Source organism: Dietzia sp. (assembly GCF_036741115.1).
GTDB lineage: Bacteria > Actinomycetota > Actinomycetes > Mycobacteriales > Mycobacteriaceae > Dietzia.
On sequence record NZ_DAINST010000006.1, the window covers coordinates 1 to 57202 of the forward strand.

General features: G+C 69.5%; 51 protein-coding genes, 1 tRNA gene and 1 pseudogene (1 of these 53 cut by a window edge). 14 read left to right on the plus strand and 39 right to left on the minus strand.

Annotation, left to right across the window (positions count from 1 at the left end; translation table 11 throughout):
* Positions 1-89 precede the first annotated feature (89 nt).
* A complete protein-coding gene (locus V7E05_RS01725) occupies positions 90-1268 on the minus strand; it encodes an FAD-dependent oxidoreductase (protein WP_333617955.1) in 1179 nt (392 codons plus the stop codon).
* A 129-nt stretch (positions 1269-1397) separates the two neighbouring features.
* On the opposite strand from V7E05_RS01725, the gene V7E05_RS01730 reads away from it, so the two are divergent.
* Positions 1398-2705 carry a glutaminase gene (locus V7E05_RS01730; protein WP_442891568.1) on the plus strand — a complete coding sequence of 436 codons (1308 nt, stop codon included), beginning with the start codon at positions 1398-1400 and terminating at the stop codon, positions 2703-2705.
* 80 nt (positions 2706-2785) lie between these two features.
* On the opposite strand, the gene V7E05_RS01735 is transcribed toward V7E05_RS01730, so the two are convergent.
* Both V7E05_RS01735 and dnaG read right to left on the minus strand, forming a co-directional pair.
* Positions 2786-2858: transfer RNA gene (locus V7E05_RS01735), tRNA-Asn, on the minus strand.
* A 156-nt stretch (positions 2859-3014) separates the two neighbouring features.
* Positions 3015-4946: a DNA primase gene (gene dnaG, locus V7E05_RS01740; protein ID WP_333617957.1), complete on the minus strand. Its 1932-nt coding sequence runs from the start codon at positions 4944-4946 to the stop codon at positions 3015-3017.
* A gap of 36 nt (positions 4947-4982) precedes the next feature.
* On the opposite strand from dnaG, the gene V7E05_RS01745 reads away from it, so the two are divergent.
* Positions 4983-7094, plus strand: a complete 2112-nt coding sequence (locus V7E05_RS01745) for a TPM domain-containing protein (RefSeq protein WP_333617958.1) — start codon at positions 4983-4985, stop codon at positions 7092-7094.
* A 31-nt stretch (positions 7095-7125) separates the two neighbouring features.
* Here V7E05_RS01745 and V7E05_RS01750 read toward each other — a convergent pair whose 3' ends face one another.
* The gene (locus V7E05_RS01750) at positions 7126-8913 is read right to left on the minus strand and encodes a putative PEP-binding protein (protein ID WP_333617959.1); all 1788 of its coding nucleotides are present in this window, start codon (positions 8911-8913) and stop codon (positions 7126-7128) included.
* 202 nt (positions 8914-9115) lie between these two features.
* On the opposite strand from V7E05_RS01750, the gene V7E05_RS01755 reads away from it, so the two are divergent.
* The 4 genes from V7E05_RS01755 (at position 9116) to V7E05_RS01770 (ending at position 13596) form a co-directional block, all read left to right on the plus strand.
* Positions 9116-9892, plus strand: coding sequence for a DeoR/GlpR family DNA-binding transcription regulator (locus V7E05_RS01755; RefSeq protein WP_333617960.1), 777 nt, complete (start codon positions 9116-9118; stop codon positions 9890-9892).
* Positions 9889-10980 carry a 1-phosphofructokinase family hexose kinase gene (locus V7E05_RS01760; RefSeq protein ID WP_333617961.1) on the plus strand — a complete coding sequence of 364 codons (1092 nt, stop codon included), beginning with the start codon at positions 9889-9891 and terminating at the stop codon, positions 10978-10980. The genes V7E05_RS01755 and V7E05_RS01760 overlap by 4 nt, the downstream gene beginning before the upstream one ends.
* Positions 10981-11043: 63 nt before the next feature.
* Complete coding sequence (locus V7E05_RS01765) at positions 11044-13242, plus strand: PTS fructose transporter subunit IIABC (protein WP_333617962.1); 2199 nt, start codon at positions 11044-11046, stop codon at positions 13240-13242.
* Positions 13243-13335: 93 nt separating this feature from the next.
* Complete coding sequence (locus V7E05_RS01770) at positions 13336-13596, plus strand: HPr family phosphocarrier protein (RefSeq protein ID WP_333617963.1); 261 nt, start codon at positions 13336-13338, stop codon at positions 13594-13596.
* 43 nt (positions 13597-13639) lie between these two features.
* On the opposite strand, the gene V7E05_RS01775 is transcribed toward V7E05_RS01770, so the two are convergent.
* Together V7E05_RS01775 and V7E05_RS01780 are read right to left on the minus strand one after the other, a co-directional pair.
* The gene (locus V7E05_RS01775; protein ID WP_442891566.1) at positions 13640-14935 is read right to left on the minus strand and encodes a deoxyguanosinetriphosphate triphosphohydrolase; all 1296 of its coding nucleotides are present in this window, start codon (positions 14933-14935) and stop codon (positions 13640-13642) included.
* 205 nt (positions 14936-15140) lie between these two features.
* Entirely contained in the window at positions 15141-16520 is a 1380-nt protein-coding gene (locus V7E05_RS01780; RefSeq protein WP_333617964.1) for a glycine--tRNA ligase, read from the minus strand.
* A gap of 200 nt (positions 16521-16720) precedes the next feature.
* On the opposite strand from V7E05_RS01780, the gene V7E05_RS01785 reads away from it, so the two are divergent.
* On the plus strand, positions 16721-17254 hold the full coding sequence (locus V7E05_RS01785; RefSeq protein ID WP_333617965.1) for a Fur family transcriptional regulator: 534 nt from the start codon (positions 16721-16723) through the stop codon (positions 17252-17254).
* Here the strand turns inward: V7E05_RS01785 and V7E05_RS01790 are convergent.
* The 9 genes from V7E05_RS01790 to hrcA all read right to left on the minus strand — a co-directional run bounded on the left by V7E05_RS01790 (position 17247) and on the right by hrcA (position 26156).
* Entirely contained in the window at positions 17247-18062 is an 816-nt protein-coding gene (locus V7E05_RS01790; RefSeq protein WP_333617966.1) for an isoprenyl transferase, read from the minus strand. The genes V7E05_RS01785 and V7E05_RS01790 overlap by 8 nt on opposite strands.
* Positions 18046-18915 carry a DNA repair protein RecO gene (recO, locus tag V7E05_RS01795; RefSeq protein WP_333617967.1) on the minus strand — a complete coding sequence of 290 codons (870 nt, stop codon included), beginning with the start codon at positions 18913-18915 and terminating at the stop codon, positions 18046-18048. The genes V7E05_RS01790 and recO overlap by 17 nt, the downstream gene beginning before the upstream one ends.
* A 114-nt stretch (positions 18916-19029) precedes the next feature.
* A complete protein-coding gene (gene era / locus V7E05_RS01800) occupies positions 19030-19938 on the minus strand; it encodes a GTPase Era (RefSeq protein ID WP_333617968.1) in 909 nt (302 codons plus the stop codon).
* Positions 19928-21319, minus strand: coding sequence for a hemolysin family protein (locus V7E05_RS01805; RefSeq protein ID WP_333617969.1), 1392 nt, complete (start codon positions 21317-21319; stop codon positions 19928-19930). Before V7E05_RS01805 ends, era begins: the two co-directional genes overlap by 11 nt.
* Before the next feature lie 25 nt (positions 21320-21344).
* A complete protein-coding gene (gene ybeY / locus V7E05_RS01810; RefSeq protein ID WP_333617970.1) occupies positions 21345-21818 on the minus strand; it encodes an rRNA maturation RNase YbeY in 474 nt (157 codons plus the stop codon).
* A complete protein-coding gene (locus V7E05_RS01815; RefSeq protein ID WP_442891567.1) occupies positions 21815-22945 on the minus strand; it encodes a PhoH family protein in 1131 nt (376 codons plus the stop codon). Before V7E05_RS01815 ends, ybeY begins: the two co-directional genes overlap by 4 nt.
* Before the next feature lie 125 nt (positions 22946-23070).
* Entirely contained in the window at positions 23071-23883 is an 813-nt protein-coding gene (locus V7E05_RS01820; RefSeq protein WP_333617971.1) for a 16S rRNA (uracil(1498)-N(3))-methyltransferase, read from the minus strand.
* A gap of 7 nt (positions 23884-23890) precedes the next feature.
* A complete protein-coding gene (gene dnaJ, locus V7E05_RS01825; RefSeq protein ID WP_333617972.1) occupies positions 23891-25042 on the minus strand; it encodes a molecular chaperone DnaJ in 1152 nt (383 codons plus the stop codon).
* A 76-nt stretch (positions 25043-25118) separates the two neighbouring features.
* Complete coding sequence (gene hrcA, locus V7E05_RS01830; protein ID WP_333617973.1) at positions 25119-26156, minus strand: heat-inducible transcriptional repressor HrcA; 1038 nt, start codon at positions 26154-26156, stop codon at positions 25119-25121.
* A gap of 94 nt (positions 26157-26250) precedes the next feature.
* On the opposite strand from hrcA, the gene V7E05_RS01835 reads away from it, so the two are divergent.
* Complete coding sequence (locus V7E05_RS01835; RefSeq protein WP_333617974.1) at positions 26251-26817, plus strand: DUF1697 domain-containing protein; 567 nt, start codon at positions 26251-26253, stop codon at positions 26815-26817.
* Positions 26818-26853: 36 nt separating this feature from the next.
* Here V7E05_RS01835 and V7E05_RS01840 read toward each other — a convergent pair whose 3' ends face one another.
* Positions 26854-27297 (minus strand): PaaI family thioesterase, encoded by a 444-nt coding sequence (locus V7E05_RS01840; protein ID WP_333617975.1) that lies wholly within the window; start codon positions 27295-27297, stop codon positions 26854-26856.
* Positions 27298-27414: 117 nt separating this feature from the next.
* Between V7E05_RS01840 and V7E05_RS01845 the strand changes: the two genes are divergently transcribed.
* On the plus strand, positions 27415-27924 hold the full coding sequence (locus tag V7E05_RS01845) for a winged helix-turn-helix transcriptional regulator (RefSeq protein WP_333617976.1): 510 nt from the start codon (positions 27415-27417) through the stop codon (positions 27922-27924).
* On the opposite strand, the gene hemW is transcribed toward V7E05_RS01845, so the two are convergent.
* The 5 genes and pseudogenes from hemW to lepA all read right to left on the minus strand — a co-directional run bounded on the left by hemW (position 27921) and on the right by lepA (position 35323).
* Positions 27921-29105, minus strand: a complete 1185-nt coding sequence (gene hemW, locus V7E05_RS01850; RefSeq protein ID WP_333618008.1) for a radical SAM family heme chaperone HemW — start codon at positions 29103-29105, stop codon at positions 27921-27923. The genes V7E05_RS01845 and hemW overlap by 4 nt on opposite strands.
* A gap of 370 nt (positions 29106-29475) precedes the next feature.
* Positions 29476-30846, minus strand: a pseudogene (locus V7E05_RS01855) (WS/DGAT/MGAT family O-acyltransferase); the annotation flags it as partial.
* Between the two features lie 177 nt (positions 30847-31023).
* Complete coding sequence (locus V7E05_RS01860; RefSeq protein ID WP_333617977.1) at positions 31024-31236, minus strand: hypothetical protein; 213 nt, start codon at positions 31234-31236, stop codon at positions 31024-31026.
* 9 nt (positions 31237-31245) lie between these two features.
* The gene (locus tag V7E05_RS01865) at positions 31246-33345 is read right to left on the minus strand and encodes a M3 family metallopeptidase (protein WP_333618009.1); all 2100 of its coding nucleotides are present in this window, start codon (positions 33343-33345) and stop codon (positions 31246-31248) included.
* A 121-nt stretch (positions 33346-33466) separates the two neighbouring features.
* A complete protein-coding gene (gene lepA, locus V7E05_RS01870; RefSeq protein ID WP_333617978.1) occupies positions 33467-35323 on the minus strand; it encodes a translation elongation factor 4 in 1857 nt (618 codons plus the stop codon).
* 136 nt (positions 35324-35459) lie between these two features.
* On the opposite strand from lepA, the gene V7E05_RS01875 reads away from it, so the two are divergent.
* Together V7E05_RS01875 and rpsT are read left to right on the plus strand one after the other, a co-directional pair.
* Complete coding sequence (locus V7E05_RS01875) at positions 35460-36023, plus strand: type II toxin-antitoxin system PemK/MazF family toxin (RefSeq protein WP_333617979.1); 564 nt, start codon at positions 35460-35462, stop codon at positions 36021-36023.
* A 275-nt stretch (positions 36024-36298) separates the two neighbouring features.
* Positions 36299-36559 (plus strand): 30S ribosomal protein S20, encoded by a 261-nt coding sequence (rpsT, locus tag V7E05_RS01880; RefSeq protein WP_333617980.1) that lies wholly within the window; start codon positions 36299-36301, stop codon positions 36557-36559.
* 108 nt (positions 36560-36667) lie between these two features.
* Here rpsT and V7E05_RS01885 read toward each other — a convergent pair whose 3' ends face one another.
* Positions 36668-37444: an AraC family transcriptional regulator gene (locus V7E05_RS01885; protein WP_333617981.1), complete on the minus strand. Its 777-nt coding sequence runs from the start codon at positions 37442-37444 to the stop codon at positions 36668-36670.
* A gap of 130 nt (positions 37445-37574) precedes the next feature.
* Here V7E05_RS01885 and V7E05_RS01890 point away from each other — a divergent pair, with 130 nt between their 5' ends.
* Positions 37575-38099 (plus strand): VOC family protein, encoded by a 525-nt coding sequence (locus V7E05_RS01890; RefSeq protein ID WP_333617982.1) that lies wholly within the window; start codon positions 37575-37577, stop codon positions 38097-38099.
* A 90-nt stretch (positions 38100-38189) separates the two neighbouring features.
* Here V7E05_RS01890 and holA read toward each other — a convergent pair whose 3' ends face one another.
* The 11 genes from holA to V7E05_RS01945 all read right to left on the minus strand — a co-directional run bounded on the left by holA (position 38190) and on the right by V7E05_RS01945 (position 50597).
* Positions 38190-39182 carry a DNA polymerase III subunit delta gene (gene holA, locus V7E05_RS01895; RefSeq protein ID WP_333617983.1) on the minus strand — a complete coding sequence of 331 codons (993 nt, stop codon included), beginning with the start codon at positions 39180-39182 and terminating at the stop codon, positions 38190-38192.
* Between the two features lie 10 nt (positions 39183-39192).
* Entirely contained in the window at positions 39193-40719 is a 1527-nt protein-coding gene (locus V7E05_RS01900) for a ComEC/Rec2 family competence protein (protein WP_333617984.1), read from the minus strand.
* Positions 40716-41762, minus strand: coding sequence for a ComEA family DNA-binding protein (locus V7E05_RS01905; RefSeq protein WP_333617985.1), 1047 nt, complete (start codon positions 41760-41762; stop codon positions 40716-40718). Before V7E05_RS01905 ends, V7E05_RS01900 begins: the two co-directional genes overlap by 4 nt.
* Before the next feature lie 109 nt (positions 41763-41871).
* On the minus strand, positions 41872-42729 hold the full coding sequence (locus V7E05_RS01910) for a DegV family protein (protein WP_333617986.1): 858 nt from the start codon (positions 42727-42729) through the stop codon (positions 41872-41874).
* Entirely contained in the window at positions 42726-43361 is a 636-nt protein-coding gene (locus tag V7E05_RS01915; RefSeq protein WP_442891569.1) for a histidine phosphatase family protein, read from the minus strand. Before V7E05_RS01915 ends, V7E05_RS01910 begins: the two co-directional genes overlap by 4 nt.
* A 50-nt stretch (positions 43362-43411) precedes the next feature.
* A complete protein-coding gene (rsfS, locus tag V7E05_RS01920) occupies positions 43412-43870 on the minus strand; it encodes a ribosome silencing factor (RefSeq protein ID WP_333617988.1) in 459 nt (152 codons plus the stop codon).
* Between the two features lie 7 nt (positions 43871-43877).
* Positions 43878-44639: a nicotinate-nucleotide adenylyltransferase gene (gene nadD / locus V7E05_RS01925; RefSeq protein WP_442891570.1), complete on the minus strand. Its 762-nt coding sequence runs from the start codon at positions 44637-44639 to the stop codon at positions 43878-43880.
* Between the two features lie 148 nt (positions 44640-44787).
* Positions 44788-46254: a vWA domain-containing protein gene (locus V7E05_RS01930; RefSeq protein WP_333617989.1), complete on the minus strand. Its 1467-nt coding sequence runs from the start codon at positions 46252-46254 to the stop codon at positions 44788-44790.
* Between the two features lie 70 nt (positions 46255-46324).
* A complete protein-coding gene (locus tag V7E05_RS01935; RefSeq protein ID WP_333617990.1) occupies positions 46325-47206 on the minus strand; it encodes an AAA family ATPase in 882 nt (293 codons plus the stop codon).
* Between the two features lie 69 nt (positions 47207-47275).
* Positions 47276-48592, minus strand: a complete 1317-nt coding sequence (locus tag V7E05_RS01940) for a glutamate-5-semialdehyde dehydrogenase (RefSeq protein WP_333617991.1) — start codon at positions 48590-48592, stop codon at positions 47276-47278.
* Positions 48593-48674: 82 nt separating this feature from the next.
* Positions 48675-50597, minus strand: a complete 1923-nt coding sequence (locus V7E05_RS01945; protein WP_333617992.1) for an FAD-binding dehydrogenase — start codon at positions 50595-50597, stop codon at positions 48675-48677.
* A 182-nt stretch (positions 50598-50779) separates the two neighbouring features.
* Between V7E05_RS01945 and V7E05_RS01950 the strand changes: the two genes are divergently transcribed.
* Positions 50780-51379 (plus strand): hypothetical protein, encoded by a 600-nt coding sequence (locus tag V7E05_RS01950; protein WP_333617993.1) that lies wholly within the window; start codon positions 50780-50782, stop codon positions 51377-51379.
* Positions 51372-52220 carry an SMP-30/gluconolactonase/LRE family protein gene (locus V7E05_RS01955; protein WP_333617994.1) on the plus strand — a complete coding sequence of 283 codons (849 nt, stop codon included), beginning with the start codon at positions 51372-51374 and terminating at the stop codon, positions 52218-52220. The genes V7E05_RS01950 and V7E05_RS01955 overlap by 8 nt, the downstream gene beginning before the upstream one ends.
* A 185-nt stretch (positions 52221-52405) precedes the next feature.
* Here the strand turns inward: V7E05_RS01955 and V7E05_RS01960 are convergent, their stop codons facing one another.
* The 6 genes from V7E05_RS01960 to V7E05_RS01985 all read right to left on the minus strand — a co-directional run.
* On the minus strand, positions 52406-52693 hold the full coding sequence (locus V7E05_RS01960; RefSeq protein ID WP_333617995.1) for a hypothetical protein: 288 nt from the start codon (positions 52691-52693) through the stop codon (positions 52406-52408).
* A gap of 8 nt (positions 52694-52701) precedes the next feature.
* On the minus strand, positions 52702-53844 hold the full coding sequence (gene proB, locus V7E05_RS01965; RefSeq protein ID WP_333617996.1) for a glutamate 5-kinase: 1143 nt from the start codon (positions 53842-53844) through the stop codon (positions 52702-52704).
* Positions 53841-55304, minus strand: a complete 1464-nt coding sequence (obgE, locus tag V7E05_RS01970) for a GTPase ObgE (RefSeq protein WP_333617997.1) — start codon at positions 55302-55304, stop codon at positions 53841-53843. The genes proB and obgE overlap by 4 nt, the downstream gene beginning before the upstream one ends.
* Positions 55305-55535: 231 nt before the next feature.
* Positions 55536-55799, minus strand: a complete 264-nt coding sequence (rpmA, locus tag V7E05_RS01975) for a 50S ribosomal protein L27 (RefSeq protein ID WP_333617998.1) — start codon at positions 55797-55799, stop codon at positions 55536-55538.
* Positions 55800-55857: 58 nt separating this feature from the next.
* Entirely contained in the window at positions 55858-56163 is a 306-nt protein-coding gene (gene rplU / locus V7E05_RS01980) for a 50S ribosomal protein L21 (RefSeq protein WP_333617999.1), read from the minus strand.
* 296 nt (positions 56164-56459) lie between these two features.
* Positions 56460-57202, minus strand: the 3' end of a protein-coding gene (locus V7E05_RS01985) for an Rne/Rng family ribonuclease (protein ID WP_333618000.1). The gene runs 2890 nt beyond the window's last position; the window shows 743 of its 3633 coding nt (coding positions 2891-3633); its start codon lies beyond the right edge, outside the window; it ends in the stop codon at positions 56460-56462.

The window sequence follows — 57202 nt, forward strand, 5'->3', positions numbered from 1 at the left end:
CGCCGGTCCGCGAGAAGTAGTGCATGGGATTCCTTTCGCCGATCGCCAACTCGATTTCAGGTTAATCGCGATTACCCGAAATGGCAGCTTTATGTCGCGGACCCGCGTTGTGGCTCCCTGTCCCCGAGGTATTCGCGGGCCATGGTCACCGCGGCGCGGCCGGCGCGGTTGGCCCCGACGGTCGAGGCGCTCGGCCCGTACCCGACGAGGTAGACGCGGGGCTCGTCGGCGACCATCGGCGGGTCGAGGAAGATCCCGCCACCGCGACCGCGGAGGTGCAGCGGGCCGAGGTGCCCGAGCTCCCAGCGGAAGCCGGTGGCCCAGACGATGGCGTCGACGGGCTCGAACGAGCCGTCGGCGAGGCGCACACCGCCGGGCTCGATGCTCCGGAACATCGGCCGGCGAGCGAGGATCCCGGCGGCCTGTGCGCGGCGCAGCTCCGGAGTCCAGCGGAGCTCAGTCGAGGCGACGACGCTCTGCGGCGCCATCCCCATGCGCGCCCGCTCGGTGACCTTCTCGATCACCTCGCGCCCGTGCTCGGCTGTAAAGCCACCCTCGTGGAACTCCGGCGGGCGGCGGGTAAACCACAGCGTCTCCCCCACCTCCGCGATCTCGAGTAGGAACGTGAGCGCCGAGATCCCGCCGCCGACCACGGCCACCCGCTGCCCGGCGAAATCCTCCGCGCGGCGGTAATCGACGGTGTGCACCTGGCGCCCACGGAAGCTCTCGGCGCCGGGTACGTACGGAACGAAGGGCTTGGTCCAGGTCCCCGTCGCGTTCATGAGCACCCTCGCGCGCACGATCCCCGTGGGATCCCCGGAGACCTGCTCGGAGACCGGCGCGTCCGCGTCGACGAGCTCCGCCCGCAGCCACGAGCGGGGATCGTCCGGGTCTTCGAACTCGACCGATCGCACCCGCACCGGGCGCTCCACTCCGAGCCCGAAGCGCTCCTCGAAGCGGCCGAAATAGTCGGGCAGCGCGAGGTTCGAGGGTCGCGTGGGCGGGACGTCCTCGCGGGGCATCCCCGGTAGGTCGAAGATCCCGTTGACCCGGTCCATGGTGAGCGAGTCCCACCGGTGTCGCCACGCCCCTCCCGGTCCGGGATTCGCGTCCACCATGACGAACGAGCGGGCGGAGCCCGCACCTACGCCGTCATCGTTGCGGGGCAGAGGCACGAAACCGGTGCGCCGGAGGTGGTAGGCCACGGAGAGTCCCGCCTGCCCGGCCCCGACCAGGAGCACGTCGGCCGAGCGGATCCGGGGGCTCACCTGTCCCGACCCGAGCCGGCCGGCGAAGCGGACGCGCAGACGTAGTGTGGGCGGTACATCACGGAACCGACTCTATACAGACTTTCGATCCCGTCCGCCTGCGCCGAGACGCGGGGCGAGAAGCAGGAGCTGCGCGTGCATTCACTGATTTCCGATTACCTCCACGAGATCATGACCGACAGCTCCTCGAGCGAGGGCGGCACGGTCGCCGACTACATCCCTGAGCTCAAGAAGATGGATCCGAACCTCCTCGGGATCGCGCTGTGCACGCTCAACGGCCACCTCTACAGCACGGGTGACGACACCGCGCCGTTCACCATCCAGTCGATGTCGAAGCCCTTCGTCTACGCCGCGGCGCTCAAGGAGCACGGGCTGGACAAGGTACTTGACGTCGTCGATGTCGAGCCGTCCGGCGAGGCCTTCAACGAGCTCTCCCTCGACGACGAGACGGGCCGCCCACTCAACCCGATGATCAATGCCGGTGCGATCGCGGTCAATCAGCTCATCCTCGGCGAGGAGGCGGCGGTCGAAGACCGTATCGCGCATATCCGCGACTTCTTCTCCCGCCTCGCGGGACGGGAGCTCGAAATCAACCAGCGGGTCGCGGATTCCGAGATCGAGCACGCGGATCGTAACCTCTCTCTCGCACACATGCTGCGCTCGTACGAAGTGATCCAGGACTCCGCGCACGACGCCGTCCGCGGCTACATCGAGCAGTGCTCCATCGAGGTCACGGTGCGCGACCTCGCGGTCATGGCGGCGACGCTCGCGGGCGGCGGCACGCAGCCCGTCACGGGCGAGCGCATCCTCTCCCCCGCGGTCGCGCGGCAGGTCCAGGCGGTCATGGCGTCGGCGGGAATGTACGACGCGGCAGGACGCTGGATGACGACGGTGGGCATTCCCGCCAAGTCGGGCGTGTCCGGAGGCATGCTGGGAACGATGCCCGGCCAGCTCGGACTCGCGACGTTTTCCCCGCCGCTCGACAAGAAGGGGAACAGCGTTGCCGGCGCGCGTATCTTCCAGAATCTCTCGCAGGACATGGGCCTGCACCTCATGTCCACTGAGCCCTACGGCATCCAGACCGTCCGCTCGATCCGCACCGCGCGGAACTACACCGTGGTGCGCCTCCAGGGGTACATCAACTTCGCGGCCGCCGAGCGCTTCGTCAGCCGGATCGGCGAGGCGAAGATCAAGACCAAGTCCTTCGTCCTCGAGCTGGCTCGCGTGAGCGGGGTCAACGGGGTCGGACGGCGAATGATGCTCGAGGAGCTCCGGCGCATCCGCAACAGCGGCGTCGAGGTGTGGATCTTCGACCCCGAGAACGTGCTCCCCGATCCCGACCTCGGCGACGGCACGTACCCGCGCAAGCAGTCCCGCCGGGCGGCATTCGCCCTGCTCGACGACCTGCGGCGCTCCGCGAGCACCCCGACGGAGTAAGACGCGCCGCCGACTGCGCAACCGAGTGGAGTCGCCGAGGTACGAAAAAGCCCGCTGCGAAAGCAGCGGGCTTCGTATTGCTCCCCCAACTGGACTCGAACCAGTAACCCTTCGATTAACAGTCGAATGCTCTGCCAATTGAGCTATGGGGGATTATTACGGCGCAACAACGCCCTTGTGAGGCGTTCTCGCACCGGAAGAAGACTCTACATGCAGCGCGATGGATGGACCAAATTGCCGGGCACGACCAGCGGCGCCGGGCTCGAACGCCCGCTCGAGGGCCGCTCGAGCGCGCGTTCGGGCGCCGGCTCAGGCCATGCCCTGGGTCGCCCCACTCGCCTGCTCGAGCAGCACCCGACGGTAGGACTCGAGGGCGATGAGATCGCCGAACGCCGCCGAGTATTCCTCGGGCTCCGCCGACGGGTTCATCCTCTGCACCGTGCCGCGGAGCACCGCGATCTGCTGCGAGACCCAGGTCTCCTGGACCCGCGCGATGACCCCCTCGACGAAGTTCGGGAGCCTCTCCTCGGACACCGGGATCTCCTCGGTGGCGAGCTCCCCAACGAGCGAGCGCATCCCCTGTGCGGCCGCGGACGCCGGCATCGCGGCGACGATGGCATCGATCCACTCGACCCCCGCGATGCCCGCCGCGGTTCCCCCGGCGGCCGCGATCGCCTCGGCGAGCGCGCGGTACGCGGGGTGCCGGAACGTCTCCGCAGGCAGGGAATCGAAGAGCGAGCCGGCGAGGCCCGGCTCCTGGACTGCCGCCTTGAGCGCCTCCCGCTGGGGCCACAGGGACGGGTCGCGACGATCGGGAAGCAGCATGCGCGGCGCGGGCGGCTCGGTGTCGGGACGTCCGGCGTCAGAGGCGGTTGTCCTTCTCCTAGCCGGGCGCCCCACCGGGGCGGACGGGCGGCGCGCCTCCTCTCGGACCCTCCGCACGACCTGGGAGGGGTCCTCCCAGCCGACCCAGCCGGAGAGCTGGCGTGCGTAGTCGTCGCGGAGCGCGGCGTCGCGGATGCGGGCGACCACGGGGACGGTCTCGCGCAGCGCGTCGACGCGCCCCTCGGCCGTGTCGAGATCGTGGTTGTCGAGCATCGTGCGGATCGCGAACTCAAACATCGGCACGCGCGAGGCGATGAGCTCGCGGAGCGCGGCGTCGCCGTGGTTCTGCCGCAGGTCGTTGGGGTCCATGCCGCCGGGGGCGATCGCCACGAAGGACTTGCCCGCGAACTGCTGGTCCCCCTCGAACGCGCGCATCGCGGCCGTCTTGCCGGCCTCGTCGCCGTCGAAGGTGTAGATGATCTGCCCGCGGAAGTGGTTGTCGTCGAGGAGGAGCCGGCGAAGGAGGGTCATGTGCTCGGTGCCGAACGCGGTTCCGCACGTGGCGACGGCGGTGGGGATGCCCGCGGCGTGCATCGCCATGACATCCGTGTACCCCTCGACCACGATGGCCTGGCGCTGCTTGGCGATCTCCTTGCGCGCGACGTCGATACCGAAGAGCACCTGCGCCTTCTTGTAGACCATGGTGTCGCGGGTGTTGATGTACTTGCCCATCGTGTCGTCGTCGAAGAGCTTGCGCCCGCCGAAGCCGACCACCTCGCCCGCGCTGTTACGGATGGGCCAGAGCACGCGCCGGTGGAACCAGTCGATGTAGCTTCCGCGCGAGGACTTTCGGGACAGCCCCGCCGCCTCGAGGTCGGCGTATTCGAAGCCCTGTCGACGCAGCTCGCGGGTGAGCGAGTCCCAGCCCGAGGGCGCGTAGCCGCAGCCGAAGATCGCGGCCGACTCCCGGTCGAAGCCCTTGCCCGCGAGAAACTCCCGGGCGACCGCGCCTTCCTCGGAGCCGAGCTGGGCGGCGTAGAACTTCTGCGCCGCGGCGTTCGCGGCGATGATCCGCGCGCGTGCGCCGCGATCGGGAGCGCCGGTGTCCTCGCCCTCGTAGTCGATCCGGTAGCCGATCTTGTCCGCGAGCTGCTCGACGGCCTCGACGAAGGAGATGTGCTCCATCTTCATGAGAAAGGAGTAGACGTCCCCGCCCTCTCCCGTGGAGAAGCAGTGGTAGTACCCGTGCTGCGGGCGGACGTGAAAAGACGGGGTCTTCTCGTCCTTGAACGGCGAGAGCCCCTTGAGCGAGTCGACGCCGCCCGGCTTGAGCGCCACGTATTCGCCGACGACCTCTTCGATGCGTGTCCGCTCGCGGATCGCGGCGATGTCCTTCTCCGGTATCCGCCTTGCCACGTCCCCCAGGGTAGCCGCCTCAGTACGATTCGAGGTATGCCTACCTCCCCGCTCGCCGCCCCCCGCCGACCGGGCCGGCTCCGGCCCGCCGCCGCTCTCCAGGCGCTCGTCGCAGTGGTGCTGGCTCTCGTATGCGTGACGGCGCTGGCGGCCTCTCCCGCGTCGGCCGAGGCCCCCTCGCGCCTGGGCGGGCAGATTACCGACTCCGCGGGCGTGCTCGGCGGGAACACCTCCGAGGTGCAGGCGGCGATCGATTCCCTGTCGGAGAAGAAGGGCATCTCGTTGTGGGTCGTGTACGTCGATTCCTTCGACGGCCTCGGTGCCGAGCAGTGGGCGGAGCAGACCGCCTCGCTCTCCGGTCTCGGTAGCACCGACGCGCTTCTCGCCGTGGCGGTGCAGGACTCCAACTACCAGCTGCGCTACTCAGGCTCGGAGTATTCCGAGTCCGAGCTACAGAAGGTCGCCACGGACTCCACCAAGCCGGCCTTGTCGGAGAAGGACTGGGCGGGCGCGGCCACCGCGACCGCGGAGGGTCTCGGTGGCGGGAGCTCGACGGGCGTGTCCGGGGTCGCGACGCTCGTGCTCGTCGCGGTGCTAGCGCTCGTGTTGCTCATAGGTATCCCGCTGTGGCTGCGCTCGCGGCGAAGGAAGAACGAGGCGAAGCAGCACGAGCGGGCGATGAACATCTCGGCCTCCGACTCCCGCTCCCTCTCCCAGCTCGACAACTCCTCGCTCGACAAGCGCGCCCGGGCCGCGCTCGCTTCGGCCGACCAGTCGTTGCGTTCCTCGGGCGCCGCGCTCGAGGCCGCGCGTGCCGAATTCGGCGATATCCGGGTACGCGAATACCTGTCGGCGATCGAACGTGCCGGAGCCCTCGTCGGCGAGGGCCACCAGCTCGTCACCGAGCTCGACGACACCATTCCGGAGACCCCGGCGCAGCAGAAAGAGATGCTTCTGCAGCTCGCCCAGGTCTCCGGGCAAGCCGAGGGAATTCTCGACGAGCAGCGATCGGCATTCGACTCGATGCGCCGCATGCTCGTGGGCGGCGACGGCGCGGTCGACGGTCTCCGCCGGCGCACCGTGACGGTCCGCTCACAGCTCGATGCCGCGCGCGCAACACTCACCGAACTCGCCGCGAACTACCCGCCGGAAAATCTCGCCTCGGTCCGCGACAACCCGGACCTGGCCGAATCGCTCGTGGCGAGCGCCGAAGCGGAGCTCGACAAGGCGCGCACCGCACTGGCGGACCCGAGCGGCCAGCAGGGCGCTGCCGTCGACCGGATCATGCACGCCACCGAGGCCGTGGAGAAGGCCGAGACGCTACTCGGCGCCGTGGACAACGCCGCGGCCGACATCGCCAGCGCGAAAACCGAGCTCCCCGGGCTCCTCGACGAGGTGCGGCGCGAGCTCGACCAGGCGGGGCAACAGCTGGCCGACACCTCCCTCGATTCGGAGCTCGCTTCAGCCCTCGCCTCGGCGGCCGACAAAGCAAAAGCGGCGCTGTCCTCGGCCGAGTCTCGTGCGGACGTCGACCCGCTCGGCGCCTTCCGTTCCCTCGCCGATGCCGACCTCGAGCTCGACCGTGCGATGGCCGACGCCGAGCGGGAGATCACGAACGCCGAGCGGATGCGCCGCACCGTCGAGACTGCGCTGAACGCGGCGCGCTCCGAGTACCGCGATGCCGCCGACTTTATCCACTCCCGCGAGGCCGTGATCGGCCAGGGCGCGCGCAGCAAGCTCTCCGGTGCAGAGCGCGCCCTCGCCGACGCCGAGGGCGCCGAGGGCTACGTCGCAGCCGAGGCCGCTACCGCGTCCCGGGGGCTCTCGCGCCAGGCACTCGAGGCCGCACAGCGCGACGTCCAGGACAACTCCGCACAAGCCGCGAGCTTCGACGGGGGTTATGGCGGCTACGGCGGGTATGGCGGATTCGGCGGCTATCGCGGGTACGGACGCCGCGGTCGCGGCAACTTCGGCAGCGCTGTGGGCGGCGAGCTCGCGGGGGCGTTGGTCCGCGGCGTGCTCTTCGGCGTCGGATCGAGCTTCGGCTCTCGCGGCGGTTTCGGCGGGGGCTTTGGCGGAGGCAGCTTCGGCGGTGGCGGCGGGAACGGCGGCGGAGGCGGTGGCGGATCCGTCGGCGGGCGCTTCTAGCGCCGGTCCGCGCTAACCCCTTCGGCCAGGCCTACTCGCCTTCGACCAGCGCGATCACGGCGGCCTTGGCCTCGCGAGCCGAGTTCGCGGCCAGCGCGGCCTCGGCCGCTGCCGCGCACGTTTCCTCCGTGACCTCCGCGAGCTTGGCCCCGACGAACGGCACCGCCGCCGCGGCGGCGGACAGGGAGGTGACGCCGAAGCCCTTGAGAACAATGGCGAGATAGGGATCGGCGGCCGCCTCCCCGCACACGCCGACGGGAACGCGCGAACCGCCGCCCGCGGCCCGCGCTTCTGCCGCCCGCGCCACATGCGCCACGAGCGCGAGCACCGCGGGCTGCCACGGGTCGGTGAGCGTGGCGAGGTGGGGGCTCATCCTGTCCGCGGCCATCGTGTACTGGGTGAGGTCGTTGGTACCGATCGAGACGAAATCGACGATCGGCAGAAACTTGTCGATGGCCACGGCGGCGGCAGGGATCTCAATCATGATCCCCGGGCTCAGCCCCCTGTCCCTGCAGCGTGCCGCGAAATCCTCGGCCTCCGAGACCGTGGCGACCATGGGAGCCATGACCTGCACTGGGCTGCCGGTGGGCAGGCGCTTGGCGGCCTCGGCAAGCCCGTCGAGCTGGCGATCGAGGAGGCCGCGGTCGAGGAGATCGAGACGGAGCCCGCGGACGCCGAGCGCCGGGTTATCCTCTTCCGGGAGACCCGCGAAACTCACCGGCTTGTCCGAACCGGCGTCGAGGGTGCGGATCACGACCTTCTTGCCGGGGAACGCCTCGAGCACCTCGGCGTACATCTCGGCCTGCTCGTCGACGCTCGGCTCTTCCGGGCGGTCGAGGAACGCGAGCTCGGTGCGGAACAGGCCGATTCCCTGGGCTGGCCCCTGTGCAGCGCGGCGCGCCGACTCGCCGTCCTGCACATTGGCGAGGAGGTCTACGGGGGTGCCGTCGGCGAGCTCGGCAGGGCCGGTCCACTCGGCGGCTCGTGCACGGAGCTCGGCATCCGCCCGCGCGCGGGACTCGGCCTCGGCCGGGTCGACGCCAACCCTGATGGTGCCGGTGGAGCCGTCCACGAGCACCGCGGCACCCTCGCGAAGCTCCCCGAGCCCCGCGACCGCGACCACGCACGGGATGCCGAGCTGGCGCGCGATGATCGAGGTGTGCGAGGTGGGCCCGCCGAACTCGGTGACGATGGCGCGGACGGAACCGGCATCGAGCCCCGCGGTGTCGGCGGGCGCGAGGTCCGCCGCGGCGAGCACGGAGTGCGTAGAGATCTCCGGCACTCCTGGCTCGGGAATCCCGAGCAGCTCGGCGAGGACGCGGGCATTGATGTCCTCGAGGTCGGTGATCCGCTCCGCCTGCCGGCCGCCGAGTTTGGCGAACATGGCGACGAATTTCTCGGTGACGAGCTTGGCTGCGCCCTCGGCGCGCACCCCCTTGGCCACGTGTTTGCCGGCTTCCTTGAGCCAGCCGCGGTCCCTTGCGAGCTGAGCGTTGGCGGCGAGCACCTCGGAGGAGGAGCCCGTCGAGCTCTGGGCGCGGGCCATGAGCCGATCCGCTACGGCGCCGGCGGCCGCCGCGAGACGCGTCTTCTCCGCCTCCCGGCGCTCCTCGGCATCCTCCGCGGCCAGCGCGGGATCGGGGTCGGTCTCCACCTCGATCGACTCTCGGCGCACGCGCACGACGGGGGCGTAGGCGATCCCGCCGACCACTCCGGTCCCGTTCCATTCGCGTTCGCCGAGGTCTCCGTAGTCCCAGCGGTCCCCCGGGGCCTGCCCCTGTTGCGAGCCAGACGACGCTTCCGAATTCGAGTCCGACATCCGATTCCTCCTTCTGCCGACCGATCTGCTGCGCTCTTTCCCCGCAGTCTAGCCACTGAGCTTGACAAATCCACACGCTTGGGCGGTAATTGACCCATAAACTCACATACTCGGGCATTAACCGCACAGAATCATGTTGTACTGATCACGTTTCGCCCCGAGGTCGCTCGCTGCCGGTTCCGCCGCGCCAAGGAGGTCGCCGATGTACTCGCGCCAACGCCAGCGGCTCATCGTCGAGCACGTCGAGGAGCACAGCGGGGCCAGCGTCGCCGATCTCGCCGCCCGCTTCGAGGTAAGCCACGAGACCATCCGCCGCGATCTCGCCGCGCTCGAGGATGTCGGACGAATCGAACGCACGCATGGTGGAGCGATGCCGGCCGCCACGCACGCCGAGCAGAGCCTCGAAGCGCGCCTCCTCGACCACCTGGATGCAAAACGCGCCATCGCACGTATCGCCGGCGACCTTCTCCCCGAGCCGGGCGGTTCGATGATTCTCGACGCGGGATCGAGCACGGCGCAGCTCCTCGCCCACATGCCGCCCTCGACGCTCTCGGGTCCCGGCGCGCTCGACATCTACACCGATTCCGCCCCCATCGCCGCGGAGCTCGCCCGTCTCCAGGCCGCAAAGGTCGGCGTCTTCGGCGGCACCGTCCGAGGGATCACCGGCGCGATCGTCGGCTCGGGGGTCGTCGATTCGCTGCGTCGCCTCCGCGTCGATGTCGCGTTCATCGGCGCCAACGGGCTGCACCCGGAGCGGGGGCTCACCACCCCGGATTCCGCGGAGGCCGCCGTCAAGAGCGCCCTCGTCTCCGCGGCGCGCACCGTGGTCCTCCTCGCGGACTCGAGCAAGTTCGGGCGCGATCACGTCGTCGAGTTCGCGGCGTCCGAGGACATCGACATCCTGGTCACCGATTCCCAGCCGCGCGGCGCCCTCGCCCGCTCGCTCGACTCCGCAAATGTAGAGGTCTTAGTCCCATGATCGAACAGCGCGCCACGAGCGAACCCCGCACCCGGAGCGGAAGCGAGCCCCGTTCCGTGATCGCCACCCTCACCATGAACCCCTCCGTGGACCGCACGGCGGGCCTCGACACCGAGCTCGAGCGCGGCGGGGTCAACAGGCTCGGCGGGATCACAGACGTCGCAGGAGGCAAGGGAATCAACGTCGCGCGTGTGGTCCATGACTCGGGCTCGGCCGCCGCGGCCGAGTCCATCGCCGTGTTCCCCGCCGCCGAGTCCGATCCGTTCGTCGCCATGGTCCGCGAGGCCGGGATCGCGCACGAGATCGTCCCCGTCACCGCGCCCGTTCGGGTCAACCTCACCGTCACCGAGCCCGACGGCACGACGACCAAGCTCAACGCCCCGGGAGCGGAGCTCGCCGCAGACGTGCAGCGCGCACTCATCGATTGCGTCGCCGGTGCCGCGCGCGGGCGGAAGAGAAACGGCACCCCCGGCACGGCTGGCACCGAGAACTGGGCGGCACTGTGCGGCTCTCTCCCCTCAGGCACGTCACCGGATTTCTATCTTTCGGCCACCGAAACGCTGCATGACGCCGGACTGCGCGTCGCCCTCGACACCTCCGATGCCCCGCTCGAGGCGCTCGCCGCCGCCCTACGCTCAAGGACATCGGGCGCGCCCGCGCCGTTCGCCCCCGATCTGATCAAACCCAACGGCCTCGAGCTCGGGCAGCTCACGGGACTCGACGGGATCGAGCTGGAGCGAGCGGCCTCTGCGGGCGACCCCCGCCCCGCCGCGGAGGCCGCCGCCCGCCTCGTCGAGGCAGGTATCGCCTCCGTGCTCGTCACCCTCGGCGGCGCGGGCGCCGTGCTCGCCACGGCCGAGGGCGCGTGGTTCGCCGAGGCGCCGCGCATCGAGGTCCGCTCCACCGTCGGCGCCGGCGATTCCTCCCTCGCCGGCTACCTGCTCGCTGCCGGCCGCGGCCTCGGACCCGCCGAGCGATTGCGCTGGGCCGTGGCCCACGGTTCCGCGGCCGCGGCGCTCCCCGGAACGGGACTGCCCGCGGCGCTGGACGTCGCCGCGGCACCGGCCTTCGCCGTCACACCTCTCTGAATACTTTCCCTCTTTCCCCTCCACACGGATCCGCCCGGATCCCCCGGACAAAAGGAACGACCGATGACATCCGAACCGCTGATCGAGAAGGCGACCGTTCGCCTCGACGCCGATCTGGGCTCGTCGAAGGACGAGGTGATCCGCGCGCTCGCCGACACACTCGTCGACGCCGGGCGCGCCACCGACACCGAGGCCCTGCTCACCGCGCTCCTCGCCCGCGAGGAGAAGGCGGCCACGGGGATGAAGGGCGGGTTCGCCATCCCCCACTGCAAGAGCGCGGCCGTGAACCGGCCGAGCCTCGCCTTCGCTCGCCTCGAGCCGCCCGTCGATTTCGGCGCCGAGGACGGCCCCGCCGACCTCGTGTTCATGCTCGGCGCACCGGACGGTGAGGGCAAGGCCCACCTCAAGATGCTCTCGAAGCTCGCCCGCAGCCTGGTGAAGAAGGACTTCGTCGCCTCGCTCCGCGCCGCGAAGAGCGATGACGAGGCCGTAGACCTGATCCTCGGCGCCATCGAGGACAAGCCGAAGGCCACCGAGGGATCCGCTGTTGACGGTGCCGGGAGCGCTGCCGGTGCGGCGACCGCGGGCACGGCGGCAACGGGAGCCGCGGCAGCAGGCACTGCCGGCTCTGCCGCTGCAGGCGCCGAAGCCACCGACGACGCTTCCGCGAACGGCGGCGACTCGCCGGTCCGCATCGTCGCCGTCACCTCGTGTGCCACGGGCATCGCGCACACGTACATGGCCGCCGATTCCCTCGAGCAGGCAGCAAAGGAGAAGGGGCTCGTCTTCGCCGTCGAGCCGCAGGGCTCCTCGGGTACGACCCCGCTGTCCTCGCAGCAGATCGCAGAGGCCGACGCGGTCGTCTTCGCCACGGATGTCGGGGTACGTGACCGCTCCCGCTTCGCCGGGAAGCCCGTCGTCGAGGGCCCGGTCAAGCGCGGCATCGACCACCCGAACGAGATGCTCGACGCGGCGGTCGCAGCGGCGAAGGACCCCAACGCCACCCGCGTCTCGGGCTCGGCGTCCGCCGAGGACGGCACAGCCGCAGGCGCAGCCGGCGGGAGCGGCGGCGAGCACTGGGCTCGCACATTGCAGCGCGGGGTGATGAACGGCGTAAGCTACATGATCCCGTTCGTCGCCGCCGGCGGCCTGCTCCTCGCGCTCGGCTTCCTCTTCGGCGAGTACGACATGGCGAACGTCTACTCCGAAATCGTCACGAACTTCTCCCTGTGGGACCTGCCCGGGCACCTCTATCAGCTCGACGGATCGCTCGTGGGCCAGGGCACACAGGGCGCCGAGGAACTCCGCCGCACCGGCTTCCTGCTCTACTTCGGCGCCGTGCTGTTCGCCATCGGCCAGGCCGCGATGGCCTTCATGATCCCCGTGCTGTCCGGCTACATCGCGATGGGCATCGCAGACCGCCCCGGTCTCGCGCCCGGTTTCGTCGGCGGCGCCATCTCGCTCACCCTCGACGCCGGCTTCCTCGGCGCACTGATCACCGGCATCCTCGCGGGCTTCCTCATGCGCTGGATGTCGACGTGGACCGTGCCGTCGTGGATGCGCGGGCTCATGCCGGTCGTGCTGTTCCCGCTCCTCGGCTCCATCGTCATCGGCCTGCTCATGTTCCTTGTCCTGGGGCGCCCCATCGCGTGGCTCATGGAGACACTCACCGATGCCCTGTCGAGCATGTCGGGTTCGTCCGCCGTCATCCTCGGTCTCGTCCTCGGCCTGATGATGTGCTTCGACCTCGGTGGCCCCGTGAACAAGGCGGCGTACGTGTTCGCGACGACCGGGCTCAACCCCGACGAGCCCGCGACGCTCAAGATCATGGCCGCCGTGATGGCCGCCGGCATGGTCCCGCCGATCGCGCTCTCGGTGGCGACGTTTGCGCGCAAGCGCCTGTTCACGCCGGCGGAGCGCGAGAACGGACGTGCGGCGTGGCTGCTCGGCCTGTCGTTCATCTCCGAGGGCGCCATCCCGTTCGCGGCGGCGGACCCGCTGCGCGTGATCCCCGCGATGATGCTCGGCGGCGCCACCACCGGCGCGCTGAGCATGGCGTTCTCCGTCGAGTCGTACGCGCCCCACGGCGGCGTATTCGTGTTCTTCGCGATCAGCCCGTTCGTCATGTACCTCCTGGCGATCCTCGCCGGGGTGGCCGTGTCGACGGTCGCCGTGGTCGTCGCGAAGTCCATCGGCAAGCGGGCGGAGACCGTGGAGAAGGCGGAGATCGCCGCCGAGCGTGCTCAGGCCCCCGTGGCCTAGCCCGATCCCCTAGCTTGGTGGAACGAGCGCGTCCCACCTACCCGGCCCCAGCAGCCACATTCCCCAGCGCACCCCACAGGAAGAGAGAACATCATGGCCAGCACCACAGTCGTCGTCGCATCCGCCGAGGGCCTCCACGCCCGGCCCGCCGGGATCATCGCCGAGGCCGCAGAGAAGTACGATGCCGAGATCGAGCTGAGCACCGAGGACGAAGACGATCCCGTCGACGCCGCATCGTCGATGATGATCATGGCGCTCGGAGCGGAGAAGGGCGCATCCGTGACAGTCACCTCCGAGGACGAGGCCGCGGTCGCCGAGATCGCCAAGCTCATCGAGACCGACCTCGACGCCTGATCCCCGCTCGGGGGCGGCCCCATCCCGCCTAGCCCCAGGCCACCTAGCCCCAGGCGGCCGAGACCCCGGCGATCTGCCGGTCGATCCGCTCCAGCCTGGACTCGGTGTACAGCGAGATTTGGTCGACCACGGCCCGCAGTCGCTCGGCATCCGATCCCGCGCTCTCCCATCCGGGAACGAGCGCGGGATCGAGGCTCGCCGGCGCCGCGCCGAGGAGGTAATCGGCGACGCGGTGGATCCGGTCGCGCTGCCGGTCCTGCCGCGACCTATGGCCGGGATCGAGCATTACGTAGCGCACGGCCATCGTCTTGAGCAGCACGACCTCGGCGAGCACCTCGGGCGCGGTCACCAGGTCGGCGCTGTACCGGCAGTGCGGGCCAGGGCCGAAGCGCTCCTGCGTCGCCTCGATCGCAGGCGCCACGAACCGTCCCACCATGCCCGAGGTGAACGCCTTGAGATCCACGAGGCCCGTGAAGCCGGGCTCGTAGTGGTGGAGCTTCCTGACGGCGGAGCTCCGCGCCAGCGTCTCGGCCGCGCGCTCGAGTTCCGGGGCGTCGCAGTCGGAGAAGTGCCGGGCACCTAGGGCCGCGAGCTCGGTCACCTCTGCGTCGTCGTCAAGGATCGCCATATCGAGGCGCCCGGCGAGGATCGCGTCCTCGACGTCGTGCACCGAATACGCGACGTCGTCCGAATAGTCCATGATCTGTGACTCGAGGGAGCGCCGCTCTCCCGGCGCTCCCTCGCGGATCCACGCGAGGATTCCGGCGTCCTCGGGGTAGGCCCCGAACTTCGAGGTCCCCTCCCTCGGCGTCCACGGGTACTTCGTCGCCGCGTCGAGCGCCGCGCGCGTGAGGTTGAGGCCGACCGAAACCGTTCCGCCCTCGCCATCGGCGACGACCTTCGGCTCGAGCCGGGCGAGGATCCGCAGCGTCTGGGCGTTGCCTTCGAAGCCGCCGCACCCGGCGGCGACTTCGGCGAGCGCGGTCTCCCCGTTGTGCCCGTACGGCGGGTGCCCGATGTCGTGGGCGAGGCCCGCGAGATCACACAGGTCCATGTCCGCGCCGAGCCCGGAGCCTATCGAGCGCGCGATCTGCGCGACCTCGAGCGAGTGTGTGAGCCGGGTGCGCGGGATGTCGCCGTCCCCGGGCCCAACGACCTGCGTCTTGTCCGCGAGGCGACGGATGGCGGCGGAGTGGAGGACACGGGCGCGGTCGCGCTCGAACTCGGTTCGGCGCGTCGCCGGGGGCTCGGGGACCATTCGCTCCACGTCGCGGGGCGAATACTTCGCCACGCCCTGCGGCCTCACCGCAGCCTCGCGTGCCTCGTCGTCCTGGCTCACAGCGCCCGTTCCACCTCTCTCGTCCTCCGCTACCCGCATCCGGGAGCGGTCTTTTGCAATCTCCGATTTTCCGCCGTCATAGACCGAACCCACACGAGGCGCGCGGGGGCGCGGGCTCATGTGGGTCCGGAAGGGGTTATTCGATTGGCCGGTCTTGTGGCAGCGCGGGCCGTGCCCGGGTTCCTGCCTCGGTGCGCTTCCCGATCTACGCCCCGACGAGGCGCTCGGCGAGGTAGCGCTCGACCTGGTCGATGGCGATCCGCTCCTGCGCCATGGAATCGCGCTCGCGGATGGTCACGGCTTGGTCGTCGAGAGTGTCGAAGTCCACCGTGATGCAGAACGGCGTGCCGATCTCGTCCTGGCGACGGTAGCGGCGGCCGATGGCCTGGGCATCGTCGAAGTCGATGTTCCAGTTCTTGCGCAGCTGGTTCGCGAGGTCCCGGGCCTTCGGCGACAGGTTCTCGTGGCGCGAGAGCGGCAGCACCGCGGCCTTGACCGGGGCGAGGCGCCGGTCGAGCCTCAGCACCGTGCGCTTGTCGACACCGCCCTTCGAGTTCGGCGCCTCGTCCTCGGTATAGGCGTCGATGAGGAACGCCATGAACGAGCGGGTGAGGCCCGCCGCAGGCTCGATGACGAACGGTATGTAGCGCTCGCCCGAGGCCTGGTCGAAGTACGACAGATCCTCGCCGGAGGCCTTCGAGTGGGTCGAGAGGTCGTAGTCCGTGCGGTTGGCGACGCCCTCGAGCTCACCCCACTTGGAACCGGCGAAGTGGAAGGCGTACTCGATGTCCACGGTGCGCTTCGAGTAGTGCGAGAGCTTCTCTTCGGGGTGCTCGAACAGGCGGAGGTTGTCCGGATTGATGCCGAGCTCGGTGTACCAATCGAAGCGCTGGTCGATCCAGTACTGGTGCCACTCTTCGTCTTCGCCCGGCTTGACGAAGAACTCCATCTCCATCTGCTCGAACTCGCGGGTGCGGAAGATGAAGTTGCCGGGGGTGATCTCGTTGCGGAAGCTCTTGCCGATCTGGCCGATGCCGAACGGCGGCTTGAGCCGCGCGGTCTGCAGCACGTTCGAGAAGTTGACGAAGATGCCCTGCGCGGTCTCCGGGCGCAGGTAGTGCAGGCCCTCGGTGTCGGCGACGGGGCCGAGGTAGGTCTTCATCAGGCCCGAGAACTCGCGGGGCTCGGTCCAGTTGCCGGGCTGGCCCGTGTCGGGGTCCTTGATGTCGGCGAGGCCGTTCTCCGGCGGGTGGCCGTGCTTCTCCTCGTAGGCCTCGAGGAGGTGGTCGGCGCGGAATCGCTTGTGAGTGTAGAGGCTTTCGACGAGCGGGTCGGAGAACACCTCGACGTGGCCCGAGGCCTCCCACACCTGGCGCGGGAGGATCACCGACGAGTCGAGGCCCACGACATCGCCGCGGCCCTGCACCATGGACTTCCACCACTGGCGCTTGATGTTGTCCTTGAGCTCGACGCCGAGCGGACCGTAGTCCCACGCCGACCTGGTACCGCCGTAGATCTCGCCGCAGGGGTAGACGAGGCCGCGACGCTTACACAGGTTGACGACGGTGTCGATCACAGATGCCACTTGGTTCTCTCCATCTCGCTAGCGGTGTCCCCTTATCGCGCTGGCTGCGACGACAGTATCGGGAGACGCATCAGCCGGTCTCCGGCAATCCTAGCCGTCATGCCCGCCGCACGGTCCGCCGCCTTGCGCGGGTTTGCGATACTGGCGGGAGTACCCCACCCGGGAACGCCCAACCGTCGAACGCCAAGGAGGTCGGCGCCGTGCCCTCAACGGACCCAGCCTCGAGCTCACGACCCGCCGCGATCCCGCCCGGACCCGGGACCGCGTCAGAGTCCGCGGCACCGTACGCATCAGCGACCACGTCGCCGCGCCTAGGTGTTCGTTCGACGCGGCAACGCGAGGCGATCGCCGAGCTCCTCGACCGCCAGCAGGTTTTCATCTCCGCCCAAGACGTGCACGCGGAGCTGCGCGCGGCCGGGCAGCGGATCGGGCTCACCACCGTGTACCGGACGCTGCAGTCGATGGTCGATCTCGGCGCTGTCGACACCCTCCGGAATGACGCCGGCGAGCAGCTCTTCCGACGGTGTTCCGATCATCATCACCACCACCTCGTGTGCCGCGGCTGCGGGCGCACCGTGGAGGTGCAGGCCGATACCGTCGAGCGGTGGACGAGGTCGGTCGCCGCCGCGAACGGGTTCTCCGAGGTGCAGCACACGATCGAGCTGGTCGGACTGTGCGCCGACTGCGCGGCCCGCGGCGAGCCGGGCCAGGGCGAGCCAGGTCGAGCTACTTGACCCCGCCGAAGCGCCGGTCGCGCTTGGCGTAATCGAGGCACGCTTCCCACAGGTCGAGCCGGGAGAAATCCGGGAACAGGGTCGACTGGAACACGAACTCCGCGTAGGCGGACTGCCACAGCAGGAAGTTCGAGGTCCGCAGCTCGCCCGAAGGGCGCAGGAACATGTCGACGTCCGGCATGTCCGGCTCGTCGAGGTAGCCCGCGAAGGACTTCTCCGTGATGTACTCCGGATCGAGCTCCCCCGCCGCGGCACGGCGCGCGATCTCCCGTGCGGCATCGACGATCTCGGCGCGCCCGCCGTAGTTGACGCACATCGCCAGGGTCATCACCGTGTTGTTCTTCGTAAGCTCCTCGGCGGTCTCCAGCTCGGAGATCACCGATTTCCAGAGCTTCGGCCTGCGCCCTGCCCAGCGCACGCGGACGCCCATCTCGTGGAGCTCGTCTCGCCGGCGCTGGAGCACGCCGCGGTTGAAGCCCATGAGGAAGCGCACCTCCTCGGGGCTGCGCTTCCAGTTCTCGGTCGAGAACGCGTACGCGCTGAGGTACGGGATCCCCATCTCGATGCAGCCCTGCACGACGTCGAGGAGCACACCTTCGCCCCGCTTATGCCCCTCGGTGCGCGCGAGCCCCCGCTCCTGTGCCCAGCGACCGTTCCCGTCCATGACGAGCGCAACGTGCTGCGGGACGAACTGCGCGGGGATCTCTGGCGGCTTAGCCCCCGAGGGGTGCGGCGGCGGAGGGGTGGCGTTCGCAGGAGTCACCGCGCCGGCGGCGGCCGTCTTCGAACGCCTAGGCAGGAGCGCCATACGGGTGTTCCCTTCTGTCGAGCTGGGCGGCGGGTCCCCCACCATATCGGGCATGACGGCGGACGCCGGATTCCCCGGAGAGCAGCTCCAACGTGTGCAGCGAGCGCTCGGTGTGCCACTGCAGGTGCGCGGCGACGAGATCCTTGGACTGCCTGATGACCTGTTCGGGCGCCGCCTCCACGTCCTTCCACCTGCCGTGGAGGAGGGCATCGAGGGTCTCCGGGACACCCTGGCGCGGAGTGAGGCTGCCCGCCGGCCGGCAGTGCACGCACACCGCCCCGCCCGAGGGGACGTGATACGCGCGGTGGGGACCCACGACCCCGCAGCGGGCGCAGGCGAGGAGCACCGGCTCCCAGCCCGCGACCTGGAGCGCCCGGAGCACGAAAGAGGCGGCGACGAGCGCGGGTTCGCGCCGCGATTCGGCGATCGAGCGGAACGCGAGCACGAGCATTCGGAGGATGCGCGGCTCGCCTCCGGCCAGGTGCTCGGCCGCCTCCAGCATCGCGCACGCGGCCGTGTACGTGGGCCAGTCCGCCGTGATCTGTGCGGAGAAGCCCTCGATGGTCTCGGCGTTGCGGATGATCGCGAGGCCGCCGTCCCCGAACGGCGTGCCGAGGCCGACCATCCCCGGGGAGCCGCTGCCCATTCCCCCGCCGCGTCGACTGGGGACGAACTCGACCTCTACGTATGTGAAGGGCTCGAGGCGCGAGCCGAATTTGGAACGAGTGCGGCGAACGGCCTTCGCCACTCCGCGCACGATTCCGTGCTCGAGACACAGGAGGGTGATGATGCGGTCGGCCTCGCCGAGGTCGCAGGTGCGCAGCACGAGGGCGGAGTCCCTGACAGGATGCATGATCTCCCCCTACCTGATGCCCGTGAACCGTCGCCGACGATTCTAGTTCGCCGGTGCGTCACTTCCGCGTGGCGCGCGGAGCCCGGGCTCGAGCCTTAGACCTGGAACCAGCCCCTAGAAACCGAGCCGGCCGAGGTAGCGCGGATCGCGCTGCCAGTCCTTGAGCACCTTGACATGGAGATCGAGGTACACCTTCTTGCCGAGCAGTTCAGCGATCCCCTGGCGCGCGCGAGTGCCGACCTCGCGCATGCGCGAACCGCGGCGACCGATGACGATGGCCTTCTGGCTGTCCCTCTCGACGACCACAGAGGCGTGGATGTCGACGAGATCGTCGCGCCCCTCACGGGGGATGATCTCGTCGATGATGACGGCGATCGAGTGCGGCAGCTCGTCGCGGACGCCTTCGAGCGCCGCCTCGCGGATGAGCTCGGCGATGCGCGTCTCGTCGTCCTCGTCCGTGACCACGTCCTCCGGGTAGAAGCGCGGCCCCTCGGGCAGGTGCGAGACGATGACGTCGGCGACCGTGTCGACCTGGCGGCCCATCGTCGCCGAGACCGGGACCACGTCGGCATCGGGGCCGAGCAGCTCCGAGACGGCAACGAGCTGCGCGGCCACGGCGTCCTGGGTTACGGCGTCGATCTTCGTCACGACCCCGATGATCGGCGTCTTGGGCGCGAGCTCGCGGACGCGACCGAGGATCCACCGGTCGCCCGGACCGATCTTCTCCCCCGCGGGCACACACATGCCGATGACGTCGACATCGCTGTACGTGTCCTCGACGAGCGCGTTGAGCCGCTCGCCGAGCAGCGTGCGCGGGCGGTGGAGGCCCGGAGTGTCGACGATGATGATTTGGGCGTTCTCGCGGTTGAGGATGCCTCGGATCGTGTGCCTGGTGGTCTGCGGCCGGTTCGAGGTGATGGCGATCTTCTCGCCGACCAGCGCGTTGGTGAGCGTCGACTTCCCCGTGTTCGGGCGCCCCACGAAGGAGACGAAACCGGAGTGGAACCGGGTCTCATCGGTCATTGTCGTTCTCCTCGTCGGACGTGTTCTCGTTTGTCTTTTTCGCGTGCGGGTTCGAGCTCGGATCCGCTCCCGAATCCGGCCGGGTCGCGGGTTCGAGCGCACGCCCGCGGACGGTGCTGACCCGGATCCGCCCGCGCCTGTCGGTGCCGCCCTCCGCGACGAGCTCGATACCGTTCGAGCGGACCCGGGTGCCGGGCAGCGGCACGCGACCGAGCTCGTAGGCGAGAAGGCCGGCGACCGTATCGGCCTCGTCGACGGTCTCGGCGTCGAACTCGACCCCGAACAGCTCGGCGACCTCGTCAAGCGGGAGCCGCGCGGACATGCGGTACCAGCCGTCCTCCGCTTCCTCGATCGGCGCGACCTCGGTGGAATCGTGCTCGTCGACGATCTCGCCGACGATCTCCTCGAGGATGTCCTCGATGGAGACGAGCCCCGCGACGCCGCCGTACTCGTCGATGAGCACGGCGAGATGATTCCTTCGCCGCTGCATCTCGGCGAGCAGGTCGTCCGCGCGCTTGGTGTCGGGCTCGAAATTCGCCGGCTGCATCACGGCCGAGACCAGCGAGGTCGCCGCGGCGGAATACGATTCGCTGCTCTCGGTGGCCGACTCGACGAGGTCCCGCAGGTAGGCCACGCCCACCACGTCGTCGACGTCCTCGCCGATCACGGGGATCCGCGAGTGCCCGGAGCGCACGGCGAGGCGCAGCGCCTGCGAAATGGTCTTGTCCTTCTCGATCCACACGATCTCGGGGCGCGGGGTCATGATCTCGCGCGCCAAGGTCTGGTCGAGTTCGAAGACCGACTGGATCATCTTCGATTCGCCCTCGGCCACCACTCCGCGCTCGCGCGCCAGGTCGACTATTTCCAGGAGCTCGATCTCGCCCGCGAACGGGCCGTTGCGGAATCCGCGGCCCGGCGTCACCGCGTTACTGAGCACGATGAGCAGCCGCACCACGGGCCGGAGGAGCACACCGAGCCAGAGCAGCGGAAGGGCCGCGACGAGAGAGATCGAGTAGGCGTTCTGCCGGCCGAGGGTGCGCGGCCACACGCCGGCGACGACGAAGGCCAGGGCCGTCATCGCCGCGACGCCCACGACGACGCCCCAGATGGAATGCGACATGAGCGCGGTGAAGAACGTGACCACCTGCACCGAGGCCGCCACGAGGCACACCGTATAGAGCAGCACGCTGAGGTTGATGTACTGCGGCCTCGCCCGGAGCACGCCGAGCAGGCGCCGCGCGCCCATCCGCTCTTCGCGCTCGAGCTCCTCGACCCGCGCCACCGACACGGTGGACAGCGCGGCGTCGACCGCGGCGAAGAGCCCGGCCAGCGGGATGAGCAACAGACCCACCACGAGGGTCCAGTCGAATGCGTCGGTCAATGCCTCCACGAAGAGCTACCGGCGCCTAGCCCGCATCGCCGGAGCGCTCGTCGTACCACTCGGCCAGGAGCTCGGCCTGGAGGGCGAACATCTCGCGCTCCTCCGCCGGCTCGGCGTGGTCGTAGCCGAGCAGGTGGAGGCAGCCGTGGACGGTGAGGATCGCGAGCTCGTGCGCGAGCGGGTGTCCCGAGGACGCGGCCTGATCGGCGGCGAACTCGGGGCACAGGACGAGGTCCCCGAGCATCGCTGGACCCGCCTCCGCGCGGTCGGGGTGGCTGCCGGGGGTCAGCTCGTCCATGGGAAAGCTCAGCACGTCCGTGGGACCCGGCAGGTCCATCCACTGCACGTGCAGGTCGGACATCGTGTCGACGTCGACGAGCGTGATCGCGAGCTCCGCCGCCGGGTGCACGTCCATCCGCGAGATGACGAACGAGGCCACGGAGATGAGGTCCTCCCCCTCGATCTCGATGCCCGACTCATTGGCTATTTCGATGCTCAATTGCGGCCCTTTCCACGCTGCGGGTTCGCAGGTCCCCGCCCGGCGCGTCCGTGGAGCGGTTGACGGCGCTCGGCACGATTCCCCCCGGAGGGGTCCTCTCCCTTTGCGCGTCGCTTGTCGTACGAATCGTAGGCCTCGACGATCCTGCTCACGAGGTTGTGGCGGACCACGTCCTTCGAGGTGAGTCGCGAGAACGAGATGTCGTCGACCCCGTCGAGAATGTCCTGGACAACGGCGAGCCCGGACCGCTGTCCGCCCGGCAGGTCGACCTGGGAGCCGTCGCCGGTGACCACGATGGTGGAGCCGAAGCCGAGGCGGGTGAGGAACATCTTCATCTGCTCGGGCGTCGTGTTTTGCGCCTCGTCGAGAATGATGAACGCGTCGTTGAGGGTCCGCCCACGCATGTACGCCAGTGGCGCCACCTCGATGACCCCGGCCGCCATGAGCTTCGGGATCGCCTCGGGGTCCATCATGTCGTGCAGCGCGTCGTAGAGCGGCCGCATGTAGGGGTCGATCTTGTCGTTGAGCGCGCCCGGGAGGAAGCCGAGCCGCTCCCCCGCCTCGACCGCCGGGCGGGTGAGGATAATCCTGTCGACCTCCTTCGCCGAGAGCGCCGCGACCGCCTTCGCGATGGCAAGGTACGTCTTGCCCGTGCCGGCCGGGCCGAGCCCGAAGACGATGGTGTGCTCGTCGATCGCGTCGACGTACTTCTTCTGCCCCAGGGTCTTCGGCCGGATCGTCTTGCCGCGGCGGCGGAGGATCTCCGCGGACAGCACGTCGGCAGCCGCCGGCGCCTCGGAATCGGAGGTGAGGTCGACTGATCGATGCACCGAATCCGGCGAGATGGTGACCCCCCTCAATGCCTGACGGCGCAGGTCCCCGATCACCTCGGAGGCGTGCGCCACGTCCTCGCGGGACCCCGATAGCGTGACCTGGCCGCCGCGGACGTGGATGTCCGCCGCGAGCTCCTCCTCGAGCACGCGCAGGTTCGCGTCCGCCGCGCCGAGCACGGCGAATGCGACGTCCGGCTCCAGCATGATGGTGGCCCTGGCCGCTTCGCCGTTGCCTACTGCGCCGTCATCCGTGGAAGTTACGGTGACCACTCCTTCTGTGCGTCCATGACGCATGTCTGTGCTTGTGTGTTCGTGTGACCGCACGTTGTCGGCCTGTTGTGCGGAACTCTGCCGGTGTACCGCCGGTCTCGCTTCGATTCTAGACCCTGTTGGGCGCCTCGCCCGGCGGCGAAGGAACGCTATCCGCCCCAGCGTCCGGTGAGCACCCCGATCGCTCCGAGCGCCACGGCGGCTGCGGTCGACGTGCGCAGCACCTCGGGGCCGAGGAGCGCCGGGACCGCGCCTGCGGAGCGCAGCGCCTCGATCTCCGCCGGGGAGACGCCGCCCTCGGGACCGACGACGAGCACGAGGCGTCCTGGGGTCGCCGCTTCGGCGCCGGCAACGGCCGACCCGATGGCGTCGGCGAAGGGGCGCGATTCCTCCTCGTGGAGGACGACGACCAGCGCGCCTTCGTCGGTCCACTCGCGGACGAGGGCGGCGAGCGTCCGGCCCTCGACGAGCTCGCCGATCCGCGGCACGCGGGCGCGCCGCGCCTGCTTCGCCGCCGCGCGCGCGGCGTTCTCCCATTTCGCGCGACCCTTCTCGGCCTTGCCGGAATTCTTGCCCGAGCCATTACTCGAGCCCTTGCCACCGGTCCAGCGCGAAACGCATCTCTCGGACTGCCACGGGACGATCTCGTCGGCGCCCGCCTCGGTGGCGAGGTCCACAGCGAGCTCGGAGCGTTCGGATTTGGGCAGCGCCTGCACCACGGTTACCCGCAGGCTCGGCTCGGGGACCTCGCGGCGCGCGAGCACCGTCGCCTCGACGGTTCCCTGCCCCGCGGACTCGACACGGCATTCGGCGAGCACGCCCGCGCCGTCGCCGACGAGCACGTCCTCCCCCGGGGCGAGGCGCAACGCGGAGGCGCCGTGCCGCCCCTCGGAGCCGTCGATCACGATGCGCTCGCCCTGGCCGGGGATCGGCCCGGTGATATGGAGCAAGGATGCGGACATCGGTGCTCTACCGCTGGTTGAAGGCCTGGCGCAGGCGAGAGAAGAGGGAGCCGGAGCGGGCGGAATCGGTGTCCACGAGCTCCGGGGCGTCCTTCGAGACCTCGCGCAGCTTGCGCATGGCCTCCTTCTGCTTGCCGTGCAGGTGCGTGGGCACCGCGACGTCGAGGTGGAGCACGAGGTCGCCGTGCGCGCCGCCGCGCACGTTCGGCATGCCCTTGCCCCGCATTCGCACGGTGTCACTCGGCTGCGTTCCCGCGTCGATCCGCACGTTGAGCTCCTCGCCGAGGATCGACTCCATGGTGATCTCCGAGCCGAGCGCGGCGTCGGCGACGGGCACGCGGATGCTCGCGTGGAGATCGTCGCCCTCGCGGACGAACACCGGGTGCTCGCGCTCGCGGATTTCGACGTACAGATCGCCCGCGGGTCCGCCGCCGGGGCCGACCTCGCCCTGGCCGGTGAGACGCACGCGGTTTCCAGTGGTCACTCCTGCCGGGACCTTCGCCGTCACGGTGCGGCGCTCGCGCACCCGGCCCTGCCCGCCACACGAGGCGCACGGATTGGTGATCACCTCGCCGGTGCCCTGGCAGTTGCTGCAGGGACGCGCCGTCATCACGTTGCCGAGCATGGTGCGCTGCACCGACTGGACCTCGCCCGCGCCGTTGCACACGTTGCAGGTGGTGGGCTTGGAGCCGTCGGCCGAGCCCTTTCCGTGGCAGGTCGTACACAGCACGGCCGTGTCGATCTGGATCTCCTTCTGCGTGCCCGTCGCGGCCTCCTCGAGGTCGATGGTCACGCGGACGAGGGAATCCGAGCCCGGCTGCACGCGCGAACGTGGGCGGCGCGAACCGCCGCCTCCACCGCCGCCGAAGAACGCGTCGAAGATGTCCCCGACGCCGCCGAAACCGCCGAAGCCGCCCGCTCCCGCACCGGGATCGCCGGCGCTGCCGAGGGGATCGCCGCCCATGTCGACGACTCGCCGCTTCTCGGGGTCGGAGAGAACCTCGTAGGCTGCGCCGATCTCGGCGAACTTCTCCGCCGCCTCGTCGGTGGAGTTGACGTCGGGGTGGTACTGCCGCGCCAGCTTCCTATACGACTTCTTGATTTCCGCGTCGCTAGCCGACCTGTCGACACCCAAGATGCCGTAGTAATCCCAAGCCACTCGTGCCTTCCTTTATGCGCTAAAGAGTTTTTCCGCAACGATTCTAGTTTCGTCGGGCGCAAATCCTAATCGGGCGTCAGCGCCCGGAGATGATCTGCCCGACGTACTGCGCCACCGCCGCCACCTGCGCCATCGTGCCCGGATAGTCCATGCGCGTGGGGCCGAGCACCCCCATGGAGCCGAGATAGTCGTGGCCGGAGCCGTACTGGCCGGCCACCACCGCCGTGCCCACCAGGTCCTCGGTGTTCGTCTCCCGCCCGATCTGCACGGTCACGTGCCCGGGCCCCGTTCCGAGTGAGCGCGCGGAGGCGAGGAGCTTGAGCAGGACCACCTGTTCCTCGAGAGCCTCGAGGACGCGCTGCAGGGAGCCGTCGAACTGCGCGGCATTGCGCGTGAGGTTCGCGGTGCCGCCGAGCAGCAGTCGCTTCTCCGGTTCCTCGACGAGCGACTCGATGAGCGCAGAGGAAAGCTGCACGGCGAACGGACGAATGTACTCGGGCGACTGCGCCGCCGCCTCGGCGAGGTCTGAGCTGGCATCTGCAAGCTTTTTCCCCGAAACGGCCTGGCCGAGAAGGGTGCGCAGCGCCGCGATGTCGTCCTCGGCAACCGTCGATCCCATCTCGACAACCCGCTGCTCCACGCGCCCGGTGTCGGTGATCACCACGAGGAGGATGCGGCTCGGCGTCAGGTCGACGACCTCGAGGTGCCGCACCTTCGCCTGGCTGAGGAGCGGGTACTGGATGACGGCGACCTGCTGGGTCAGCTGGGCGAGCAGGCGCACCGCGCGCCGGAGGACATCGTCGAGGTCTACCGCCTCGCCGAGGAAGCTCTGGATGGCGTGCCGCTCGGCCCGCGACAGCGGCTTGACCTCCTCGATTGAGTCGACGAACTGCCGGTAGCCCTTCTCCGTCGGCACGCGTCCCGAGGACGTGTGGGGCTGGGTGATGAGGCCCTCGTCCTCGAGTACGGCCATGTCGTTCCGAATCGTCGCGCTCGAGACGCCGAGGTTGTGCCTGTCCACGAGTGTCTTCGAGCCGACGGGCTCCTGGGAGGAGATGTAGTCCGAGACGATGGCCCGGAGGACCTGCGCCCTGCGGTCGTCGGTGCTCGACATGAGTTCTCCTCCTTCTCGTTCGCGACTTAGCTTTGGACACCAGCCTAGTGCCAGAGCCGGTGTCGGCGGCCCTCACCGGACCTACACTCTCCCCATGGACAGCGCGAGCTCCGATTCCCGGATCCCCCGAGTCATCGTCCTCCCTCGCGGGATCAACGTCGGCGGCAACAACAAGGTCCCCATGCCCGCGCTCCGCGATGCGCTCGCCCGGCGCGGTTACACCGGGGTCCGCACGCTGCTCGCGAGCGGGAACATCATCGTTCCCGACCCGGGAGGCGAGCGTGGCGCCGACACGGTATGCGATGCCGTCCGCGAGTGCATGGACACCGATTTCGGCGTCGCCGTGGACTGCGTCGCGCGCACGGATACGGAGATGCGGGACGTGCTCGCCGCCGATCCGTTCGGCAAGGTCGCGGTCAACGGATCGCGCTATCTCGTCACGTTTCTCTCCGCCCCTCTTTCGCCCGAGCTCGTCGCCGAGTACGAGGCGACGGACCTCGGGCCCGGCGAGTACGTCTTCGCCGGGCGTGAGGTGTTCACGTGGGCGCCCGAAGGCGTGCTCTCACTCCGCCTCGACTACTCCCGGCTCGCCAAAGACGCCGGCTGCGCGGCGACCGCGCGGAACTGGAATACCGTGGCGAAGATCGTCGCGGCCTTGTAGCGGCGCTGTCGGGCCCGCGCTGTCGGGCAGGTGCGATCAGGATTCGGTCAGCGGCACGTTCTGGAGCCGCACCTGGCCCCGCGCAATCGGCTTGCCTGTGTCCCGCGCGGAGATCACGACATCCCAGAGCTGCTGCCCCTTTCCCTGATGCAGCGGTTCTGCGGCGACATCGGCGACGCCGCCCGTCGAGGGGCGGAGGAAGTCCGTGCCGTTGTGCAGACCGACGGCGAACTGTCCCCTATCGCGCACCGCGGCGCTCGCGCCGATACTCGCCGCCGATTCGATGATCGTCGCGTACACACCGCCGTGCACGACGCCCCACGGCGTGAAATGGTCTTCACCGAGTTCGACGTACCCGCGGCACGAGCGGGCGTCGACGGATTCGACGACGAATCCGGACGCGGCGACAAAGGCACTGGCGCTCTCGAGCGAGACATCGGGCAGGTCGGTGTTCTCGGTGTTCTGGGATTCGCCGGACATTGCGCTCCTCTTCTTTTGACCTCTGGCGCATTCCGCGCCCTGACTTCTACAATCGAAGCTAGAGGGAGAGTTGGCGTCGGTCAAGGTTGGTCGAAGCTGAACAAGGAGGGCGAAACGATGGAATGGCTCGAACAATCGACGGAGAACTGCTCGATCCAGCGGACCCTCGACGTGATCGGCGACAAGTGGGCCATCCAGGTACTCCGTGAGTCGTTCCGCGGCGTCCATCGCTTCGACGAGATGCGCGATCACCTCGGCATCTCGGATTCGGTGTTGTCGCGCAGGCTCCACTCGCTCGTCGCGGAGGGAGTGCTCGAACGCAGGGAATACCGCGAAGAAGGCGCGCGGCGGCGAAACGACTACCGGCTCACAGAGAAGGGCCGGGCCCTCTATCCTACTATCGTGGCGCTACTGCGCTGGGGCGACGCCTACTACGCCGACGCCGCCGGCCCGGCCGTCGAGATCGTGCACTCGGGGTGCGGCGAGAAAGTGTCGGCGGAGGTCCGATGTGCGGCCAGACACCGGCTGGAGTCGCCCACCGAAGCAGAGACGATCCCGGGGCCCGGCGCCCTCCCCCGACCGGGCCTCTTGCCGGCGCCGGAGGACGCCGCTCGGGGACGCGACTAGTCGTCGAGGATGTCGCGGACCACGCCGTCGGCGAGGAGGCGCCCTGCGTCGGTGATCCGATACCGGCCGCCCTCACGGTCGTCATCGCTCCCACGGACTTGCTCGACGATCCCGCGCTGCTCCCAGCCGGCCAGCCGCGCGCGCTCGGAGTCGCTGAGCATGCCCGCCGCGATCCCCTCTGCCAAGCGCATGCGGAGCATGACCCGCTCGATGTGGCGGTCGCCGTCGGAAAGCAGTTCCCCACCGGCGACGGGCAGCGAGCCGGGCACGGACGCCGCCGCGTAGCGCGCCGGGTGCTTGAAGTTCCACCAGCGCGCGCCGGAGAGGTGACCGTGCGCGCCGGGACCGAAGCCCCACCAGTCGCCATCGCGCCAATAGCCGAGGTTGTGCCGACACTGCGCGTCTTCCCCGCGCGCCCAGTTCGACACCTCATACCAGCCGAAACCCGCCCCCTCGAGGCGGTCGGCGACTATCTGGTACCTGCGCGCGAACACGTCCTCCTCCGGTTGCGGGATCTCGCCGCGCCGCACCTTGCGGGCCATCGCGGTGCCGTCCTCGACGATCAGGGAGTACGCCGACACGTGATCGATGCCCGTGGCCAGCGCGTCGTCGAGGGTCTTCGCGAGGTCGTCGTCGGTCTCCCCCGGGGTCCCGTAGATCACGTCGAGATTGACGTGCTCGAATCCCGCGGCGATGGCCTCGCGGGCGGCGTCGAGCGCGCGGCCCGGCGTGTGCGCGCGCTCGAGGACCCGCAATACGCGAGTCGACGTCGACTGCATGCCGAGCGAGATGCGCGTGAACCCACCCACGGCCAGCGCCTCGAAGAACTCGGGCGAGACCGATTCGGGATTGGATTCGGTGGTCACTTCGGCGCCGGGTGCGAGGCCGAAGGATTCGCGGATCTCCGCGAGAACCGCCACGAGCATCTCCGCCCCGACCATGCTCGGCGTTCCCCCACCGAAGAAGACCGAATCGCATGACGGCGCACGTCCCGTCGACTCGGCGAGCCTCGACGCCGCCTCCCGGATCTCGGTGCGGATGGCGCCGAGCCAGGATTCCGGGGAGGCCGAGCTGCCGAGCTCGCCCGCGGTGTAGGTGTTGAAATCGCAATACCCGCAGCGCGAGGCGCAGAACGGAACGTGGACGTAGGCGCCGAAGGGGCGAGCCACGGCCTCCGGCATTCGTAGATCGAAAGCCGCTTCGCCTGCCTGTACTACCGCCGAATCCGCCACGCCGCGAGTGTAGGCCACTCCCCGCGGCGAGCCGGCATCGGCGAGTGGCCGGCCCCTACGGGTTCTTGATCTTCGACTTCCCTCGCGTTTCGGCCAGTGCACCGAGCTTCTCGCCGAGCTCCTCGATGTCCTCGATCTGCTCGCACACCGTCGAGACGCGATCCGGATCGCCGCCCTCGGCGCCTCGCTTTGCTCTGGACTTGCCCTTGCCGGACCCGGGCGTGCCGGTCGCGACCTTGTTCGATCCGGCCGTCCCCGAGGCGAGCTCGGGCTCGTCTGCCGATACCGCCGCGAGCTCCTCCATCTGGCCCGCGAGCTCTTCGTACTCGTCGAGCGCTTCCTTCATGTAGCCGATAAGCGGCCAGAGATCCGATTCCATCTCGCGGCAGCCGATGAACCCCGCATAGACCGAGCCGTCGAGCGAAACGACCGTGAGGTTGAGCCCGGCGCCGTGGAAGGCCGGGCCGAGCGGGTACATCGCGGTGATCCGCGCGCCGAGGAAGTACAGCGGGAAGTTCGGCCCGGGGACGTTGGAGACGACGAGGTTGTAGACCACCGGGTGCTTCTCGGCGAGCCGCAGCTTGGAATACGTGCGCACGGCCGCGCCGAAGATCGAGGGTGCCGCGAACTGCGCCCAGTCGGTGAGGAGGTCGGCGTCGATCGTGTCGTTGTGCTTCTTCGCGATGTCGGTGGACTTCGCGATGACCCGCAGTCGCTTGATTGGATCCTCCTGAGAGGTGGCCAGCGACATGAACATTCCGGACACGTGGTTGGTGCCTGGGCGGGTCGAGACCCCATGGACCGACATCGGCACCATCGACACCAGCGAGTTCTTCGGCAGCTCGTCTTTCTCGACGAGGTAGCGGCGCAGCGCGGTCGAGGCCAGGGCCAGGACGACGTCGTTGACTGTGCAGTTGAATGCCTTCTTGACCCGCCGGATCCTGGCGAAATCGAATTGGCCGTACGAGACCGCCCGGTGCCCGGTGATCGTGCCGTTGAAGCGCGTGCGTGGCGCGGAGAACGGCGCCGGCATCGCCTGCCCGCGGCGGGCGCGAAGAACCCACTTCGGCAGGACCTTGACGGTCCCGGGCAGAAGCGAGACGAAATGGAACGGCTTGGCCAGCGTCGAGATAGCGCCGCCGAGCAGTACCTCGACCGCGCCGAATCCGCCCGCTCCGACGTCGAGCTGCTTCTCGTCGAGGAGCTCAGTGTCCGGAGTGAGCGAGCAGAGCTGGGTGATGATGTTCGCACCCGAGACGCCGTCGACCGTCGCATGGTGCATCTTGATGATCATCGCGACCTCGCCGGTCTTGAGACCCTCGACGACCCAGACGTCCCACATCGGCGCCGAGCGATCTATGGGCAGGCCGGCGAAATGGGCGACGAGGTCGCCGACCTCCTTGTCCCCGGCGTCCCCGGGCACGGCGATCCGGTGGACGTGCTTGTCGATATCGAAATCGTCCGCCTCGATCCACACCGGATGATCGAGGTTGAGCACCGAATTGTGCAGCTTGCGCCGCAGCGGTGGCATGTACTTGATGCGCTGGTCGAACTGCGCCTTGAGCTTCTCGAAGGAGTAGCCGCCGGGGATGCTGGACGGGTCCACCTTGACGAGCACGCAGACGTTGAGTGGCTGCGACGGCGTCTCGAAATAGAGGAAGCTGGCGTCGAGTCCGCTGAGTCGTTGCATAGACAAAAGTGTACGGAGACAGGCTTCACATTTTCGGTGTCACCGGAAAATCCACACCCATCGAACCGAAGTGATGCCGGGGCGGCCCGAGGGCTAGAAGATCCGGGTGAGCACCCAGATGAGCACCAAGAGCACGATGAGCCCGATGAGCGCCTGTTGCACGCGCGATTTTGGCATCTAGCCGAGTTCCTCCTCCGCCGCTTCGTCGCGGCCCCTGACCCGGTCCACGACCGCCGGACTGAGCACGGCATCGGTCGCGCTCCCGATGAGCTTCGCCAAGCCGATGGACACGGGAAGCAGCACGGCGACGACGATCGCCACCTGCGGCGCGAAGGGCAGCGTGGAGAGCCAGAGCTCCACGCTGTCCACGATCTCCGGCACGGACGACATGGACGTAGCCTAACCGACCGCCGAGCTCTCGAGACCACGGCGCCGCAGTAGCGGGGCCGGACTCGGGGCAGCACCGCGGAACGCGCGATACGCCTCTTCGAAGTCGATGGCGCCACCCCTGGACAGCACCTCCCGGCGGAGCCGCTCCCCCGATTCGCGGCGCAGCCCGCCGTTCTCGCGGAACCACTCGGCGGCGTCCGCGTCGAGCACCTCGGCCCAGAAGTAGGAGTAGTACGAGGCCGAGTACCCACCGGCGAAGATGTGCTGGAAATAGCGGGAGCGGTAGCGCGGCTCGATGCCGCCGACGTCGAGGCCGGCCTTCTCGAGGACCGTGTCTTCGAAGCCGTCGATGGCTTCCCCACCGCGCTCGGCGATTTCCGCGGCCGCTGCGGCGGAGAGCGAGTGCCAGGCGAGGTCGATGAGCGCGGCGCCGAGGTACTCGACGGTCGCCTGCCCCTGCCCGAAGAGCTCGGCCTCGCGCAGGCGCCCGAGCAGATCTGCGGGGAGCGCCTCGCCGGAGTCGACGTGCCTGGCGAAGCGCGAGAGCACCTCGTCCTCGTCGGCCCACATCTCGTTGACCTGCGAGGGGAACTCGACGAAATCGCGCGGCACGTTCGTCCCGGAGAAGCTCGGGAACCGGACGCGGGAGAGCAGGCCGTGCAGGGCGTGCCCGAACTCGTGGAACATCGTGGTCACCTCGTCGCGCGTGAGCAGCACGGGCTGCCCCTGCGCAGGCTCGGCGAGGTTCATCACGTTGACGACGACAGGCCGCGTACCAAGCTCGGTGGACTGGTCCACGAAGGAGCTCATCCAAGCGCCGCCGCGCTTGCTCGGGCGCGCGTAATAGTCCAGGAGGATGAGGCCGATGCCGTCATCCTGGCCCGATCCCGCGTCTCGCACCTCCCACACCTCGACGTCGTCCCGGTAGGCGCGCAGGTCCTCGCGACGGGCGAACTCGAGCCCGTAGAGCGTGGAGGCGGCGTGCATCACGCCGTCATGGAGGACGTCCTCGAGGCGGAAATACGGGCGCACGGTGGCGTCCTCCACCGAGAACCGCTCGGCGCGCAATCGCTCGGCGAGGAACGCCCAGTCCGCGGGCGAGAGCTCGCGGTCCTCGCCGCCGAGGAGGTCCTTCGCCTCGTTCCGGGCGTTGGTGGCCGCGGCGTCCGCGACGCTTTCGAGGAGCCCGCGCGCGGCGGCGGCCGTCTTCGCGGTCTCCTCCTCGAGCGCGAAATCGGCGTGACAGGCGTAGCCGAGGAGCTCCGCGCGCTCGGCGCGGAGGCGGACGATCTCGAGGAGGATTGGAGCGTTGTCGGCGCCCGCGGTGGAGCCGCGCTGCAGCGAGGCGTCCATGATCCGCGCGCGAAGCCCCGCATCCTCGAGCAGCGCGGAGATCGGCTGGACCGTCGGCAGGCCGAGCGGGATGAGCCAGCCGTCGCGGCCCGCGGCCGCCGCGCCGCGCGCGAGCGAGTCCATCGTCGCCTCGTCGAGCCCGGCGAGCGTGGACTCGTCCTCCGGCGCGACGTGGACGGCGAGGTCCGCTGTAGAGCGGAGGACGTTCTCACCGAAGGTCGTGGTGAGCTCGGCGAGACGCTCGTCGATCTCGGCGATCCGCGCGCGGCCGGCTTCCGGAAGCGCTGCGCCGCGACGGCGGAAGTCGCGGAGCTGCTTCTCCACGAGGCGGCGGGTCTCCTCATCGACGGTCTCGCCGTCCACGGCTACGTCAGCGACAGTCCTGTCGGACGAACCTGCACCCACCCCGATGCGCTCGGCGACGGCCGAGATCCGGGCGTATAGGCGCTCGTCGAGCCAGATCCGGGAGAAGTGCGAGGCGAGTAACGGCGACAGCGTGCGGTCGAGCGCCTGGCGCTCCTCGGTGGCATCGGGGCCGACGAGGTTGTAAAACGTCGACAGCACGCGGTCGAGCGCGCGGCCGGAGAGCTCGAAGGCGATCGCGGTGTTCTCGACGCTGGGCTCTGCGGGGTTCGCGACGATCGCGGCGATCTCGGCGTCGTGATCGTCCATCGCCGCCCGGGCTGCCGGCTCGACATCGGCGTCGGTGAACGCCGCGAAGTCGGGCAGGCCGAACGGGAGGCCGGAACCGTCCATGAGGGCTGCGGAGCCCACCGTCAGACCTGCCTTGGAGTCGCCCACCGGGCGCTGGGAGGGATTCTCGGAATTCACGTCCGTCATCCTAGGCGCAGCCGATCCGGCCGAGTCGCGCCCCGCCCTACTTCTTCTTGTCGGCGCTCGTGTCGGCGGAGAGCGCGGCGACGAAGGCCTCCTGCGGGACGTCGACGCGGCCGATCGACTTCATCCGCTTCTTGCCCTCCTTCTGCTTCTCGAGCAGCTTGCGCTTGCGGGAGATATCGCCGCCGTAGCACTTGGAGAGCACGTCCTTGCGGATGGCGCGGATGTTCTCGCGGGCGATGATCTTCGCGCCGATCGCCGCCTGCACCGGCACCTCGTACTGCTGGCGCGGGATGAGCTCCTTGAGCTTCGTGGTCATCATGTTGCCGTAGTGCTGTGCATAGTCGCGGTGGACGATCGCGCTGAACGCGTCGACGGCCTCGCCCTGCAGGAGGATGTCGACCTTGACCAGGTCCGCGAGCTGCTCGCCGGCCTCCTCGTAGTCGAGGGAGGCGTAGCCGCGGGTGCGGGACTTGAGCGAGTCGAAGAAGTCGAAGATGATCTCGCCAAGCGGCATGATGTAGCGCAGCTCGACGCGGGTCTCCGAGAGGTAGTCCATGCCCTTCATCTCGCCGCGCTTGGACTGGCACAGCTCCATTGTGGGGCCGACGAATTCGCTCGGCACGATGATCGTGGTCTTGACGATCGGCTCGTAGACCTCGCGGTTCTTCCCCTCCGGCCACATTGACGGGTTGGTGACCTGGAGCTCTTCGCCGTCTTCGGCGACGACCCGGTAGACCACGTTGGGCGCCGTCGAGATGAGGTCGAGGCCGAACTCGCGCTGGAGCCGGTCGCGGGTGATCTCCATGTGGAGCAGGCCGAGGAAGCCGCAGCGGAAGCCGAAGCCGAGGGCGACGGAGGTCTCGGGCTCGTAGGCGAGGGCCGCGTCGTTGAGCTGGAGCTTGTCGAGCGCGTCGCGCAGGTCCGGGTAGTCCGATCCGTCGATCGGGTAGAGCCCGGAGAACACCATGGGATTGGGTTCCTTGTAGCCGGCGAGCGGCTCGGTCGCGCCGTGCTTGGCGAGGGTCACGGTATCGCCGACCTTCGACTGGCGAACGTCCTTGACACCGGTGATGAGGTAGCCGACCTCACCGACACCGAGCCCCGCGGAGGCTCCGGGTTCGGGCGAGATGACGCCGATCTCGAGGAGCTCGTGCGTGGCCCCCGTCGACATCATCGTGATCTTCTCGCGCGGGGTGAGCTTGCCGTCGACGACGCGGATGTAGGTGACCACGCCGCGGTAAGTGTCGTAGACCGAGTCGAAGATCAGCGCGCGCGGCGGGGCGTCGGCGTCGCCCTCGGGCGCGGGGATCTGCTCGCAGAGGCGGTCGAGGAGCTCGGGTACGCCCTCGCCGGTCTTGCCCGAGACCCGCAGCACGTCGGACGGCTCGCAGCCGATGATCGTGGCGATCTCCTGGGCGAAGCGATCCGGATCCGCGGCGGGAAGGTCGATCTTGTTGAGGACCGGGATGATCTCGAGGTCCTTCTCCATCGCGAGATAGAGGTTCGCGAGGGTCTGCGCCTCGATCCCCTGCGCGGCGTCGACGAGAAGCACCGCGCCCTCGCACGCCTCGAGGGCGCGCGAGACCTCGTAGGTGAAGTCGACGTGGCCGGGGGTGTCGATCATGTGGAGGACGATCTCCTCGCCCTCGTTGGCGCCCGAGCGTGGGACCCACGGCAGGCGCACGTTCTGCGCCTTGATGGTGATGCCGCGCTCGCGCTCGATGTCCATGCGGTCGAGGTACTGGTCGCGCATCTGCCGCTGATCGACGACCTCGGTGATCTGCAGCATGCGGTCGGCGAGCGTGGACTTGCCGTGGTCGATGTGCGCAATGATCGAGAAGTTCCGGATCTGCGAGGGGTCCGTGAAGGTGGTCTTGGCGAAATTCTTCGTCACTCTCGTCCGTCTCCTCCTCGCGCGCCGAGGGGGCGCCCGAACCGAAATGTCCAGGTTCCCAGGCTACCCGGCGCCCGGCACAACTCCGAACCCGCGGCGATCCGCCGGCGCGGCCCCTGCCAGTAAACTGTGGCGCATGGCAATCAATTGGAACCGGGTGGGGCGTCAGGCGTTTTCGCTCGCGCGCAGGTACGGACCACAGGTCGCGCAGGAGATCAACAAGCGCCGCCAGGCCGGGCGCGGCAACGGTCAGGGTGCCGGCCAGGGCTCGGGTCAAGTCGGCTCGGCCCAGGGCCGCCCGGCTGTGACGACGGACCACGCGAGCCGCGACCGCGCCCGCGCGATCAGCTACTCTCCCGAACTCGACGGGATGGCCGATCCCGGCGAGATCGTGTGGACGTGGGTCGAGTTCGAGGAGCACGACGGCCGCGGCAAGGACCGCCCCGTCCTCGTCGTCGGCCGCGACAGCGCCGTCCTCCTCGGGCTCATGCTCTCGAGCCAGTCCAAGCGCGACGGCGATCCCGACTGGATCGGCATCGGGTCCGGACCGTGGGACCACGACGGCAAGCCGAGCTGGATCCGCCTCGACCGCGTGCTCGAGGTCCCCGAAGACGGGATCCGGCGCGAGGGCGCGATCATGCCCCGCGAAGATTTCGAGAACGTCGCCGGCCGGCTCCGCTCGGACTTCGGCTGGAGCTGAGCACTCTCCCGCCTCCACCTGCGCGCTGCTCGCTTTGCTCCTGCAGCCCCGGCGCTGCTATTCTCATCGTTCGGTGCACCGCGTTCGGCGCGGCGCAAGCAAGCAGCTCGACATGTGGACCACGCTCGGCGCGTGGCTCGTGGCCGGGCGAGTACAAGCTCAGCAATGTCCATCAGCGCGGAATCCGCAGCCGAAGTCACGATCCGGCCGCGAGGAATCCGCAAGGGGCGAGGGCGACCGCCTTCTCCCGCTAGCTCAATCGAAGGTAGTAGCGCGTGGCAAACATCAAGTCGCAGCAGAAGCGGATCCGCACCAACGAGCGGAACCGTGCCCGTAACCAGTCCGTTCGTTCGGCCCTGCGTTCCGCCATCCGCGGCGTGCGCCGGGCCGCCGAGGCCGGGGACAAGGAGCGCGCGGGCGCCCTCCTCGTCGCCGCCAACCGCCAGCTCGACAAGGCCGCCTCCAAGGGTGTCATCCACTCGAACCAGGCCGCCAACAAGAAGTCGGCGTTGTCGAAGGCCGTCAACAAGATCTAATCGCGCCGCCCGGCACTACCGGGCTCCGCGCCGAGCGCCGCTCGTTTTCCGCACTGCCGTGCGGAGGAGGGCGGCGTTTTTCGTCGTCTGGCGGGCGACTCGCGGTGCCTATGTTTCCTCTCGATAGCCCCGCGCGCCGAACCCGAGGGTCGTCCGGAAATCTGCGGCGAGGTGCGCCTGATCCGCATAGCCGAGCTCGGCCGCCACCTCCGCGACGGTGAGCCCCGGGTCTTCCCGCAGCCGCAGCGCAGCCTCCTGCAGTCGATAACGGCGGATGATGCGCAGCGGGGACACACCCACGAAGCGTTTGGAGAGGCGCTGGAGCTCGCGCGTGGATACCCCGATGTCCTCCGCGAGTCGCACCACCGAGGTCATCTCCGGATCGCTTGCGGCCAGTTCCACGGCCCGGCCGGCGAGCTCCGCGCCGCGCGGAATCTCCACCCGCCGCAGTGCCAACCATTCCGACATCGCCTCGGCCGCCGCGGCCGGGTCGTCCCGGTCCATGCACTCTCGCACGGCTCCTACGAGATCATCGAGCTGGAGGGGCACCTGCTGGTCGACGATCTCGTCCGGCCGGGCTCCTAGTATGCAGAGGCCCGCCGGACGCAGTAAGACCCCGAAGGCCCAGCCGTCCGCCGTCAGTACCTGGTGGGAGATCCCGGTCGTGGGGCCCGACAGCGTGACCCTCTCGCGTTCCACGACGAGGTTCGAGGCCGGGAACGGGAGGATGCGTTGCACCGACTCCTCTTCCTCCGGCAGATCCCATTGCGAGATCCAATACCAACTCACGTAACCCGCGAGCGCGGCCGGAGGCATCCGCCGGTGGAAACGTGGGAGGACGCGCGGATAGAGGATGCCGCGCCGGTCCCCGATTTCGCTGCTCAAGAGTGCGTCCCGTCGTGTTGTCGTCCAGTCGCTCTGTCTGGCGTGCCGGAATGCCGTCGTGGACGTAGCGATCCCGACCTCGTCGCAAATCTACAAGTCCTGCGCCACTGCACGCTGCGATCCTTATCGCATGAGCGACAACACGATGAGCGACAACGCACCTAAGCGCGGCGTCACGGGAACGTACACCACCAAGGGGATCCCTGCGGGACGGACCAGCCTCACCCCGTTCCTCACCGTCGGCGACGCGCGCGGGGCGATCGACTTCTACAAGAAGGTCTTCGGCGCGCGGGTCGCGGATGTCACCGAGATGGGCGGGGTGGTCGTGCACGCGGAGATCGATTTCGGCATCGGGTATATGCAGCTCGGCGCGATCAACCCGGCGTACGGGCTGGTCCCCGCGCCGGAGGGCGATACCGACTGCTACTCGATGGGGATCTACTGCGAGAATGCCGACGCGGTGGTCGCCGCAGCGGTGGCCGTGGGAGCAACGGTGCGGGAGGAGCTCGTGAACTTCGCCTCGGGTGACCGGTTCGCGTCGATCCGGGATCCGTTCGGGGTCCGCTGGAGCATCATGAGCCGGGTCGAGGATCTCTCCGAGGAGGAGAGCGGCCGCCGCGTGGCCGAGTGGGCCGCGCAGCAGGAGCAGCAGTAAGGGGCGGCGCCGATGCCCCTAGGGCCGGAGCTGCCCGAGGGTGGCGGATCGATAGTGGCTGCCCGAGGGTGGCGGGCGCGGCCACTGGGACTACGCCGCCGCGAGCGCGCCGACCTGCCGCACCGCGCGCTCGAGCGCGAAGGCCGTGTCCCTAGTGCCGCCCTTGACCTCTCCGTTGAGCCGCGCGACGACCTGCAGCGCGGACGCTAGGTTGCCACCTCCCCAGTACCGCGCCTGCGAGCGCTTGATCTTGTCGAACTTCCACGGCTGCAGACCGAGCGCGTAGATCTCCTTCTGCTGCGCATCCGGATGGGTGCGCACCATGGCGATGGACCACACTCCGTCCGCCAGCGCGTCGGCGAGGAGAACGTGTGGGGTGCCGGAGTGCATGGCCCATTCGAGGGCTTCGATGGCTTCGTCGACCCGTCCCGTGACGGCGTAGTCCGCGACGGTGAAGCCCGTGACGCCCACGACTCCCTGGTAGTACCGGTGGACCGCGGCGACATCGATGGCGCCGTCCGTGTCCGAGACGAGCTGCGCCGCGGCGGCGGCGAGCTCCCGCAGGTCCGTGCCGATCGCCTCGACCAGAGCCTCGCACACGTCCTGCGAGACGCGCGCGGAGTGACTCGAGAATTCCGAGCGCACGAAGGCGAGAATGGCGGCCGGGCGCTTGATCGGCTGGGCATCGTGCTCCACGGCGCCGAGCTTGCGCAGCGCGGGTGCGAGCGCCTTGGCCCGCCCGCCGCCGGAGTGGAGAACGACGAGCCACACGTTCTCCGGGAGGTCCGCCGCCGCGTCCTCGACGAGGGCGACACCCTCCTTTCCGAGCTCCGCCGCGCCCGTGATGACCACCGCGCGCGGCTCGCCGAAGAGCGAAGGAGCGAGGAGCTCGGAGATCTCCACCGGAGTGATCTCCGAGCTCGCGCGCCAGGAGACCACGAGCTCCTCGAGGCCCTCGCCAGCCACCTGCGCGCGAGCACCGGCGATGACGTTTGACGCGGCACGATCGGCCAGGAACTCGTCCGTCCCGAGCACTAGGTGCAGCGGCCCCTCGGGGGCAGGAGCCTTCCGCTGTGCTGACATGCGCATCAATCTACCGTTCCCCTCCGACACCCCACCGCGCGACGGAAACGATCCACCACAACGCGGGAACGGTGGCCCACGCGAGCGCCCGCGATGCCGCCGACCCGAGCGGCGGTGCGACGGGGCCGGCGGCGGCCGCCGCGGTCCCCGCCACGGTGACCAGCGGGACCACCGGGGCCACGGCGATGTTCTTCGCGATCGCCCACGCAGGCACTGCCCGGCCCGTGGCTGCGAGCACGGGCGCTGTCGAGGCGTGTGCGACGAGGGCGAGCGCGATCGCCGAGCACGCGAGGCGCACGGGGTGCCGGTGCGGGAACGCGGACGCGGCGACGAAGACCGCAGCTGGTGCCGCCACCTCCGGTGACTTTTCTGCCAGGACCCGTCCGCGCAGGCGCCGAGCGGACCGCGCCGCGAGAAGGGTGGCTGCAAGGAGAAGGCGCTCAGCAGGGGCGGCGGCGATGACGATTCCGGCGGTCGCCGTCACCGAGAGGACGAAGCCCAGCCCGACGACAGTCGCCGGGGCCGCGATCGAGAACACGAGGACCACGACGAGGAGCAGACGGAGCGAATCGCGGGAGCGCCCCGTCGCGAGGGCGAAGACGGAGATCGCAGCCATCGCCGCGGCGCGCAGCACGCTCGGCTCCGGGCCGACCACGAGCACGAACGCGGCGACCGAGGCGGCCCCGAGCGCGAGCCGTGTGCGCCGCCCGGCGCCGCACACGGCGGCCAGCCACACCGCGGCGCCGAGGACGTACGCGATGTTCGCCCCTGAGACAGCGGCCAGGTGGGAGAGCCCGGAGTCGAGGAAGGCCTGCGAGAGCTCGGGCGGGACGCGCCGCTGATCGCCGAGGACCATCGATGGAAGCAGAGCGTCTGCCGGCGGCGGGAGCGCGCGGGAGGCCTCCTGCAATGCCGTCCGCACCCCAGCGGCCACGGAGTGAGCACCCTCGGGCCCGTGCACGATCCTCGGCGAACCGCCGGCGGACAGAGTGAGCTCCCTCTCCCCCGGCGGCCCCGGGCTCGTGCTGACCACCGTCTTCGCAGCCGTCCCGGGCTCGAGCCACAGCCAGCCCTCGCCGCGCGCGAAGAGTGTCGCCGGGGCGCGCATCGTCCAGCGCTCGCTCCCCAAAGACACGGAGCGGACGAACACGTCGATCACCACGACCTCTGCGCTGCCATGCTCGGCCGCCACCGGACGGGGTATCGCGCGTACCTCGAGCTCGACGGTGGCTCGGGCGGGCTGCGATCCGGCGAGTGGACTCCGCTCGGCGGAGTGAGCGCGTGCGGCGCCCAGGCCGCAGACCAGCGCCATCACCACCGCGCACAAGCCCACTGCCCGGAGCTGCTCGGCCTTAACCGGCCCGCGCGCCCACCCCCTGCCTGTGACGACACACGCCGCGCCCGCACAGACCGCGCACACGGCGAGGGCGAGCGATTCCCGGCACGGGACCGCGGCGAATCCCAGGGCACAACCGAATGCGGTGGCCGCGACCGGGGCCAGCCGGAGGTCCGGCGCCCGGCGCCGCGGCGCGCTCACACCGTGACCGCATCGCGGAGAGCCGCGAGTTTCGCCGGGCCGATGCCCCGCACCTCGCCGAGTTGCTCTACATCCGTAAAGGGGCCGTGGGATTCGCGATACTCAATGATCGCGCCGGACGTCGCCGGCCCGACACCATTGAGCCCCTCGAGCTCCGCCGCCGTCGCGGAATTGAGATTCACCTTCCCGTCCGCCTTCCCCGGTGCTCCTGCACCGGCGCCACTCGCCGCACCACCGGGCGCGATCACGCCTGCCGCGGCCCCGCCCGCGCCGAGCAGCTGCGATCCCGGTGGCGCCGCCGCCTCCAGCGCGCGGACGCCGACGACGACCTGCTCGCCGTCTTCAAGGATCTGCGCGAGATTGAGCGAAGTGGTGTCGGCCTCGGGCAGCGCGCCGCCGGCAGCGGCAAGTGCGTCGGCCACGCGAGGGCTCGGCCCGAGGGTCACCAGTCCGGGACGGACGACGAGCCCGACCACCGAGACGACGACGGTCCCGACAGACTCCCCCGCGCCCGGGGGCGGGAAACCCGACGCCGCCCCGGCCGAAGCGCCCGAGGCGGATGCAGCCGCCGAGACCGTCGGCGCCGCTGCTCCCGCTGGATCGCCCGCCCCGCCCGCCGCCGAGAGCCCGGGAAGGTCGGGCGCCGAGACCTCGCTGGGCTCTGAGCGCAACAGGTTGGCGAGCGCGAAGCCGGCGACGACGAGGACGGCGGCGAGCAGCGCCATACCACCGGCGCGGCCGAGGGACAGTCCGCCGAGCAGCGCCGCCCGCCCGGAACGCGACGGCGCCCATTCGGGAAGCTCGGCGACACGGCCGGCGGGGAGTTCGGGACGTTCGCCGTCATCCGCGGCGTCGAACGGCGGGCGTCGCGCACCCGTGCCCGCCCCAGATTCCGGCTCGGGTTCGGACCCTGAAGCGGTTCCGGTTGTAGCTACCGATCCCACCTCGACGATTCGCCGTAGGCGCGAGACGGGATCGGGAGGGTCGCCGGTTGCAGAGGTAGGCGCCGACGCCGGTGCGTGGACGGGGCTCGCAGTGCTCATGGCCAGAGACGGTACGGCCGGCGACGCGCACGAAAGCCGAACGAACCTACACCGATCTCCCACCTGGGGATGCCGTGCACGCCCCTGTGCACAGCCCTCCTACCGGGGGCTATTCGACCACGAGGTCCTCGGGGGAATCGCCGAATGACTCGCCCGGGGTGACCCACGGCAGCTGTGCGTCGGGGTCCTCGAGCGGACACACCGACACGGCCACGGCATTGTCCCCCACGTGCCACGCGAGCACAGGCTCGATCTCGACCATGAGCACGCGCTCGGGAAACGTCGTCTCCTTGCGGAATTCGAGCGCGAGCTGCTCGGCGGGCGCGGGCTCACCGGAATAGTGGACCGTCACGAGCGAGTCGCCGCCGAGCTCGTCGCGCACGAGCTGTCGCAACTTCTGTAGAGCCTTGGTGACAGTGCGTGTCTTCGCGGCCAGCGCGAGATTCCCCGCGCGCACGCGCAGCACGGGTTTGGTCGACAGCGCCCCTCCGAACAGGGCGAACGCCGCGCCGACGCGCCCGCCCCTGCGAAGCGAGTCCATCTTGTCCACGGCGATAAAGGTGCTCGAGGCCTTGACGATCCGCTCAGCCAGCGCCGCGACATCGGCGAGAGAAGCGCCTGCGTGGGCGAGCGCCGCGGCCTGCGCGACGGCCCCGCCGAACGCCATCCCAACGTTCTCCGAGTCGACCACCCGGACGCGCCCGCCGAAGGACGACGCGGCAAGGGTCGCCGACTCCCATGTCCGCGACAGCTTGCTCGCGAGGTGCACGGAGACCACGCCTGTCACGTCCTCTTCGGAGAGGAGGTCGCGGTAGGCGTCCTCGAGCTCGCCCGGGCCGAGCCCGGACGTCGCGGCGACCTCGCCTTCGTCGACGGTCTCGTGGAGCGCGAGCACGGTGATCCCCAGCGCCTCCACCCACGCTTCCGGCAGCTGGGACGCGGAATCGGTGACGAGGCAGACGCTCATCGCGTCTCCAGGTGCGGAGCGACGTTCCAGGCATCGAGGCGCCAGAGCACCGCGCGTGCCGCGTCGCCCTCGGGCGGCACCGCCGCATCGTCTGCGGGCGGGTTGTCGTCGGCGCGCGGATGCGAGGAGAGCTGCGCCCACGCAGTGTTCCCCAGGCCGTTGAAGAGGGCGAAGTGCGACACGGGGAGCTCGAGGAGCGCCGCCGTCAAAGCCGCGATCGCACCGCCGTGTGCGACGAGCACCACGGGGTGCTTGCCCCAGTGGTCGATCTCGGCGACCAACTCGTCGACGAGAGAGCGTGCGCGCCGTGCGACCTCGAGCCGAGTCTCCCCTCCCGATGGTCTCCACGTCGGCGTGCTGCGCCACACGCCGCGCGCGCCGGGCCATTGCTCGTCGACCTCGAGGTGGGACATGCCCTGCCACGTGCCGAGGTCGGTCTCGCGCAGCCGCCGATCGGGGTGCACGGGCAGGCCGGCGACAGCGGCGAGCTCCTCGGCGGTGACCATGGCGCGCGCCAGGTCAGAGCTGTAGATCGCCCGCGGGCCGCGCGGGGCGATCGCCTTCGCCGCCGCTGCGGCCTGCGCCCTCCCCCGCTCGGAGAGCTCGGTGTCGAGCTGGCCCTGCATTCGCATCGTGGCGTTGTAGTGCGTCTGCCCGTGGCGCAGCAGGATGAGGCGTCGGGTCACTGCGCCCCGCCGGCGTCACGGTTGGGCTCGACCGGGGGGAGCTGCGCGTCCTGCTCCTCGGACAGGCCCGTCCAGCTGAGCGGGCGCTCGGCGGACTCGATGCCCTCCACCTCGATCACCGGGCAGTCCTTCCACAGCCGGTCGAGGGCGTAGAAATCGCGCTCGTCGGCGTGCTGGATGTGGACGACGACCTCGCCGTAGTCGAGCAGCGCCCAGCGGCCCTCGCGCGTGCCCTCGCGCCGCAGCGGCTTGCTGCCGGCCTCGCGGAGCACGTCCTCGACCTCGTCGACGATCGACGCGACCTGCCGCTCGTTGTCCGCTGAGGCGATGACGAAGCAATCCGTGATGACGAGCTGGTCGGACACGTCGATCACCGTGACGTTCTCGCCGAGCTTGTCCGCAGCCGCGAGAGCCGCCTTCGTGGCCAGGTCGATGGCTTCCGGGGTCGCTGTCATGTTGTCACTACTCCTGTGCTGCGGGGTCGGTGGGCGTCATTGCGTCGGGCTCGGCCGTCGCCTTTGCGTTGCGGCTGTCGCCGCTCGGGGAATCCGGGCCGTTCGGGAAAACGGTACCGGTTCGCCCGTCTACATGCTCTGTCGCGGATGACGCCGGAGGTGTGGAGGCAAATGAGCCGTCCGGTCGCGTGGCGCTGTCCACGCGATAGAGATTCCGCTTCGAGATGTACTGCACGACCCCATCGGGAACCAGGTACCAGACGGGATCGCCGGCCGCGGCGCGGCGGCGGCACTCCGTCGAGGAGATGGAAAGCGCCGGAATCTCGACGAGGTGGATTCTCTCGGAGTCTATCTGCGGGAGATGGGAGGTGCTCAACTCGAATCCCGGCCGAGAGACGCCGACGAATGTGGCGAGGCGGAAGAGATCCTCCCAGCCGCGCCACGTGAAGATCTTCTCGAGGGCGTCGGCGCCGGTGATGAAGAACAGGTCGGCGTTCGCGTCCATTTTCGCCAGGTCCTCGAGCGTATCGAGGGTGTACGTGGGTCCATCGCGCTCGATGTCGACGCGCGAGACCGAGAAGCGCGGGTTCGAGGCCGTCGCAATGACGGTCATGAGGTACCTGTCCTCCGCCGGGGAGACGGACTTCCCCGTCTTCTGCCACGGCAGGCCGGTGGGCACGAAGACCACCTCGTCGAGGTCGAAGCGGTGCGCGACCTCGCTCGCGGCCACGAGGTGGCCGTGGTGGATCGGGTCGAAGGTCCCGCCCATGATGCCGAGGCGCCGCCGGCGCCGCTGCGGCACGGCGGAGCCCTGCGGCGCAGCAGAGCCTTGCACCGCAGGCGTGGCGTCTGGGGTGGTGGGCATGGCGGTGGTCCTCCGGTTCGGCCGTGATCGTGTGCGGGCGGCGGCGCCGCGGTTACACGGGGAGCAACTGGGAGACGACGGCGGAGAGCTGCGCGATGTTCCTGCACTCGTGCATGGGCACGAACTCGCCGTACTGCGCCGTCGCCGAATCCGAGGTCCCCCAGTATTCCTTCGGCTCGGGGTTGAGCCAGTGGACGTGGCGCGCACGCTCGGTGAGCAACTCGACCGAGGCCAGCGCCGGGTCGCGGTAGTTGTTCCTCGCGTCCCCGAGGACGAGCACCGATCCCGACGGGCTCAGCGTGTGCACGTAGCGCTCGGCGAAACCGCGGAAGGCGTGGCCGTAGTCCGAGTGCCCGTCATAGGTGACGATCTCTGCCTCGGACACCATCCGCGCCATCGCGCTGCCGAGATCGTCACCCGTGGCGAAGTAGTCGGTGACCTCGTCGACGGTGTCGACGAAGGCGAAGACCCGCACCCGGGAGAACTGCTCGCGGAGGCTGTGGACGAGCTGGAGGGTGAAGTGGCTGAACCCGGCGACGGAGCCGGAGACGTCGCAGAGCACGACGAGCTCGGGGCGCGCCTTGCGCGGCTTGCGCAGAATCAGCTCCATGGGGACCCCGCCGGTAGACATCGACTGGCGCATCGTGCGGCGCATGTCGATATCGCCGCGCCGGATCCGCTTGCGCCGCGCGGCGAGGCGGTTGCCGAGCTGGCGCGCGAGCGGGCCGACCTGACGGCGGAGCTTTTGCAGGTCGGCGTCGTTGGCGCGGAGGAAATCGACGTGGTCGGAATCGGGACCGACCGTCATCTTGGCGATGCGCTCGCGCCCGGCATGCTCCGCCGTGCGCCTCCGCACCTCGTCGGTGACCTGCTGGAAGAAGCCCTTGACCTTCTCGTTCGCACGATGCGCTGCCGCGGCCTTTTCCATAATCCGGCCGCTGCCGTCGGGATCGTCGGGGTCGGCGCCGAGCAGGCCGTCCATGATCCGCCGGGCGATCGACGAGGCATCGAGCTTGCCCAGCGTCTGGTAGCTGGAGAACGCCGGTCCCCGCGTCGAGTCGTACCGGCCCATCTGCTCCACCATGAGCTCGGCGAGGGCCTTGGCCTGGGCGAGGGACTCCGGGGTGTCCTGGGAGAGCAGGTCGACGATGAGCTCCTCGAGCGCCTTGGGATCGACCTTGCCGTCCTCACCCCGGGGAAGCTCGACGATCGGGGCGTCGTCTGCGTCCGCGGCGGCGCGGTAGCCACGCGAGGCGGGGAACCACAGGTCGAAGAGCTGATCGAAGATCGAGCGCTGGGTGGGCCTGCGGATCAGGGTCGCGGCGAGCGCCTCGCGCAGCGCCTCCCTGTCGAGGAGGTCGATCTCGAGCACCGCCGCGGCGGCGTCCACCGCCTCCGAAGGACCGACCGTGATCCCCTTGGAGCGGAGCGCCTCGACGAAGTCGACGAGGTGCCCCGACAGGCCGCCGGGCACGGGGCGCGCGTCCGCCGCGTCAGCCCCAGCCGATGTTGCCGCCATGTTCTGCTCCCCTCCCGGGTTCTCTTCCGTCGTGCTCTGGGTCTGGTGCGCGCCCGCCCGCGCCGACACGCTAGTTGACGCGCAGCTCCACCGCGGCGCGGATCTGGTCGCTGTGATGCTTGAGCACCACGCCGAGGGTCTCCGAGACCGCCTCGTCGTCGAGCGTGTCGAGGCCGAGGGAGACGATGGTCCGCGCCCAGTCGATGGTCTCGGCGACCGAGGGCACCTTCTTCAGCGCCATCGCGCGCAACAGGCCGACGGCGCGGACGACCTGCTCCGCGAGACGGTCGTCGAGCTCGGGAACGCGGGCGGCGAGGATCTTGCGCTCGCGCTCCGGCGTCGGGAAGTCGAGGTGCAGGTACAGGCAGCGCCGCTTGAGCGCCTCGGAGAGCTCGCGGGCCGCGTTCGACGTGAGCACCGTGAAGGGGCGGCGGGTCGCGGAAATCGTCCCGAACTCCGGGATGGTGATCGCGAAATCGGAGAGCACCTCGAGGAGCAGGCCCTCGATCTCCACGTCCGCCTTGTCCACCTCGTCGATGAGCAGCACAGTGGGATCGGAACGCCTGATCGCGGTGAGCAGCGGCCGGGACAAGAGGAACTCCTCACCGAACACGGAATCGCGCGTGGCGTCCCAGCCCTCGCCCTGCCCGGCCTGGATGCGCAGGATCTGCTTGGCGTGGTTCCACTCGTAGAGCGCGCGGGCCTCGTCGACCCCCTCGTAGCACTGCAGGCGGATGAGCTCGGCCTCCGTCGCCGCCGCGACGGCGCGCGAGAGCTCGGTCTTGCCCACGCCCGCGGGCCCCTCGATGAGCAGCGGCTTGCCGAGCCGATCGGCGAGGAAGACCACCGTCGCCGTCGCGCGGTCCGCGAGGTAGCCGTGCTCCTCGAGTTTGGCCATGACGTCGTCGATGCTCGAGAACAGTGCGGGCTGGGTCCGCCGTGCGCGATCCATGTGGTTCTCCATTCGAAATATGTTGCTCGGGCGGGCGTCTTCGTCGGCCCGCTCCGCGGGATCCGTCTATCAGGGGCGGGCGTGCCCGCGCCCCGTGGCGATCCACTTGGTGCTGGTGAGCTCCTGCAGCCCCATCGGGCCGCGGGCGTGGAGCTTCTGGGTCGAGATGCCGATCTCGGCGCCGAAGCCGAATTCCTCGCCGTCGGTCCACGCGGTCGAGGCGTTGATCATCACGGCCGCCGAATCGACCCGCTTGGCAAAATCCTGCGCGGCGTCGATGTCCTTCGTGGAGATCGCCTCGGTGTGGCCCGTGCTCCAGCGCTCGATGTGCTCGACGGCACCGTCGAGACCGTCGACCACGGCGAAGGCGAGGTCGTTGGAGAGGTATTCCTCTCCCCAATCCGCGTCGGTCGCCGGGACCATGCCCTCGCGGTCCCCGTGGAGCACGATTCCGCGCTCTCCAAGCTCGGTGGCGATGCGCGCGATGGTGTCCTCCCCCAGCGCGCTGTCGACGAGCACCGTCTCGGTCGAGTTGCACACGCTGCAGCGGCGGGTCTTGCCGTTGACGACGAGCTCGATGGCCTCCTCCACATCCGCGGCGGCGTGGATGAAGTGGTGGCAGTTGCCGGTACCCGTCTCGATCGCGGGGACCGAGGCGTTCTCGACGACGCTGCGGATGAGACCGGCGCCGCCGCGCGGGATGACCACGTCGACGAGGCCGCGCGCCTGGATGAGGTGCGTGACCGAGGCGCGGGACTCGCTGGGCAGGAGCTGGACGACATCGGCGTCCATGCCGAACTCGCTGAGCACGCCGCGGAGCACCGCGACGAGCGCCTCGTTGGAGCGCCGCGCCGACCGCGAACCGCGCAGGAGGGCGGCGTTCCCGGATTTGAAGGCGAGGCCGAAGGCGTCGACCGTCACGTTCGGGCGCCCCTCGTAGATCATCCCCACGACGCCGAGCGGGACGCGGACCTGTTCGAGCTTCATGCCGTTGGGCAGAGAATTCCCCCGAACGACCTGGTCGAGCGGATCCGGAAGCGCGGCGACCTGGCGGAGCCCACCGGCGATGCCGAGGATCCGCTCCGGGGTGAGCCGCAGCCGATCGAGCATCGCCGACTCGGTGCCCTCTTCCTCCGCCGCGTGCAGGTCCTCCTTGTTCGCCGAGATGAGCCCGGCCTCGGCGGCCTCGAGTGCATCTGCGGCGGCGGAGAGGATCTCGTTACGCAGCTCTGTCGAGGCGAGCGCGAGCGTGCGCGAGGCCCGGCGCGCCGCGCGTGCGGCGGACTGAACTGCTTCGCGCAGCGCGTCGCCCTCGGCCGACTCCGTGGCGGCGCTTCCGTTTGAGCCAGCTGCGGCCGTCGAGACTTCGGTGTTCGTCGCGGTCATGGGTGCCATCCTACGGCTCGCCGCCGCAGTCCGGGCCCGCGAGTTCCCAAGTCGGTTCCGGCACCATCCGGCTAGTACCCGACTAAGACCTCGCCACCGCGCGCCCGGCGCGCATCCCCGAGAAGATGCAGCCGCCGAGGAACGTCCCCTCGAGCGAGCTGTAGCCGTGCACGCCGCCGCCGCCGAAGCCGGCGGCCTCGCCCGCGGCGTACAGCCCGGGGATGGGCTCGCCATCGGCACCGAGGCACCGCGAATCGAGGTCGGTCTCGAGGCCTCCGAGGGTCTTGCGGGTCATCAGGTGGATCTTCACGGCGATGAGCGGGCCGCCCTCGCCCGCCCAGGAATGTGTCCCCGCTCCCGAATCCTTGAGCAGTTTGTGCGGCTTCGCGATCCGCGCGAGGCGATCGGTAATCACCCTGCGGGAGTTGTGGATCGCCTGGACCTGGGCATCCTTGGCGAAAGGATTGTCCATTTGCCCGTCGATCGCGAGTACGTGCCGCCGCACGTCCTCGACTTCGAGCGTGGGCTCACCGGGCTCGAGCAGGCCGTTCATCTTCGCCACGAGATCCTCGATGGTCTCTGCGGTGACCCAGTCGGGGCCGTTCTCGACGAATCCCTCGACACCCGGCGGCATCCCCTCGACGATCCGCCCGAGCATCTTCGACAGCTTCTTCGAGGTGATGTCCGGGTTCTGCTCCGACCCCGAGAGCAAGTACTCCTTCGCCGCGATGGCCTCGTCGAGCACGAACCACGAGTAGTGGTGCCCCGTGTCTGTGATCGCCCTGGTCGAGGCCACGGTGTCGAAGCCCGGGAAGAGCGGTATCGGCATGCGTTGGCCGAATGCGTCGAGCCATATAGTCGAGGGACCGGGGATGATCCGGATGGCGTGCCGCGGCCACACGGGGGCGAAGTTGCGCACGCCCTCGGTGTAGTTCCACATGCGGTCGCGGTTGATAGCACGGGCACCGGAACCGGCGGCGATGTCGATCATTTTGCCGTCGACGTGCTCGGGGACTCCGCTGATCATCCTGCCGGGCGCGGGACCGAGCCGCTCGGTGGGCCAGAGTTCGGCGACCTTCTCCGGGTTGCCGCCGATGCCGCCGGAGGACACGAGGACGGCCGCCGCGCGAAACTCGAATTCCCCGACCTCGGTGCGCGGTGACGCGACGGAGCGGTCGAGCTCGTCGCACGGCGAGAGGACGGCCCCGGAGACGCCCACGACCACGCCGTCATCCAGCAGGAGCTCGCCCACCCTGTGCCGGAATCCGAATCGCACGAGCCCGCGCGCTGCGGCTTCGCGTACGGGCTCCTCGAAGATGCGGACGACGTCCGTGCCGGTGCCCTTCGAGACATGGAAACGGGGCACGGAGTTGCCGTGCCCCTCGGCGTCGCCGGATCCGCGCTCGGCCCAGCCGACGGTGGGGACGAAGCGGAGGCCGAGATCGTGCAGGTACTGCCGCTTCTCGCCCGCGGCGAAGGCCACGTATTCGCGGGCCCAGCTGCGCGGCCACTCGTCCTCCGGGCGGTCGAAGGCAGCGGAGCCCTGCCAGTCCCGCCACGCGAGGTCGAAGGAATCGTGGATACCGATGTGTCGCTGCTCCGGCGAATCCACGAGGAACAGCCCGCCCAGGGACCAGTACGCCTGCCCGCCGAGGCTGTTCTCGTTCTCCTGGTCGAGCACGAGCACGCGCTTGCCCGCCTTCGTCGCCTCGTATGTGGCGACGAGCCCAGCGAGTCCTGCCCCGACCACGATGAGGTCCGGCACGAACTCCGCCGACTCGGCACCGCGGCACTTCTCGCCGTCGATGCGCGGGAGCGGCCCCGCGTTGGCGGCGGTGCTCCGCGTGGTCTCGACGTAGGCGGCGTATTCCGGGGCGGTCGGACGCTCGGCGAGGAACTCATCGTATTGCTCGGCGTTGTGCTTCCGCTGCTCGTCCGTGGGGCCAGTGGATGACGCCGAAAGTTCCGCCCTTGGCCGGTCGTTCGCGTTCTCGCTGCTGCTCATTCCCCCATTGTTCCCGCGCGCCGCGATCCCCGGCAGCTGTTCGCCCGTAGTGGGGTCAGGGAATGATAGCGAACTCGGTCAAGTCCCTCTCCCGGCTGCCGCGCTGCTGTAGCTTGTCCGAGCATGGACATGCGCTGGGTCGGGGTCGCCCTCATAGGAGCATTTATACTGCTCTGGGCCTCGTGGGCGGTCTCGTCCGGATACCTTCTGCCACCGTCCTCGGCATCGCCGAGCTCGCGGTCGGCGTCGCGGCGCTCGAGAGCCTCCTCCCGCTCTTCCGCCGCATGCGCCTGTTGCGGCGCGCTGTTGGGCCGCAGCCCGAGCGCGAGGCGCGGAACCGTTCGGCCGGGATCGTCACCCTAGTCGCCATCGTCGCCGAGATCGTCGCCCTCCTCGTGGCCATTCGCCTCGTCGCGCTCGTCGACCCCGAGCTCATCCAGCCGACAGTAGCGGCCGTGGTCGGCGCCCATTTTCTCGTTTTCTGGTTCTCCCGCTCGACCGCTTCTCCGCTCCATTTGTGGATGACGGCGCTCGGCCTGGCTATCGGCGTGGCCGGGATCGCCGCGGTGCTCGGCGGTGCGCGGCCGGCGCTCGTCCACAGCATGGTCGGGCTCGCCATGGCCGGGGTGACGATCGCCTACGCCTCCGACTTCGTCGTGGCGCTGCGGTCGGAGGAGGCCCCACTTATGGCTCCGCGGTCCTCTACCGCGGGCGCCGAATTCGCGCGGTCCGCGGGCAAGGACGCGGACATGGACACGGCCAAGGGAGGAAACAATGCTTGATCGCTTCCACGTACTCGTCCGAGGACTTCCCTTTGCCGAGGGCGTCCGATATTCCGGGGGCAGCGTGTGGTTTTCGGACATGTACGACCGCACGGTCCACCAGATCGACGCACGTTCCGGCGAGGTGCTCCGCTCGATCCGGACCCCGGATCGCCCCTCGGGACTCGTCCTCCTGGGCGATGGCGTCGTACTCGTCACCCAGCAGGTCTCGCGCAGCATCGCGAGGATCGACCACAACGGCCGCGTCTCGACTTTCGCCGATCTCTCTGCGATCGCCGAATGGCATGTCAACGACATGACCGAAGCTCCGGGCGGCGGGGTCTACGTCGGCAACTATGGCGGCGCCTCCGCGCCACCCGCTCCCCCGCACCCGGCGGCGCTCGGACGCGTCTCGGCCAAAGGCACGGCAACCGTCGCGGCGGAGGGCTTGAACTTCGCCAACGGCATGGCCCTTGTCGACGACGACACCACACTTCTCGTCGCAGAGACCCGCTCGACGCCGCCGCGAATCACCTCCTTCGCGATCGGCCAGAACGGTGCGTTGTCCAGGCGCGAACCTTTCGCCGAGTTCTCGGGGACCCGCATGCCGGACGGCATCGCCGCGCTACCAATCGGAGAGGTGCTCGTCGCGATGCCTTTCGCGTCCGAGATCGTGCTCCTCGACCGGAATGGTTCCATCGCTAGAACCTGGGAGACAGGCAGCCTGGGCATGCCCTTCGCGGTGGCCGTCGATCCGGAATCGCGGACTGGCTTTGCCGCTGTTTCCGGCTCATGGGAAGAAGAGGCCTGTCTCGCGTCGCGAGACTCGGCGATAGTCGCCTTCCCACTGGACTCCGCGTAGCTAGCACCGGCCAGCCGTTCTTGCCGTTCTTGCCTTTCTTGCCGTGAACGATCTCGACCACGGATCTCTTACGCGGGGCACGAGGGGCGGCCATAGGGCACCAATCAACAACAAAAGTAGAGGCGCTCAATTGGCTAGCCTGGCCCTCGCCCTCGTGCACGGTTCGGCGCATTCCCTGCCCTTCGCTAGGCGTCCAAGCCGGCAAGCGACGTGGCCATGCCGAACACGATGAGGACTAGCATCGCGAAGGCAAGCACGACACCGGCGGTAACCAGGGCGACACGGCGATGGCCCAGGCACCAAGCCCCGACCCCCGCAACGGCGAGACCTGCGACGACGACGGGTAGGAAAATAGCGGACCCATACACCCGCGTCGGAAAAACGATGGCGGACAGCCAGTTGAGAACCGCGCCGAGCACGACTCCGGAGAAAACGAGGCCGAGTCCACCGAGAATTCGAAGGAACCTGTCCATCGATTCTCTTAGACCACCACGAGGTCGTCGGCGTGGACCAGCGGCCGCCCGAGGCCGTCCTTCTCGGTCGCGGCACGCCGAAGCTCGAGCAGTTCCCGAAGCTCGGTGGCGTCGTAGCCCGCGATCCCGCGGCCGACACGCTTCCCCCTCGCGTCGAGGAGTTCGATCACGTCGCCCTTGAAGAAGCCGCGCTCGACGCCGGAGATTCCGGCTACGAGGAGCGAGCGCCGCGGCCCCGCGGAGATCGCGGACACGGCGCCGTCATCGAGCGTGACCGAGCCCGTGGCATCCGCAACGTGCCTCACCCAGAAGCGGCGAGCAGACATCCGCTCTGGCCTCGGCTCGAAGACCGTCCCGCCCGAGAATCCCGGCGCCACCGCGGCGCCGGCGAGTTCGGCGCTCGTGAGCAGCACGGGCACGCCGGCATCGGCCGCGAGCTTTGCGGCGGCGAGCTTAGAGGCCATGCCTCCGGTGCCGAGCGCGCCGCCGTCACCTGCCTCGACATCGGCGAGCGGATCGTCGCGCCCGACGAAGGAGATCCGCCGGGCACCGGGCTCCACCGGGTTCCTGTCGTACATCGCGTCGACGTCGGAGAGGAGGATGAGCGCATCCGCGGAGAGCAGGTGCGAGACGAGCGCGGCGAGACGGTCGTTATCGCCGAAGTGGAACTCGTATGTCGCGATCGCATCGTTCTCGTTGATGATCGGCACGATCCCCAACGTGCGCATCTTGTCGAGCGTCCGCTGAGCGTTGCGCGCGGTGTCGCGGCGCCCGATGTCCGTGGCCGTGAGCAGCACGAGGCCGGTGGTGCGGCCGTGGCGCGCGAAAGCCTCTCCCCATGCGCCGGCGAGCTCCGCTTGGCCCACGGAGGACACGGCCTGCTTCGATGCGATGTCGCGGGGGCGCCGCTCGAGGCCCAACGGCGCCATGCCCGCGGCGACGGCGCCGGAGGACACCATAAAGACGTCGGAGCCCGCCGTCATGCGCGCTTCTGCCGCATCGGCGAGAAACTCGAGCCGGTCCCGGTGCACACCCGGGCCCACGGAGGCAATGGCGGAGGACCCGATCTTTATGACGACGCGCTTCGCCGTCGCCAGGCGGTCGCGCAGCTCCGCCTCGCGGGAATCGTCGCGCGAACCGGCGGAACTCACTCGGTGGGCTCCTCGTCGGGATCGATGAGCCCGCGGCGGACGTACTTCTGGTACTTGCGCTCGGCGGCGCCGACGCGCTCGCTCCCCTCGAGACGCACATCGGTGCCGCGACCCGTGCGCCGCAGGTCGACACCGGCGGGCGTCGAGGGCTCCCATTCGAAGGTCACCTCGCCGATGGTCACGTCGGTGCCCTCGACCGCGCCGGCCGCGAGCAGCGCGTCCTCTACGCCGAGGCGAGCGAGGCGGTCGCCGAGGAAGCCGACGGCCTCGTCGTTCTCGAAATCGGTCTGGTTGATCCAGCGCTCGGGCTTCTCGCCGAGCACGACGAACGCGCCCGCGTGGTCGGGATCCTTGGTGATCCGGAACTCGGGGCCGCCCTGGGCCTTCGGGCGAATGACTGTGCGCGCGGGCTCCGGCGCAGGCTGGGACTGACGGAACTCTCGGACCATCTTGTAGAGGCCGAAGCGCAGCTCGTCGAGGCCGAGGTGCGCGATCGCGGAGATCTCGTAGACGGGCCAGCCGCGTTCGGCGAAGTGCTCGCGCACCATCTCGGCCATCTCGCGCCCCTCGGGGATGTCGATCTTGTTGAGCACCACGACGCGCGGGCGCGCGGCCAGGTCGCCCAACCCGGTGTCCTCGGCGATCGCCGAGGTGTACGAGGCGAGTTCGTTCTCGAGGGCCTCGACGTCCGAAATCGGATCGCGGTCGGACTCGAGCGAGGCACAGTCGACGACGTGCGCGAGCACCGCGCAGCGCTCGATGTGGCGGAGGAAATCGAGGCCGAGGCCGCGACCCTCGGACGCCCCGGGGATGAGGCCGGGGACATCGGCGATGGTGAACGTGTCGTTGCCCGCGGTGACCACCCCGAGGTTGGGCACGAGGGTGGTAAACGGGTAGTCGGCGATCTTCGGCTTGGCGGCGCTGAGCACCGAGATGAGCGAGGACTTGCCCGCGGAGGGGTAGCCGACGAGCCCCACGTCCGCGACGGACTTGAGCTCGAGGACGAGATCCTTTTCCTCGCCGGGCTCGCCGAGGAGCGCGAAGCCGGGCGCCTTACGCGCGCGGGATACGAGCGCCGCGTTGCCGAGGCCGCCCTTTCCGCCCTTCGCGGCGACGAAACGGGTACCGGCGCCGGTGAGATCGGCGAGCATGGTGCCGTCCTCGTCGAAGACCACCGTGCCGTCGGGCACGCCGAGCACGAGGTCCTCTCCCCTGGCGCCGCTGCGGTTGCTGCCCTCGCCCTGTCCGCCTCGGCCGGCCTTCGCGTGCGGGCGGAAGTGGAAATCGAGGAGGGTGTGGACCTGCGGGTCGACCTCGAGGACCACCGAACCGCCGTCGCCACCGTTTCCGCCATCGGGCCCGCCGAGGGGCTTGAACTTCTCGCGGTGCACAGACGTACACCCGCGCCCGCCATCGCCGGAGGCGAGGTGCAGGACGACCCTATCCACGAATCGCGACATCGGCACGGTCTCCTTCGGCTCTCGGGCGCAGGTGTTGGGATGGTTGTGGAACGGCTCGTTCCTTACGGTACGGCTGCCAGGTGACTACCGGCGCCGCGACGAGGCCAGGCGGCCGCGGCAGAAATGCCGCAAGGGCGAACAGCGCCCGAGTGCGCAGTTCGCCCTTGCGAATACCGCCCCTGCATCGTTCCCTGCAAGGGTAGGTGACGTCGGCCGGTGGCCGCCCAGGCCTTAGGCCTCGACGTCCGCCGCGACGATGTTGACGGTCTTGCGGCCGCGCCTGGTGCCGAACTCGACGGCGCCGGCGGAGAGGGCGAACAGCGTGTCGTCGCCACCGCGACCGACGTTAACGCCCGGGTGGAAGTGCGTGCCGCGCTGGCGGACCAGGATCTCGCCGGCGTTGACTTCCTGGCCGCCGAAGCGCTTGACGCCCAGGCGCTGGGCGTTGGAGTCGCGACCGTTACGCGAGCTGGATGCACCCTTCTTGTGTGCCATGACTGCTTCTCCTTGAGTGGAAAGCGCGCCCATCGGGGCGGCTAGAGGTGTGGCGGCCTTACTTGATCGAGGTGATCTTGAGGACCGTGAGCTTCTGACGGTGACCCTGGCGCTTGTGGTAACCGGTCTTGTTCTTGAACTTGTGGATCCGGATCTTCGGACCCTTGGTCTGCTCGACGATCTCGCCATTGACGGAGATCTTCTCGAGGGCGTCGGCCTCAGCGGTGACCTTGGCGCCGTCGACGACGAGGACGGCCGGGAGCGACACAGTGGCTCCGGCCTCGCCCTCGATCTTCTCGACCTTGACGAGGTCCCCTTCGGCAACCTTGTACTGCTTGCCGCCGGTCTTGACGATCGCGTACATCGGAGGGCTTCCCCTTGCTTCTCGGTGATGATGACTAACTGCTTGGCTCATGCTCGGCGCGAAGGCGGGCCCTTGATGGGGAACTCTCCTCCGCTACCCGGCACTCGCGCGATGGGCGGCCCCGGGGTTGTCCCCGCGGGATCGCGATTGTCGGCGGTGTGCCTGGCGGCAGCGCGCAGCGCGCCGCATGAAGCGACTTGTTAAGGCTACTCGGCCGCTTATCGCGGGGTCAAACCGGCGCCGACCGGCCGTGCGCCCCTCCCGGGGCGCACGGGTCCGGCCTGCTCCGCAGCCCGTTAACCTGCTTCTCCCGCGGGACGGCTGGCGGTGCGCCGCGTGCGGCGCTTCGGCTTGTTGACGACGGCCAGCGATTCCGTCTCGGCCGGCACGATCGTCTCCGATCCCGTGAGCTCGGTGACGCTCCCGGTTGCCGCGCCACCCGACACCGAGACCTCGTGGGTCTCCCGGACCGCCGGGCCGCTCCCTGCCGCGGGCGCGGCATCGGCAGCGGAGCTCAAAGCCGCTCCCGAAGAATCAGACGGTGCCGACAATGCCGACGGTGCAGAAGCCGTGGCCTCGGCCGCGCCCGCGCTTCGGGTCGCTCGGCGGCGGCCCCGGCGCTGGGGCTGCTCGGTGTCGTGGTGTTCGACCGCTAGATCCGCCGCGTGGACCTCGGGCGCCACCGGATCGTTGGATCCGGCCTTGGCGCCTGCCATGGCGTCTGCCGTGTCCTTATCCTCCGACTTTGCCTTTGCCTTAGACGTGGACTTCGACTCGGTCTTCGCGTCCGCCTTCGATCCGACCTTCGCCTCAGTCCCCTTCTCGCCGCCCTCGGCAGTGGGCTCCTCGGCACGGACGATCCGGCGCCGCGCCCGCTTCCGCGGCTGCGGCGCGAGATCCTCCGCTGCCTCCGCGACGTGCGCCGTGGAGTCCGTAGACTCGCGCACCGCCTCGGCGGCCTCGTGCGCGGGGTTGTCGCCCTCACCCTGTAGGTCGGCGGCGACATCCGCGGTCGACACGGCAGCGTCCGCGGCGCCGG

Excerpts from the sequence above, each read along its gene's own strand:
- V7E05_RS01745 (WP_333617958.1), top strand. The coding sequence starts at position 4,983 with ATGCCTACCTCCCCGCTCGCCGCCCCCCGCCGACCGGGCCGGCTCCGG.
- V7E05_RS01750 (WP_333617959.1), bottom strand. The coding sequence starts at position 8,913 with ATGTCGGACTCGAATTCGGAAGCGTCGTCTGGCTCGCAACAGGGGCAG.
- V7E05_RS01755 (WP_333617960.1), top strand. The coding sequence starts at position 9,116 with ATGTACTCGCGCCAACGCCAGCGGCTCATCGTCGAGCACGTCGAGGAG.
- V7E05_RS01760 (WP_333617961.1), top strand. The coding sequence starts at position 9,889 with ATGATCGAACAGCGCGCCACGAGCGAACCCCGCACCCGGAGCGGAAGC.
- V7E05_RS01765 (WP_333617962.1), top strand. The coding sequence starts at position 11,044 with ATGACATCCGAACCGCTGATCGAGAAGGCGACCGTTCGCCTCGACGCC.
- V7E05_RS01770 (WP_333617963.1), top strand. The coding sequence starts at position 13,336 with ATGGCCAGCACCACAGTCGTCGTCGCATCCGCCGAGGGCCTCCACGCC.
- V7E05_RS01790 (WP_333617966.1), bottom strand. The coding sequence starts at position 18,062 with ATGGCGCTCCTGCCTAGGCGTTCGAAGACGGCCGCCGCCGGCGCGGTG.
- recO (WP_333617967.1), bottom strand. The coding sequence starts at position 18,915 with ATGCATCCTGTCAGGGACTCCGCCCTCGTGCTGCGCACCTGCGACCTC.
- era (WP_333617968.1), bottom strand. The coding sequence starts at position 19,938 with ATGACCGATGAGACCCGGTTCCACTCCGGTTTCGTCTCCTTCGTGGGG.
- V7E05_RS01815 (WP_442891567.1), bottom strand. The coding sequence starts at position 22,945 with ATGCGTCATGGACGCACAGAAGGAGTGGTCACCGTAACTTCCACGGAT.
- V7E05_RS01820 (WP_333617971.1), bottom strand. The coding sequence starts at position 23,883 with ATGTCCGCATCCTTGCTCCATATCACCGGGCCGATCCCCGGCCAGGGC.
- hrcA (WP_333617973.1), bottom strand. The coding sequence starts at position 26,156 with ATGTCGAGCACCGACGACCGCAGGGCGCAGGTCCTCCGGGCCATCGTC.
- V7E05_RS01835 (WP_333617974.1), top strand. The coding sequence starts at position 26,251 with ATGGACAGCGCGAGCTCCGATTCCCGGATCCCCCGAGTCATCGTCCTC.
- V7E05_RS01840 (WP_333617975.1), bottom strand. The coding sequence starts at position 27,297 with ATGTCCGGCGAATCCCAGAACACCGAGAACACCGACCTGCCCGATGTC.
- V7E05_RS01845 (WP_333617976.1), top strand. The coding sequence starts at position 27,415 with ATGGAATGGCTCGAACAATCGACGGAGAACTGCTCGATCCAGCGGACC.
- hemW (WP_333618008.1), bottom strand. The coding sequence starts at position 29,105 with ATGCCGGAGGCCGTGGCTCGCCCCTTCGGCGCCTACGTCCACGTTCCG.
- V7E05_RS01860 (WP_333617977.1), bottom strand. The coding sequence starts at position 31,236 with ATGTCGTCCGTGCCGGAGATCGTGGACAGCGTGGAGCTCTGGCTCTCC.
- V7E05_RS01865 (WP_333618009.1), bottom strand. The coding sequence starts at position 33,345 with ATGGACGGTTCCGGCCTCCCGTTCGGCCTGCCCGACTTCGCGGCGTTC.
- V7E05_RS01875 (WP_333617979.1), top strand. The coding sequence starts at position 35,460 with ATGGCAATCAATTGGAACCGGGTGGGGCGTCAGGCGTTTTCGCTCGCG.
- V7E05_RS01890 (WP_333617982.1), top strand. The coding sequence starts at position 37,575 with ATGAGCGACAACACGATGAGCGACAACGCACCTAAGCGCGGCGTCACG.
- holA (WP_333617983.1), bottom strand. The coding sequence starts at position 39,182 with ATGTCAGCACAGCGGAAGGCTCCTGCCCCCGAGGGGCCGCTGCACCTA.
- V7E05_RS01905 (WP_333617985.1), bottom strand. The coding sequence starts at position 41,762 with ATGAGCACTGCGAGCCCCGTCCACGCACCGGCGTCGGCGCCTACCTCT.
- V7E05_RS01910 (WP_333617986.1), bottom strand. The coding sequence starts at position 42,729 with ATGAGCGTCTGCCTCGTCACCGATTCCGCGTCCCAGCTGCCGGAAGCG.
- V7E05_RS01915 (WP_442891569.1), bottom strand. The coding sequence starts at position 43,361 with ATGCGAATGCAGGGCCAGCTCGACACCGAGCTCTCCGAGCGGGGGAGG.
- rsfS (WP_333617988.1), bottom strand. The coding sequence starts at position 43,870 with ATGACAGCGACCCCGGAAGCCATCGACCTGGCCACGAAGGCGGCTCTC.
- nadD (WP_442891570.1), bottom strand. The coding sequence starts at position 44,639 with ATGGGCGGGACCTTCGACCCGATCCACCACGGCCACCTCGTGGCCGCG.
- V7E05_RS01930 (WP_333617989.1), bottom strand. The coding sequence starts at position 46,254 with ATGGCGGCAACATCGGCTGGGGCTGACGCGGCGGACGCGCGCCCCGTG.
- V7E05_RS01935 (WP_333617990.1), bottom strand. The coding sequence starts at position 47,206 with ATGGATCGCGCACGGCGGACCCAGCCCGCACTGTTCTCGAGCATCGAC.
- V7E05_RS01940 (WP_333617991.1), bottom strand. The coding sequence starts at position 48,592 with ATGACCGCGACGAACACCGAAGTCTCGACGGCCGCAGCTGGCTCAAAC.
- V7E05_RS01945 (WP_333617992.1), bottom strand. The coding sequence starts at position 50,597 with ATGAGCAGCAGCGAGAACGCGAACGACCGGCCAAGGGCGGAACTTTCG.
- V7E05_RS01955 (WP_333617994.1), top strand. The coding sequence starts at position 51,372 with ATGCTTGATCGCTTCCACGTACTCGTCCGAGGACTTCCCTTTGCCGAG.
- V7E05_RS01960 (WP_333617995.1), bottom strand. The coding sequence starts at position 52,693 with ATGGACAGGTTCCTTCGAATTCTCGGTGGACTCGGCCTCGTTTTCTCC.
- obgE (WP_333617997.1), bottom strand. The coding sequence starts at position 55,304 with ATGTCGCGATTCGTGGATAGGGTCGTCCTGCACCTCGCCTCCGGCGAT.
- rpmA (WP_333617998.1), bottom strand. The coding sequence starts at position 55,799 with ATGGCACACAAGAAGGGTGCATCCAGCTCGCGTAACGGTCGCGACTCC.
- rplU (WP_333617999.1), bottom strand. The coding sequence starts at position 56,163 with ATGTACGCGATCGTCAAGACCGGCGGCAAGCAGTACAAGGTTGCCGAA.